The 45,040-nt window shown below is 75.5% G+C and carries 28 protein-coding genes (1 of these 28 cut by a window edge); 14 read left to right on the forward strand and 14 right to left on the reverse strand.

What is annotated here, in order from left to right:
- Positions 1-605, reverse strand: the beginning of a protein-coding gene (locus TK50_RS31745) for a sensor histidine kinase (RefSeq protein ID WP_043969192.1). Its footprint begins 694 nt before the window's first position; the window shows 605 of its 1,299 coding nt (coding positions 1-605); its start codon is at positions 603-605; its stop codon lies beyond the left edge, outside the window.
- Positions 602-1,294: a response regulator transcription factor gene (locus tag TK50_RS31750; RefSeq protein WP_043969193.1), complete on the reverse strand. Its 693-nt coding sequence runs from the start codon at positions 1,292-1,294 to the stop codon at positions 602-604. Before TK50_RS31750 ends, TK50_RS31745 begins: the two co-directional genes overlap by 4 nt.
- Positions 1,295-1,395: 101 nt before the next feature.
- Between TK50_RS31750 and TK50_RS31755 the strand changes: the two genes are divergently transcribed.
- On the forward strand, positions 1,396-1,845 hold the full coding sequence (locus TK50_RS31755; RefSeq protein WP_043969194.1) for a hypothetical protein: 450 nt from the start codon (positions 1,396-1,398) through the stop codon (positions 1,843-1,845).
- A 179-nt stretch (positions 1,846-2,024) separates the two neighbouring features.
- The gene (locus TK50_RS31760; RefSeq protein ID WP_241774154.1) at positions 2,025-3,281 is read left to right on the forward strand and encodes an RICIN domain-containing protein; all 1,257 of its coding nucleotides are present in this window, start codon (positions 2,025-2,027) and stop codon (positions 3,279-3,281) included.
- Between the two features lie 49 nt (positions 3,282-3,330).
- Here TK50_RS31760 and TK50_RS31765 read toward each other — a convergent pair whose 3' ends face one another.
- From TK50_RS31765 to TK50_RS31785, 5 genes are all read right to left on the reverse strand, one after another.
- Entirely contained in the window at positions 3,331-4,227 is an 897-nt protein-coding gene (locus TK50_RS31765) for a siderophore-interacting protein (RefSeq protein WP_043969195.1), read from the reverse strand.
- A 139-nt stretch (positions 4,228-4,366) separates the two neighbouring features.
- On the reverse strand, positions 4,367-4,945 hold the full coding sequence (locus tag TK50_RS31770; RefSeq protein ID WP_043969196.1) for a GNAT family N-acetyltransferase: 579 nt from the start codon (positions 4,943-4,945) through the stop codon (positions 4,367-4,369).
- 175 nt (positions 4,946-5,120) lie between these two features.
- Positions 5,121-7,337 (reverse strand): carbohydrate-binding module family 20 domain-containing protein, encoded by a 2,217-nt coding sequence (locus tag TK50_RS31775; RefSeq protein WP_043969197.1) that lies wholly within the window; start codon positions 7,335-7,337, stop codon positions 5,121-5,123.
- 331 nt (positions 7,338-7,668) lie between these two features.
- On the reverse strand, positions 7,669-9,150 hold the full coding sequence (locus TK50_RS31780) for an MFS transporter (RefSeq protein WP_241774155.1): 1,482 nt from the start codon (positions 9,148-9,150) through the stop codon (positions 7,669-7,671).
- Positions 9,147-9,857, reverse strand: a complete 711-nt coding sequence (locus tag TK50_RS31785; RefSeq protein ID WP_043969198.1) for a siderophore-interacting protein — start codon at positions 9,855-9,857, stop codon at positions 9,147-9,149. Before TK50_RS31785 ends, TK50_RS31780 begins: the two co-directional genes overlap by 4 nt.
- A gap of 46 nt (positions 9,858-9,903) precedes the next feature.
- On the opposite strand from TK50_RS31785, the gene TK50_RS31790 reads away from it, so the two are divergent.
- Both TK50_RS31790 and TK50_RS31795 read left to right on the forward strand, forming a co-directional pair.
- Positions 9,904-12,030, forward strand: coding sequence for a penicillin acylase family protein (locus tag TK50_RS31790; protein ID WP_043969199.1), 2,127 nt, complete (start codon positions 9,904-9,906; stop codon positions 12,028-12,030).
- On the forward strand, positions 12,027-12,593 hold the full coding sequence (locus tag TK50_RS31795) for a GNAT family N-acetyltransferase (protein ID WP_043969200.1): 567 nt from the start codon (positions 12,027-12,029) through the stop codon (positions 12,591-12,593). The genes TK50_RS31790 and TK50_RS31795 overlap by 4 nt, the downstream gene beginning before the upstream one ends.
- Positions 12,594-12,812: 219 nt before the next feature.
- Here the strand turns inward: TK50_RS31795 and TK50_RS31800 are convergent, their stop codons facing one another.
- Positions 12,813-14,057, reverse strand: a complete 1,245-nt coding sequence (locus TK50_RS31800; RefSeq protein WP_043969201.1) for a PucR family transcriptional regulator — start codon at positions 14,055-14,057, stop codon at positions 12,813-12,815.
- A 181-nt stretch (positions 14,058-14,238) separates the two neighbouring features.
- Between TK50_RS31800 and TK50_RS31805 the strand changes: the two genes are divergently transcribed.
- Positions 14,239-15,525 carry a YncE family protein gene (locus tag TK50_RS31805; RefSeq protein ID WP_043969202.1) on the forward strand — a complete coding sequence of 429 codons (1,287 nt, stop codon included), beginning with the start codon at positions 14,239-14,241 and terminating at the stop codon, positions 15,523-15,525.
- Positions 15,526-15,585: 60 nt separating this feature from the next.
- Here the strand turns inward: TK50_RS31805 and TK50_RS31810 are convergent, their stop codons facing one another.
- Both TK50_RS31810 and TK50_RS31815 read right to left on the reverse strand, forming a co-directional pair.
- Positions 15,586-16,383, reverse strand: coding sequence for a S1 family peptidase (locus tag TK50_RS31810; RefSeq protein WP_043969203.1), 798 nt, complete (start codon positions 16,381-16,383; stop codon positions 15,586-15,588).
- 126 nt (positions 16,384-16,509) lie between these two features.
- Positions 16,510-19,119, reverse strand: a complete 2,610-nt coding sequence (locus TK50_RS31815; RefSeq protein ID WP_052504039.1) for a CHAT domain-containing protein — start codon at positions 19,117-19,119, stop codon at positions 16,510-16,512.
- A 187-nt stretch (positions 19,120-19,306) separates the two neighbouring features.
- Between TK50_RS31815 and TK50_RS31820 the strand changes: the two genes are divergently transcribed.
- From TK50_RS31820 to TK50_RS31830, 3 genes are read left to right on the forward strand one after another with little or no spacing between them, the layout of a single operon-like run.
- Complete coding sequence (locus tag TK50_RS31820; protein WP_043969204.1) at positions 19,307-20,617, forward strand: S8 family peptidase; 1,311 nt, start codon at positions 19,307-19,309, stop codon at positions 20,615-20,617.
- Positions 20,618-20,645: 28 nt separating this feature from the next.
- Complete coding sequence (locus tag TK50_RS31825; protein WP_043969205.1) at positions 20,646-21,278, forward strand: RNA polymerase sigma factor; 633 nt, start codon at positions 20,646-20,648, stop codon at positions 21,276-21,278.
- Positions 21,253-21,717, forward strand: a complete 465-nt coding sequence (locus TK50_RS31830; RefSeq protein ID WP_052504067.1) for a hypothetical protein — start codon at positions 21,253-21,255, stop codon at positions 21,715-21,717. The genes TK50_RS31825 and TK50_RS31830 overlap by 26 nt, the downstream gene beginning before the upstream one ends.
- A gap of 210 nt (positions 21,718-21,927) precedes the next feature.
- Here TK50_RS31830 and TK50_RS31835 read toward each other — a convergent pair whose 3' ends face one another.
- A complete protein-coding gene (locus TK50_RS31835; protein ID WP_043969206.1) occupies positions 21,928-27,381 on the reverse strand; it encodes an ATP-binding protein in 5,454 nt (1,817 codons plus the stop codon).
- A gap of 160 nt (positions 27,382-27,541) precedes the next feature.
- Positions 27,542-30,382 carry a condensation domain-containing protein gene (locus TK50_RS31840; RefSeq protein ID WP_043969207.1) on the reverse strand — a complete coding sequence of 947 codons (2,841 nt, stop codon included), beginning with the start codon at positions 30,380-30,382 and terminating at the stop codon, positions 27,542-27,544.
- Between the two features lie 144 nt (positions 30,383-30,526).
- On the opposite strand from TK50_RS31840, the gene TK50_RS31845 reads away from it, so the two are divergent.
- Genes TK50_RS31845 through TK50_RS31860 form a run of 4 tightly spaced genes read left to right on the forward strand, consistent with a single transcriptional unit; the run spans position 30,527 to position 41,079 of the window.
- Positions 30,527-36,199: a non-ribosomal peptide synthetase/MFS transporter gene (locus TK50_RS31845; protein WP_043969208.1), complete on the forward strand. Its 5,673-nt coding sequence runs from the start codon at positions 30,527-30,529 to the stop codon at positions 36,197-36,199.
- Positions 36,196-37,701: a class I adenylate-forming enzyme family protein gene (locus tag TK50_RS31850; RefSeq protein ID WP_043969209.1), complete on the forward strand. Its 1,506-nt coding sequence runs from the start codon at positions 36,196-36,198 to the stop codon at positions 37,699-37,701. The genes TK50_RS31845 and TK50_RS31850 overlap by 4 nt, the downstream gene beginning before the upstream one ends.
- Positions 37,702-37,720: 19 nt before the next feature.
- A complete protein-coding gene (locus TK50_RS31855; protein WP_043969210.1) occupies positions 37,721-40,834 on the forward strand; it encodes a non-ribosomal peptide synthetase in 3,114 nt (1,037 codons plus the stop codon).
- On the forward strand, positions 40,834-41,079 hold the full coding sequence (locus TK50_RS31860) for an acyl carrier protein (protein ID WP_043969211.1): 246 nt from the start codon (positions 40,834-40,836) through the stop codon (positions 41,077-41,079). The genes TK50_RS31855 and TK50_RS31860 overlap by 1 nt, the downstream gene beginning before the upstream one ends.
- A 55-nt stretch (positions 41,080-41,134) precedes the next feature.
- Here TK50_RS31860 and TK50_RS31865 read toward each other — a convergent pair whose 3' ends face one another.
- Positions 41,135-41,536, reverse strand: coding sequence for a hypothetical protein (locus TK50_RS31865; protein WP_043969212.1), 402 nt, complete (start codon positions 41,534-41,536; stop codon positions 41,135-41,137).
- Positions 41,537-41,621: 85 nt separating this feature from the next.
- Here TK50_RS31865 and TK50_RS31870 point away from each other — a divergent pair, with 85 nt between their 5' ends.
- Together TK50_RS31870 and TK50_RS31875 are read left to right on the forward strand one after the other, a co-directional pair.
- Positions 41,622-42,242 carry an L-threonylcarbamoyladenylate synthase gene (locus TK50_RS31870; RefSeq protein WP_043969213.1) on the forward strand — a complete coding sequence of 207 codons (621 nt, stop codon included), beginning with the start codon at positions 41,622-41,624 and terminating at the stop codon, positions 42,240-42,242.
- Positions 42,243-42,347: 105 nt separating this feature from the next.
- Entirely contained in the window at positions 42,348-43,898 is a 1,551-nt protein-coding gene (locus tag TK50_RS31875) for a WD40 repeat domain-containing protein (protein ID WP_043969214.1), read from the forward strand.
- A 9-nt stretch (positions 43,899-43,907) separates the two neighbouring features.
- Here TK50_RS31875 and TK50_RS31880 read toward each other — a convergent pair whose 3' ends face one another.
- The gene (locus TK50_RS31880) at positions 43,908-44,696 is read right to left on the reverse strand and encodes a neocarzinostatin apoprotein domain-containing protein (RefSeq protein WP_043969215.1); all 789 of its coding nucleotides are present in this window, start codon (positions 44,694-44,696) and stop codon (positions 43,908-43,910) included.
- Positions 44,697-45,040 lie beyond the last annotated feature (344 nt).

Consider the following 45,040-nt stretch of genomic DNA (forward strand, 5'->3'; position numbering starts at 1 on the left):
TCGCGCAGCTCGGCCGGGCCGGCGGGGGTGACCCGCGCGTCCAGCTCGGCGTTGGCGAGCCGGTGCGACACCGCCGACAGCTCGGTGATCGGCCGGACCAGGGTGCGGGCCAGCCGGTCGGCCACGGCCAGCCCCACCAGCACCAGCAGCACGCCGAGCAGGGCCAGCACGAGCCAGGCCCGGGTCACCCCGGCCGTCAGCTCGGCGCGGGGCACGACCGTGCGGATCACCCCGGTGCCGTCCGGCCGGCCCTGCACGGCGATCACCACCTCGCGTCCCGCGTCGGACTCCGCGGTGAGGCTCTGCCCGCGTTCGGCCAGGGCCACCGCGGGGGTACGCGGGACGGGCGTGCCGAGCACGGTGTCGCCGGGCAGGTAGACGCTGACCGGGCGGCCGGACTCGGCGGCGAGCTGCTCGACGGTCAGCCGGATGGTCTCGGCGTCGGCGGTGCCCACCACGGGCACCAGGCTCTGCGCGTCGGCGGTGGCCCGGACGGTGGCCCGGTCCTCGGCGACGGCGCGCACCAGCAGCGCCAGCGGCACGAGGAACGCCACGAGGGTGAGCACGCTGACGGCGGCGGCCAGCAGCGCCAGGCGGGCCCTCACGCCGCGCCGCCCGGCGGCTCCAGCCGCACGCCCACGCCCCGCACGGTGTGCAGGTAGCGGGGCTGCTGGGCGTTCTCGCCCAGCTTGCGGCGCAGCCACGACAGGTGCACGTCGACGGTCTTGTCCGCGCCGCCGTAGGGGATCTGCCAGACCTCGGTGAGCAGCTCCCGCTTGGTGACCACCTCGCCGGGGCGGGCGGCGAGGTGGTGCAGCAGGTCGAACTCGCGCGGGGTCAGCTCGACCGCGACGCCGTCGAGGGTCACCTGGCGGGCGCGCGGGTCGACGCGCAGGCCGCCCACCACGAGCGTGGGATCGTCCGCCCCGGTGCCCGCGCCGCGCCGCAGCACCGCGCGGACCCGCGCGTCGAGCTGGGCGGCGGTGAACGGCTTCACGACGTAGTCGTCGGCGCCCGCGTCGAGGACCCGGACGATCTCGGTCTCGTCGTCACGGGCGGTGGCCACGATGACGGGCACCGCGCTGACCGCCCGCAGCATCCGCAGCAGCTCCCGCCCGTCCAGGTCGGGCAGGCCCAGGTCGAGCACGACCAGGTCCGGCCGGTTGTCCAGGGCGTCGCGCAGCCCGTCCATCGCGGTCGACGCGGCGGCCACGGCGTGGCCCCGGTCCCGCAACGCCCGCACCAGCGGCGTGCGGATGGTCAGGTCGTCCTCGATCAGCAGCAGGCGGGGCACACGACGAGGCTAGCCGCACCGGCCGGCGCCGGCCCGGCTCTTAACCCTCCCTTAGCGTCGTCCCGTGCCACGGTCAACCCTCGATCGGGGATAGTCGGGGAATGCGTCGTCGTTCGTTACTCGCGGTCGCGGGGTGGCTGGCCACCGCCGTGCTCGCCACGCTGGTCGGGATGGCCGCCATCCGGCTGGTCGGGGAGAGCATCACCGGCACCCCGGGCGGGGTGCGCAGCCAGGAGGAGGTCGAGCGGGCGCTGGCCACGCCGGCGCCCACGGCTTCCGGCGCCTCCTCCCCCGGCACCGGCGAGCCCGCGGGGCCGGCCGGCCCCGGTGCCCGGCGGGCCTTCGCGACCGCCGGCGGCACGGCCGTGGCCGAGTGCGGACCGGGCGGGGTACGCCTGGTCTCCTGGGCCCCCGCGCAGGACCACCGGGTCGCCGACGTCGACCGGGGGCCGGACGACGACGTCGAGGTCACCTTCGTCGGGCCGGGCGGGGAGCACGAGCTGAAGGTGCGGTGCGTGGGCGGCGAGCCGGTGGCCGTCGCGGACGACTGACCACGGCGGCGGGAGCCGGTGGGCGACGCGACGCGACGGGGCGACGCCTTGACACGGCGGAAGGCGAACGAAAGCATCGATGCTGGTCGCTGTCCGGAAAGCGCTTGCCGATCCGTCCCGCCGGCCCACCGGCTTCCGGGCGCGGCCGGTCCGACGCCACCGCACCCAAAGGAGCACCGATGAGACTCCCCGTCCCCCGCCGACGCCCCCGCGCCCGGCGGTTCGGCCTGCCGGTCGCCACCGCGCTCGCCCTGGTCGGCGCGGCCGTGGCGGTCGGCCCGCAGGCCGCCTCCGCCGCCACCGCCGACGGGGGCATGATCTCGCAGTACCAGGACCTGGGCGGGGCCAACCAGCAGTGGCAGCTCGTCCGGGCCGGTGCCGCCGCCGACTGCGGGTCGGGCTCGTTCCAGGCCGAGGCGGTGCTCGGCGGCAGCACTTGGACGGTCCGCAACGGCGGCAGCACGGTCCACACCGGCACCGACATGCGCGCCGCCGTGCAGGCCGCCGTGAACAGCCTGACCGCCGGGCGCACCAGCAAGCAGCGGGTGGTGGTGCGCGGATCCGGCTCGATCAGCGCCGGCTCCCGGATCTCGCTGCCCAGCTACACCACCATCGACGTGTGCGGCACGATCAACGTGACCGGCACCGGCTCCGGCGACCAGGCGCCCATCTACTCCCGGGGGACCACACAGGTGGAGGTGCAGCACCTCACCGTCACGGGCAGCCCGCTGTACGGGATCTTCCTGCGAAACGTCACCAACGTGGTCCTCGGGCAGATCGACATGCGGCTGACCGCCGGCCTGGGCGTGCGCATCGACAACCGCGGCGACACCAGCCAGTGGACGCGCAACGTGCGCATCGACAACGTCTACGTCTCCGGGGCCAGCTCGCACGCCGTCGAGACCTACGGCGTCGACGGCCTGACCGTCGGCACCGTCACCGCCCGCAACGTCGGCGAGTCGGGGCTGCTGCTCAACCAGACCATCAACGCCACCGTCACCACCGTCGACGCGGAGAACGCCGGCACCGGCACCGGGTACGCGGCGTTCCGGATGGCCAACCGCAACGGCCGCGTCGGCGACAGCTACCCGACCAACGTCCGGGTGGGGACGGTGCGCGCCCGCGGCGGCGGCCGGGGGATCTTCTGCGTCTCCGAGTCCGGCGGGGCGACGATCGACCGGGTCGACATCGCCAACACCGGCAACAACGCCATCCTGATCGAGAACTGCTACGGCGTGAACATCGCCTCCGGCGGCGGCACGATCAGCGGCGGCGGTGAGGTGCGGCTCGCCGAGCGCACCGAGTTCCCCGGCACCCGCGACGTCACGCTGCGCAACTTCACGCTGGTCAACAGCCGGATCGTGGAGAGCCCCTGCGTGGACAACCTGACCATCAGCAACGTCACGTTGAACAACTCGTCGATCAGCCGCTGCTGACCGGTGGCCGCACCGGGCCGCCGCCGGGTGCAGACGCACCGGCGGCGGCTCAGGCGGGGTCGGCCCGGCCCAGCCGCCAGTACCCCATGAAGGCCACCGCCCGCCGGTCCAGCCCCCGCTCCGCCACCAGGTGCCGGCGCAGCGTACGGATGACGCCGGCCTCCCCCGCCAGCCACGCGTACAGCGGCACCGGCGTCGCCGGGGTCGGCACCTCCCAGAGCAGTTCCCGGTCGACGTCGACGTCGACGACCGGGCCGGCGCCCGGCGGGGGGCCGCAGAGCAGGTCGGCCGCCGCGACGGCGGGCACGAGGCGGCTGCCGTGCCGCCCGCCGGCGCGGGGCAGCCAGGTGACCCGCATGCCGGGCGGCGCGGCGACGCGGAGCGCGTCGGCGGGCTCGGGCACCTCCAGCAGCGCCTGTCCCCGGGCGTCGGCCGGGAGCCGCTCCAGGATGGCGGTGATCGCCGGCACGGCGGTCTCGTCGCCGGCCAGCAGCAGCCGGCCCGCCGGTGGCGGCCGGAACTCGATGCCGCCGTGCTCGCCGTCGAAGCCGGCGTCGGGGCCGAGCAGGGCCGCCCGGTCGCCGGGGCACACCCGGCGGGCCCACCGGGTGGCGGGGCCGCCGTCGCCGTGCAGGACGAGGTCGACGTCCACCTCGGCCAGGTGCGGGCGGGCGGCCCGGACGGTGTACGTGCGGACCGGGTTACGCAGGTGCTCGGGCAGGGCCCGGTAGCGGGCGTACCAGTCGGGGCCCTCGGGGAGGTTCACCCCGGCCTGCCCGGGCAGCGGCAGCGCCAGCTTGATCCGCTGGTCGTAGCCGTTGTCGGCGAACCGGTCGAGGTCGGCGCCGGTGAAGGTGACGCGGACGAACGACGGGCTGAGCCGCCGCACGGCGCGGACCTCGACGTCGAACAGCCGCCACGGCGCGATGGGCAGGGTCTGGGTCATGGCGCCTCTCGGACTCCGGCGGGGTCCCGTCCCACGGCACCCGGCGTCGATCATCGGACACCGGTCAGGTTAGCCTACCCTTACACGCGAGCGCACGGGGGTGGGCGGCCGTCCCTCCACCGGGCGACCGACCGCCGGCTCAGCCCCGGGCGGCCACCCGGTCGAGGAAGACAGACCGGTCCAGGAAGAGCAGCTGGGCCCGCTTCTCCGGCAGGTCGATCTGCGGCCCGGGCACGAACCCGGCGCGGACCAGCCGGGCGACCGCCTTGTCGTTGCGCGCGTCCGGCTCGGCGACGATGCGCAGCCGGCCCGGGTCGGCCAGCACGAAGGCGAGAAACGCGTCGAGGACGGCTCCGGTGAAGCCGGGCTCGACGCCGCCGTCCGGCGGGCCGATCAGCAGGTGGACGCCGAAGTCGCCCGGGCGCACGTCGTAGCACTCGCCGACCGGGTCGGCCGCCGGCTCGTACGTCTGGAACAGCGCCGCCGGCCGGCCGTCGCGGTGCACGAGGTAGGCGTGGTGGGTGGCGAGCGAGTCGAGGTACTCGTAGATCTCGCGCACCCGCTCGCGGCTGGCCTCGCGCATGCCCCAGAACCGCGACCGCTCCCGGGTGACCCAGTCGTGGAGCACGTCGACGTCGCGGGCCGGCTCGACGGGGCGGATGAGCACCTCGCCGAACCCCTCGACGTGTCGCCGGCAGGTGGTCGATGCGGTCGTCATGTGACTCCTCGGTGGACGACACCGTGACGGACAGTCAGGTCAGGGCAGCTTAGCCACACCATCGACGGCCGCGCACGTCGCCCGTCCACCCGCGACACCCGGGCACGTACGCGGACGGGTGGCCGGCCCCCGTCGGTGTCGGGGCCGGCCACCCGCGTCGCCGCGTGCGCGGCGGCTACCTCCAAGTGTCGGTGTTGGTCCGGGTGCCGCTGGCCGGGGTGGTGAAGGTGCGGTTGCCGCCGGACTCCCAGGTCACGGTGCCGTCGGGGTTCTTCTTCACGTACTTGTACTCGACGGCGGTGTTCGGGGGCAGGTCGACCGTCGCCCGCCAGACCGGGTAGGTGGCCGAGGAGAGCGCCACGGCGTTGGCCGGGTTCCACCCGCCGAGGGCCGCGACGTTGCCGACGACGTAGACGTTCTGGCCGTAGCTGGTCGTGACGGTGGCGTTGAACGAGGTGGCGATCTGCCCGCTCGTGACGGTGTCGCCGCGGAACGTCTCGGTGACCGCGTAGGTGCCGCTGGCGGGGGTGGTGAACGTCCGGTTCGCCCCGGACTCCCAGGTGACCGCGCCGGCGGCGGTCTTCTTGATGAACTTGTACTCCACCGCCGTGGACCGGGGCAGGTCGACCACGGCCCGGTAGGTGCCGCCGCCCTGCGCGGTCAGCTTGACGGCGCTGGCCGGGGCCCACGAGCCCAGCTCGGCGACGCTGCCGACCACGTAGACGTCCTGGCCGGCGGCCGGGGTCGCGCCGACGGTGAAGGTCGTGGCGACCTTGTCGGTCGGGTTGGTGGTCGGGGTGGCCGTCGGCGACGCGGTCGGGGACACCGTGGGGCTGGCCGTCGGCGACGGGGTCGCGCCCGGGCGGGCGCCCACGTGGATCGCGACCGCGTTGTTGGCCGGGATCGTCACCGACGCCCGGCCGCCGGAGACGGTCACCGTGGCGCCGGCGCAGCCGGACGCGGTGGCGGGGCCGGAGACGACGTCGCAGTACTGGCCGTCGGCGAGGCCGGTGGTGAACGTGGCGGTGGCGGCGCTGCCGGAGTCGTTGATGCCGATCCAGGCGCGGTCGCCGCGGTGGAAGCCGATGACGTTGCTGTTCACCGCCGTGAAGTCCGAGACGGTCTTGACCGACCGCGCGGCGTTGGCCCAGCCGACCATGCCCTTGATGCCGGTGGACTGGGTCAGGCAGTTCCAGGAGCCGCCGCAGACGGTGTCGGTGACGTAGCCGTTGCCGTCGGCCGGCGGGGACTGGTTGCGGTTGGACCAGGAGAAGCTGTCGTAGACCGACGGCTTGCCGTGCGGGTAGGCCAGGGCGAAGTAGTTGGCCAGGGTGTAGTCGCTGCCGTTCTTGTAGGACAGCACGACCCCGTCGCGCTCCAGGTCGTGGTTGGTGACCATGGCGAAGACGTTGGCGCTGGGCGCGTCGAGGTTCCAGCTGCCGACGTTGGCGAGCGTGGAGATCGAGCCCTGGAAGGCGGACTTCAGACCCTTGGCGTACGCGAAGTCGAGCACGTCGCCGTTGCCGATGAAGGCCCGCGCCTTGAGGGCGTCGTTGCTCGCGCCGTCGAAGATCTCCTGGGCGACGTACGGGCGCTTGTTCTCGGCGACGGTGTTGTTCAGCTTGCCGAGGATCGCCGCGAAGTCCTCCTTCTTGACGTGCTTGACGGCGTCCACCCGGAACCCGTCGACGCCGAGGCCGATCATGTCGTTGAGGAAGGCGGCGATCTTGGTGCGGACGCTGTCCTTCTCGGTGTACAGGTCCGTCAGGGACAGCAGCTCGCAGCTGGTGACCTGGGCCTCGTTGTTCCAGTCGTTGATGGTGCCGTTGGTCGGGCAGTTGTCGCCCGGCCGGTGGAAGTCGCCGGTGCCGTAGGGCACCGCGGGGAAGCTGTAGCCGGGGCCGGAGAAGTCGGTGCCGGCGTAGCCGACGACGGACTCCGGGTTGTTCGCGCCGGCCATGTGGTTGACGACCGCGTCGACGTACACGCGTACGCCGGCGTTGTGGCAGGCGGTGACCATGGCCGCGAACTGCGCGCGGTTGCCGAAGCGGCTCTCCAGCTTGTACGACACCGGCTGGTACACCTCGTACCAGGGGTGCACGCCGTCGGCGCTGTTGGGCAGGCTGACCGACTCCTGGGGCGGCGCGACCTGGACCGCGCCGTAGCCGGCGGGGCCGAGGTGGTTGGTGCAGGCGGCGGAGACGGAGTTCCAGTTCCACTCCCACAGGTTCGCCGTCACCTCGCTGTCGTTGAGGGCGACGGCGGCACGGGCGGAGGTGGCGGTGGTGGTGGCGGCAGCGACGATCGCCGGTGTCGCGCCGGCCGCGACGATCGCGGCGGCGAGCAGCAGGCGACTGGCGCGGCCACGGGGGTGTGGCCCTACGGATTCCATGACAGGGGGAACCTTCTTCCGGGGTCGAAGAGGCACTGACGCGTGTGGACGGCCGTCCGGGTAGCGAAACGATGCGGCATACCTGAAAGGGATTGCAAGACCTTGCGGCAAGATTCTTGAAACCCACCGGCAACACCGCCGCCACGTGAACGGTCACACTCCCCCGGAAAGTCGCAGGCCAGCCCCGGACACTCCACTGCGGCGGGTCACCGCGTGAGCACCCAGCGCGCTTCGAAAACCGGGACGCCATTGACGCGCCGCCCGGCCCGACGTAGCTTTCTCCGCAAGAGTTTCCAGCTGCTTTCAGTTCGCCGTTGCCGCGACGTCCCCCTCAGCCGGCCCGCTGCGCCCGGCGCAGCAGCCACGCGGCGAGCAGCCCACCGGCGAGGACGGCAACGGCCCCGACGGTCTGCCCGGCCTCCGACGCGGCCCGGAAGGCGTCGGTGACCTGACCGCGCTCGGCGTCCGTCGCGGCGGCGGCGAGCGCGGCGGGGAACGAGCCGGCGCCGGCCAGCGCGGCGGGCAGCAACGCGGCGAACCGGGCGTTGAGCACCGCCCCCAGCACGGCGACACCGAGGCTGCTGCCGACCTCCGTCATCGTGCCGTCCACCCCGGCGCCCGCCCCGGCCTTCTCCGGCGGGATCGCGCTCATCACCGCCTCCACGATCGCCGGGTTGGCCAGGGCGCAGCCGGTGCCCATCGTGAGCAGCCCGGCCAGCAGCACGGCGTAGCCGTCCGACGGGGCGTGGGTGACCAGCAGCAGGCCCCCGGCGAGCAGCGTCATGCCGACGGCGATGGCGGCGGCCGTGCCCAGCCGGTGGATCAGCCGCGCGGCCACCCCGGCGAGGTTGAGCACGACGATGGACAGCGCGAACGGCACCATCCGCAGCCCGGCCTCCCAGGCGGGGTAGCCCCGGACGAACTGGAGGTGCTGGGTGAGCAGGAACAGCGCCCCGGTCGCGCCGAAGGTGATCAGGACGACGCCGGAGATCGCGCCGACGAAGCGCCGGTTGCGGAACAGGACCATGTCCAGCATGGGGTGGGCGACCCGCAGCTCCCACCGGACGAAGCCGACGAGCAGCAGCGCGCCGCCCACGGCCGCGCCGAGCACCGGCACGGAGAGCCAGCCCTGCTCCGGGCCGGCGATGATCGCGTACACCACCGCGGTGAGGCCGGCGGTGGACAGCGCCACCCCGCCCACGTCGAACCGCCCGCCGGCCGGGTCCCGGGACTCCGGCACCAGGGCCGCGCCCGCCGCCAGGCAGAGCAGCACGATCGGGATGTTGACCAGGAAGATCGCCTCCCACGGGAAGTGGGCGAGGATGGCGCCGCCGACGGGCGGCCCGGCCGCGAAGCCCAGCGCGCTCGCCGCCGCCCACACGCCGATGGCCCGGGGGCGCTCGGTGGCGTCGAAGACCTGCATCGCCACCGCCAGGGTGGAGGTGACCAGCAGGGCCCCGCCGACGCCCATCCCGGCCCGGGCGGCGACGAGCTGGCCGGTGGACCCGGCGAGCGCGGCCAGCAGCGAACCCAGTCCGAACAGGACGAGGCCGGCGAGCAGCATGCGGCGGCGGCCGTACCGGTCGACGGCCCCACCGGCGGTGATCAGCAGCCCGGACTGCACCAGCGCGTACGCGTTGATGGTCCACTGCACGTCGGCGGTGCTGGCCCCCAGTTCGGCGGTGAGCACGGGCACCGCCACGGTGAGCACGGTGTTGTCGAGCACCACGGTGACCTGGGCGAGGCAGAGCACCGCGAGGACCAGCCACCGGGTGCGCAGCGGGCGGGCGAGGGTGCCCAGCGTCGCCGTCACCGGGCGCTCCAGTAGGCCAGCGCGGTGAGCTGGTGCCGGCCGACTCCCAGGGTGCGGCGCAGGTGCCGGGTGATGTCGCGGGTGCTGGCGGCCTCGCAGGCCACCCAGTAGTGGGCGTCGGCGGCGCCGGGCAGGGCCGTCCGGACGGTGTCGACCAGGTGCCGCCCCCCGTCGCGGCGCGGCACCCAGACCACCTCGTGGCAGGGGCGGGCCCGTGGCGGCAGCGCCTTCTCGTCGTCGTGGGCGTACTCGACCCAGACCGTCGCGGGCAGGTCGGGAGCGGCGTCGAGCAGGCTGTTGACCGCCGGCAGCGACGCGGCGTCGCCGACCAGGTAGAGGTGGCGCGGGGCGGGGTCGGGCAGCCGGAACGCGCTGCCCTGCACGGTGGCGTCGATGGTGTCCCCGACGCGGGCGGCGCTCGCCCAGCGGGCCGCGCACCCGTCGTGCAGGGCGAACTCCAGGCTGAACCGCCCGGCCGCCGGGTCGGGGTCGACGAGGGTGTAAGCGCGCTGGTGGGGTCGGCCGTCGTCGTCGAACCACAGCCGGATCCACATGGTGGGGTGGACGCCGCACTCGGCGAGCAGGCCGCCGTCGTCGAGGTGCAGGCGCTGGTACCGCCCGCCCACCGACTCGGTCCCCCGCACCGTGAGCCGGAAGGTCCGGCCGCCCATCGCGCGGAGCACCAGGGCTTCCCAGTTCCGTTTCACACACCCCTCCAGTAAGGTCAGCCTAAGTTAGGGGAGGGTAACCTAAATGACGCTGTTACGGGAGTCGGCCGCACCGCCGACGCGGGCCGCCGGCATCCACCGCGACGCCTGGGGCGTGCCGCACCTGTGGGCCGAGACCGTGGACGACCTCGCCCGCCTGCAGGGGCGGGCCGCCGCGCTGGACCGGGCCTGGCAGGTCGAGGTGGAGCGGTGGCGCTCCGAGGGGCGGCTCGCCGAGCACCTCGGCCCGGCCGAGGTCGGCTGGGACCGCTTCGCCCGCCGCGCCCGCCTCGACGACACCGCCCGCAGTTGCTACGCGCGGCTCGACCCGGCCACCCGGCGCTGGGTCGCCGCGTACGCCCAGGGGGTCAACGACGGGCTGGTCGAGGGGGCCGCCGCGGCACCGGAGTTCGCGGCGGCCGGCTGCGCCCCCGGCCGGTGGCGGCCCTGGTCACCGCTGGGGGTCTTCCTGGTGCAGCACGTGCTGTTCTCGACCTTCCCCAACAAGCTGTGGCGCGCCCACGTCACCGCCACCCTCGGCCCGACCGCCGCCACCCTGTTCGACGCCGAGCCCCCCGCCGGTTCGGGCAGCAACGCCTGGGTGACGCCCGCCGACCCGGTCACCGGCCGTGCCCCGGTCGTCGCCGGAGACCCGCACCGCATCCTCGAACTGCCCGGCATCTACCACCAGGTGCGCCTCGCCTGCCCCGAGTTCGACGTGCTCGGCTTCGCGTTCCCCGGCGTGCCGGGCCTGCCCCACTTCGGCCACGCCGGCGACGTGGCCTGGGCCGTGACCAACGCGATGGCCGACTACCAGGACCTCTACCGCGAGCGGCTGCGCCGCGAGGGCGACCTGGTCTGGGTCCGCGAGGCCGACGGCTGGGCGCCGGCCCGCCGCCGGGTCGAGACCATCGGGGTACGCGGCGGCGAGCCGGAGCCCGTCGAGGTGATCGAGACGGCCCGGGGGCCGGTGGTCGACCACGACCAGCACACCGGCGAGGCGCTCAGCCTGCGCACGCCCAGCCGCGTCGCGCAGCGGCTCGGCTTCGACGCGCTGCTGCCACTGCTGCGGTCGCGGACCGTCGACGACGTCGCCACCGCGCTGCAGGCCTGGGTAGAGCCGGTCAACAGCGTGCTCGTCGCCGACCGGTCGGGCGCGGTCACCCAGCTCGTCGCCGGCCTGGTGCCGGTGCGCGACGACCGGTGCCGCCAGGAACCGGTGCCCGCCTGGGAGCCGCGCTACCGCTGGAGCGGCGAGTACGCGCCGCTGCCCCGCACGGCGGTCACCGGGCCCACGGCCTGCGCCAACGACCGCCGGCCCGACGTGGCGGCGTTGGGCCGCGACTTCGCCCCGCCGCACCGGGCCCGCCGCATCCGCGCCCTGCTCGCCGAGGGCGCCGAACCGGCGGCCGTGCACATGGACACCCGGCTCGACGCGGGCGTGCTGCGCGGCGTCCTCGGCCGGCTCGACGCGGGCGCGCTCACCGGCCCGGCCCGCGACCTGCGGGACCGGCTGGCCACCTGGGACGGGCGGATGGCCGCCGACAGCGTCGACGCCGCCGCGTACGCCGCCTGGCGGGCGGCCCTGGCCCGGGGGCTGCACGAGCACCCGGCGCTGCGCCCGCTGCGCTCCCCCGGCGCGTACGACGAGTTGTTCGGGCCGTGGACGAACCCCCTCGGCCGGATCGGGTACGCCCTCGACGCCGTCGTGGCCGGGCTGCCCCGCCTCGGCGTCGACGTCGACCCCGTGGCCGCCGCCGCGCTGGAGGAGGTGGCCCACGGCGACCCGCCCGGCACCTGGGGGCAGCGGCACACCCTGCACCCCGTGCACCTGCCGGTCAGCCCCGAGGTCGACGCGGCGGTGAACGCGATGCGCGCCCGCGTCGCGCTGGGCGGCGACAGCGACTGCGTGCTCGCCACCAGCAGCGTCCCCGGCCTGTCCGACGCCTGCTGGCGCGGCCCGGTCGCCCGGTACGTGTGGGACCTGACCGACCGGGCGGAGAGCCGGTGGGTGGTGCCGTTCGGCGCGTCCGGCCGCCCCGGCGACCCGCACTTCGCCGACCAGTTGCCGCGGTGGGCCAGCGGCGAGCTGATCCCGGTCGTCACCGACTGGCGACTGCTCACCCCCGAGCCCGACGAGCCGCGCCCCGAGCCCGAGAAGAGGAACGCGTGACACCCCTGGAGAACCTGCCCGGCCTCGGCGAGCTGTCCCTCGCCACGGTCGACCCGCAGGCCCACGCCGAGCTGCTGCACGGCTGGGTCACCCAGCCCCGGGCCGTCTACTGGGGCATGGGCGGCTACACCGTCGACGAGGTCCGCGACGTCTACGCCTTCGTCGACGGGCTGGCGACGCACCACGCGTACCTGATCCTGCTCGACGGCGCGCCGGTCGGTCTGTTCCAGACCTACCAGCCCGAGGCCGACCCGGTCGGCGAGCGCTACCCGGTGCGGCCCGGCGACGTCGGCATGCACCTGCTGTTGGCCCCCGGTCGGCGCGCGGGGCGCGACTTCACCGGCGCGGTGGGTCCGGCGCTGGTGCGGTTCCTGTTCCGCGACCCGGCCCGGCAGCGGGTCGTGGTCGAGCCGGACGTGCGCAACGAGCTGGCGCTGCGCCGGCTGGAGCGCTCCGGCTTCACGTTCGACGACGAGATCGACATGCCGGACAAGCGGGCCCGGCTGGCGTTCCTGACCCGGGACCGTTTCGAGGCGCTCTTCCCCGCCCCGCTGCCCGGCTGACGACCTGCGGGCCGGGCGGCGGCGGGCGGCGGGCAGCGGGCAGCGGGCGGCGAACGATGCCGCAGAGCCGGCGCATAGGGAGCTGAGTCATCCACGACATCACCCGCCGCTCCCCGTCCGGGCCGGCCCGGTGCCGGCGCGGGCCAAGCCGGGGCGGGCCAGCCGGGGCGGGGCGCGGTGATGTCGTCTTCGACTCAGCTCCCTATGCGTGGGGTGGAGTCACCTCGCCGGGCGGTGCGGCTGGGCGAGCCCGGGACGGCCGGCGGCCGGATCGCGCAGCGGGTCGCCGTCGAGCCAGGTGCGCAGCGCCCACCACCAGCGCACCGTCTGCGGCACCGGCCACCGGCCGCCCGGCTCGGCGAGGGTCGGCGGCATCGCGGTCAGCTCCTGCACCCGGCGCAGCCGGTAGCGCACGGTGTTCGGGTGCAGGTGCAGGGCCTCGGCCGTGCGGTCCAGCCGCTGGCCGTGGTCGAGGTAGGTCAGCACGGTCGAGGCGAGCTGCCGGTGGAACTCGTCGGCCGGGTCGAGGGCCGCCAGCAGCTCCCCGCTGACCAGGTCGGCCAGGGCCGGCTGGGCGGCCAACGCGGTCTCCCCGGCGAGGTCGACCACCCGGTGCAGGCCACGCAGCCCGGCCCGGGACGCGGCGCGCAGGGCGGCCACGCAGAGCCGGTGCAGGGCCGGGGCCTGTGCCAGGGGCCGCGCCGGGGCGGCCACCACGAGCCCGGCCGCGTCGGCGAGGTCGGCGGGCGGCAGCCGTACGCACAGGCCGGCGAGCCGGTCGTCGACGGTGCCGAACAGCGCGCCGCCGCCGCAGAGCTGCCGCTCCACCGCCGCGATCCGGGCCGGGTCGGTCAGCTCGGTGACCACGCAGTGGTAGCGGCCGTCGGGGCGCAGCCCGAAGGCGGCCAGGTCGTCGGGGCGCAGCCCGAGATCGTCCCCGGGGTGCCCGTCGCCCGCCTCGTCGAGCAGCAGCCGACGCAGCAGCCGGTTGCGGGCGTCGCGGCGGGTGCGGGCCAGCTCCAGCTCCGCCGTGTGATGGCCGTCGACCAGGGCGCGCTCCAGCGCGCTTGCGTACCGGCCGAGCTCCAGCAGGGCGTCCAGCAGCGCGGTGTCGGGTATCCCGGCGGCCCGGCCCCGGTCGCGCGCGATCTCGACCACGCGCTGCCGGCCGGCCTGCACCCCGCGCAGCAATCCGGCGACGGAGACGCCCTGCGCGGCCCGGTCGGCCCCGAGGCGTCGGGCCTCGGCGAAGTCCCGCTCGCTCGGCTCCACCAGCCGTTCGAACGACGCCAGCCCGGCGGTCAGCAGGGCCGCCACGTGCCGACGGTTCTCGGCCGTCGGCAGCCGGGCCACCTCGGGCGAGTGTTCCCGGGCCGCCTCGACCATCTCGTCCACGACCCGCCGGTCGGTCGCCAGCTCGCGCAGCAGCGCGCCGAGGGCCCCGGCCCGCTCCGGCATCCTCATCGGCCCGCTTCCCTCCGCCCCGGCCACTGTGGGCCGTCCACAACGACCCGGCCGGGTTTTGGCCCCCGTGCCCTACCGGGAGTCCGGCTTCGGTTGGTTTCCTTCTGTTACCGCAAAGTAACACCGCACCAGCGCACCGCGGAACGCCACCATCGGTCGCCCCCACCGGCAGGAGCAGCCCATGCCCGCAGCAGCACCGTCCTCCCCGCCCGTCCGCCGCGCCCGCAGGTACGGCGCCCTCGCCGCCGCCCTCGCCGCCGTGGCCACCACCGCGCCGGCCCCGGCCGTCGCCGCCCCCGCCGCGCCGGTGGGCGCCGCCGCCCTGGAGGAGGTGATGTTCGTCGGCAACAACTGGGAGGGCACCGTCGACGTCATCCGCTCCCGGGGCGACTACGCCCGCCTCGGCCGGGTCAACGTCGTGCCCGACAAGCAGCAGCGGCTCTGGGAGATCTACCTCAACCCGATCAAGCTCGCCTTCTACCTGGGCATCCAGCAGGGCCCCGGCGAGGGGCACGACCAGCTCGTCGACGACATGTACACCACGCCGGACGGGACGGCGCTGGTGGCGTCCCGGCCCAGCTTCGCCGACGTCGTCTCGATCGACCTGCGCACCGGCGCGGTGCGCTGGCGGTTCCCCGTCTCCGGGTTCCGCTCCGACCACATGGCCGTCTCCCCCGACGGCACCCGCGTCGCGGTCTCGGCGTCCACCTCGGACACCGTGCACGTGCTCGACATCAACACGGGCAAGCAGGTGGGCTCGTTCGGCACCGGCGACACCCCGCACGAGAACATCTTCACCGACGGCGGCCGGCACATCTGGAACATGTCCATCGGGGACGTCAACAGCTCGCTCGACGCCCCGTCGCAGGACTGGACCAAGGGCGACCGGAAGATCACCATCGCCGACGCGACCACCTTCGCGAAGGTCAAGGAGATCGACATGCGGCCCCGGCTCGACGCGTACGGCCGCAGCGACCTCTCCGACGCCGTCCGGCCTGCGGTCTTCACCCCCGACGAGAGCAAGCTCTACTTCCAGGTGTCGTTCTTCAACGGCTTCGTCGAGTACGACGTGGCCGGCGACCGGGTCACCCGGGTCGCCACGCTGCCGAAGAACCCGAACACCACCGAGGACCGCACGAAGTGGGTCAACGACTCGCGGCACCACGGCATGTCGATCAGCCCGGACGGGGCGAAGCTCTGCGTCGCCGGGACGATGGACGACTACACCACGATCGTCGACCGGTCCACCCTCACCCCGGGTCCGCTGGTCACGGCCAGCAAGCCGTACTGGGCGACGGTGAGCGGCGACGGCCGCGACTGCGTCATCTCGGAGTCGGGCGCCGACCAGGTCACCGCGATCAGCTTCGCCACGGGCCAGAAGGTGGTCAGCGTGCCCGTCGGTGACCACCCGCAGCGGGTGCGGATCGGGCACCTCCCCGCCGGCTGGACCCCGCCGGCCGCCCGGTAGTCCCCCGCGCGGCTGCGGCCCGGCCGGTGATCCGGCCGGGCCGCAGCCGTCTGCCCGTGGTCAGCCGCCGAGGCTGGTGGCGGCCGAGGCGATCGCGGAGGCGAAGTAGCTCACCTGCGTGTAGACGCCCGGGTAGTTGGGGCGGGCGCAGCCCTCACCCCAGCTGACGATGCCGACCTGGATCCAGGCGTTGGTGGCGTCGCGGCGGAACATCGGGCCGCCCGAGTCGCCCTGGCAGGTGTCCGTGCCGCCGGAGGCGTAGCCGGCGCAGATCTCCTCGGCCGGGATGATGTCGCCGCCGTAGTTGGTGCTGCAGACGGAGTCGCTGACGAACGGCACGGTGGCCTTGAGCAGGTAGCGCTGCTGCGCGCCGCCCTCGCGCGCCGCGCCCCAGCCGGCGACGGTGAAGGTGCCGCTGTCGTACGCGCCGGTGGTGGCGATGGGCAGGGTGGCCAGGCCGGTGACCGGGGTGGCCAGGCGGATCAGCGCCCAGTCCTTGCCGTTGCCGGTGTAGCCGGGCGCGCGGTAGACGTAGTTGGACCGGACGGTGATCCGGCTGGCCGACTGGAGGTCGACCACGCCGAGCGTGGCGGTGATGCTGGTGTTGGCGCCGGTGCGGCCGACGCAGTGCGCGGCGGTGAGGACCAGGGTGGGGCTGTAGAGCGAGCCGCCGCAGCCCATGGAGAGCCGCACCATGAAGGGGAACTCGCCCTGGGCGGCGGGCGTGCCGCCGACGACGTTCGGGGTGACCGTGGCGTCGCCCGCGGCGGCGGCGGGTGCGGCGAGGGTGAGGCTGCCCGCGGTCACCGCGGCGAGCGCGGTGGCCAACAGGCCGGTGAGGGTGCGCCAGCGAACCATGTGTTCCTCCGCATCATCTGCGGCGCCCCGGGGGTGACGCGCCGCCTTCGGATGACGCGAATCATATTTAGCAACGTCGATTACTAATCATCCTCACCTGGTCATACGACGGTGCTATCGCGGCGCTCAGCCGGCACCGAAGCAGACGAAGGCCGCCGCCGTGGCCAGGCCGGCGCCGTCGCCCGTCGCCACGAACGCGGCCTGGGCGTCGGCCAGGGCGCGCGCCGGCCGCGCACCCTGGCGCATCCTGCGGTGCAGGTCGAGCATCAGCGCGGTGGTGGGCTCGGCCGGCACCGGCAGCACGGTGGCCACCAGGCAGCGGGCGCCCCGGGCCAGCAGCACCGCCGTGAAGCCCATGACCTCGTCGCCGGGGCGTACCCCGGACAGCCCCGAGTCGCACGCGGACAGCACGACGCAGCCGGGTGGCCGGGGCAGCCGCTCCAGCTCGTACGCCAGCAGCGGCCCGTCGGCCAGCTCCAGGCGGGAGAAGAGCGGGTTGTCGGCCCGGAACGTGCCGTGCGCGGCGATGTGGGCCAGCGCCGCACCGTCCAACGCGGCGGTCAGCGCGCCGGCGGTGGCGTCCGCCCCGGTGAACACCCGCGCGCCCGGCAGCACGCCGGCGAGCTGGCGTACCTCGGTCTGCGCCGCCGGCAGGCGCGGGCCCGCCGCCAGCACCGGCGGCCCGTCCGGCGCGTCCCGGCGGTCCGCGACCAGCCAGGCCGTGGCCGAGGGGGCGACGGTGACCGGCCGGCCGGCGCAGCTGGGCAGGCCCGACCACGGCACGGCGTGCAGGGCCCCGATCGGGACGACGACCAGGGGGCGGTCGCCCAGGTGCCGGCGCAACGGGTCGAACAGCTGCCGGTCCAGCGCCGCCGCCGCGTGCGCCACGCCGGCCCGCACGCCGGCCGAGTCGCCGGTGGTGACCAGCCGACGCAGGCCGAACCGGAGCAGCCGGGCCCGGTTCGCCGCCTCGGCGAGCGGGCCGAGGTCGTGCAGGGTCGCCCGCCCGTCGCGGACCAGCACCGCCCGCAGCCGCTCCCCGTGCGCCACCAGCTCGACCAGCACGCGCGGGCCGAGCCGCCCGGCCAGCGTCGACACGCCGGGCGGGGACGCCACGGCCCCGCCGCCCGGCACCCGCCGGGACAGGTCGCGGATGTGCTGCTCCAGCCGGGCCTGCCGGCCCCGCAGCGCGTGCGCCGGCCGGCCGGCGAGCAGGGTGTCCTCCAGCAGGCTGCTGACCAGCCGCAGCTCGGTGAGCGCGGCGAACAGGTCCGGGTCGGCCGGCGGCAGCGCCGCCCGGGTGCGCACCGCGCTCGCCCGCCACCGCTCCGCCCAGGCCAGCACCCGAGCCGGGGCGCCCGAGCGGACCGCGATGTCGAGGCCCTCGGCGGCCAACTCCTGCCCGTACGCCCCGCTGTGCGCCCGCAGCTCGGTGGCGCCGAGCGAGGCCCGGTGGCTGTCCAGCACGGCCAGCCCACGGCGCAGCGCCCGCGCCGCAGCCCGGTCGTCCCCGGCGAGCCGGTGCGACAGCGCCAGGGCGTACCACCCCTGGGCGCGGCCGGGCGCGGTGCCCCACCGGCGGGCGCGGGCCGCCGCGTCCAGCAGGTCCGCCGCACGGTCGGTGCGGCCCAGCGCGGCGGCCAGCCGGCCGGCGTCGATCCGCGTGGTCAGCGCGGGGCCGGGCCACCCGGTCGCGTCGAGCTGACCGGCGGTACGCACCAACGCCGTCAACAGGGCCGCCGAGCGGGTGCCCCGGCGGAACTCGGCGCGCAGCTCCACGTGCCGGGCGAAGGCGGCCCAGGTGCGGCGGCCCTGGCGGCGGAACCGGGCCCGCGCCTGGGCTGCCGTGCCGGTGGCGGTGTCCAGGTCGCCGGCGAGCAGCGCCGCCCTGGCCCGGGCCAGCAGCGCCTCGGCGAGGTCGGAGGCCATGCCCCGGCGGTTCAGCTCCCGCACGGCCACGGCGGCGACCTCGACCGCCTCGTCGAGCAGGGGCACCGACAGCAGCAGCTCGAAGCGGTCCAGCAGCAGCGCCGGCCGGGGCACGGCGAGACGCCGGTATTCCCGTTCGACCTCGGCGAAGCAGCGCAGCGCCCCCACCGTGTCGCCGCGCTGGCCGGCCGCGATGCCCAGGTTCCAGCGGGCGTCGGCGGCCGCGAGGTCCAGCCCCAGCCCCTCGAAGATGGCCGCCGACCGGGCGAGGTCGTCGTCGCGGCCCCGCGCGCCCCGGTGGGCGTTGAGCAGGCCCCGGTTGTTGCGGGCCCGGGCCTCCAGCAGCCGGTCGCCCTCGCGCTGGGCGATGTCGACGGCGAGCGAGTAGTCGCGCACCGCCTCGTCGTAGCGGCCCCGGTAGTGCAGCACCACGCCCCGCTGCATCCGGGCCCGCCCGGCGTCGGCGCCGGTGAGCTGCGGCAGGGCGGCGGTCACCGCCCGCAGCGCCGCGGCGGTGCGGCCGGCGTTGGCCAGCACGTAGCCGAGGCTCATCCGGGCCAGGGCCCGCACCCGGGGCGTCGTGGCGGCCCGTTCCGCCCGACGCAGGTGCCGCAGCGCCCCGGGCAGGTCGTTGAGCTCCCGCAGGGCCAGGCCGATCGCCCGTTCGGCGGTGGACCGCTCGTCACCGGCGACGGCGCGACCGGCGGCGAGCACCCGCTGCGCGATCGCGATCGCCTCGCGGGGATAGCGCTGCACGGCGTCGAGCGCGGACTGGGCCGCGCCGGCGGAACCGGCGCTGTCGGCCATGACAGACAGCGTTCCCGATGGACCCGGCCACCGTCAATCCGGGGTCCGACAGTGGAAATTGCCGGCATTGGACCGCCCATTCCTCCAATTGACTTTCAACTATGCTTTGGAAGAATCGACAGCGCCCCGACGTGCTGTCGCACCGGGACACCGCCGACCGCGCACGTCGCGACCGCCTGGAGGACCGGTGCTTCCTGACCGCCCCCGCACGCCACCGCCCGCCGGTCGACTGTCCCGGCGCGGGCTGCTCACCCTGGCCGCGTGCGCCGCGGCGGTGCCGCTCGGCGACGTGCTGCGACCGGCCGCCGCCACGGCCGAGGGCACCGACGACGACGCGTACCAGAAGGCGTTCTCCGCCGCGCTGGCCGCCGACCCCGACGTGCGGCGCTTCACCACGCAGGGCCGGGAGTTCCTCTACCGTCCCCGGCAGCTGCTCGCCGCCAACAGCGACGTCCAACGGGTCCTGTCCTGGCTGCGCTCGCGCGGGCACCAGGTGAGCGTCGGGGCCGGCTTCGCCGGCGTCACCCGCCTGCTGTTCGCCAAGGAGACCGACGTGCCGGCGGTGGTGACGGCGCTGCGCGACCCGAAGCAGTGGCCCGGCCAGCAGGTCCCCAGGGTGCAGCCGCACCACGTGCTGCTTGGCCTGGGCAACATCATGGGCAACCCCGGCAGCCCGCCCCGGGCCGCGGCGGCGCTGCCGCCGCCGGACCCGGCCCGCCTCGGCGAGGGCGCCGGCGTCACCGTCGGGGTCTGCGACACCGGGATCTGGCAGCAGGCCGGCGCCTGGCATCCCCAGTGGCTCGGCGGCAGCTACCTGCCGGAGGCCGACGACCTGGACGCGCTGTACGTCTCCGGCACCACGCTCGCCCCGCAGGGCGGGCACGGCACCTTCGTCGCCGGGGTCGTCCGGCAGGCCGCGCCAGGGGTGCGAGTGGACCCCGAGCAGGCGTTGAACCCCACCGGCGTCGGCGACGAGGCGATGCTGGTGGCCGCCATGTCCCGCCTCGGGTCGCAGGTGTCCGTGGTCAACCTGTCCCTCGGCGGCTTCACCCAGGACGACGTGCCCCCGCTACCGCTGGTCAACGCCGTGGCCGCGCTGCCGGCACAGACCGCCGTGGTGGCCGCCGCCGGCAACGCCGGCAGCAGCCGCCCCGCCTGGCCGGCCGCCCTGGAACGGGTGCTCGCCGTGGCCGCGGTGTCCCGCGACGGCGGGATCCTCGTGCCGGCGTCCTACAGCGGCTTCGGCCCGTGGGTCGACGCCTGCGCCCTCGGCGAGCGCGACAGCACGTACGTCGAGGGCCAGCTGCCGCTGCCGGGGCGGCCGACCCAGGTGTTCCACGGCTTCGCGACGTGGGCCGGCAGCTCCTTCGCCACTGGCCACGTGTCCGGTAGGCTCGCCGCGATGATGACCGCCGGTGGCCTGAGCGCCGACGCGGCGCGCCTCGCGCTGCTGGCCAACCCCCGCTGGCATCCCGACTACGGGGTGCTCGTCGCATGAGCCGCGCGACGGGCCACGGGGAGGCGCGGTGACCGACGTGACGGCGACGCGCCTGGTGGCGGCGGCCTCCGGTGGGGACGAGGCGGCCTGGGCGGAACTGGTGCGCCGCTACACGCCGCTGGTGGTGGCGGTGATCCGGGCCCACGGGATGAGCCGCGCCGACGCCGCCGACGTCAACCAGACCGTGTGGCTGCGCCTGGTGGAGCGGCTCGACCAGCTGCGCGACCCGGAGGCGCTGGCGGCCTGGTTGGCGACCACGACCCGGCGCGAGTGCTACCGGCTGTCCCGCCTCGACCGCCGCATGCGGCCCGTCGACCCGTACGACGACGCGCTCGACGCCCGGCACGGGTCGCTGGTGGACGCGGTGACGCCCGACGAGGAGCTGCTGCGGGCCGAACGGCGGCAGGCGCTGCGGGAGGGCTTCGCGCAGCTCCCGCCCCGCTGCCAGCACCTGCTGGCGCTGCTGACGGCCGACCCGCCGGTCAGCTACCGGGAGATCGGCGAACGGCTGGGCATGCCGGTGGGTAGCATCGGCCCGACCCAGGCGCGCTGCCTGCGCAAGCTGCGCGCCTGCCCGGCGCTCGCCCCGTTCCTCGGGGTGCGCCGTGGCCTGGAGACGAGCGGGGGTGAACGCGATGGCGCCGTGGCCGCCGGCCGATGACGACGCCCTGACCGTGGAGCTGGGCGCCGCGCTGTGGGACACCGGGCCGGTCCCGGAGGAGTTCCTGACCGCGGCGCGGGCGGCGTTCGCCTGGCGGACGGTCGACGCCGAGCTGGCGGTCGCCGAGCTGATGTTCGACTCGGCGTGCGACGCCGAACCGGCCGGGCTGACCCGCTCCGGCGGCTCCGCGCGCACGTTGTCGTTCCGCAGCGGGCAGGTGGTGCTGGAGATCGAGGTGACCGAGGCCGGCATCGTCGGCCAGCTCTCCCCGCCCCGGGGCGGCCGGGTCACCGCCCGCACGGCCACCGGCCCCTACGACGAGTCGCCGGTCGACGAGGTGGGCTTCTTCTCGCTGGGCGCTCCCCCGACGGGCCCGGTCCGGCTGTCGGCCCGCGCCGACGGCTACGCCGTCGCCACCGACTGGGTCAGCCTGGGCTGACGCCCGTGGCGCAGCGGGGAGCACGGCCCACCGTGGTCGCGGGTCAGCGCATGGGGAGCTGAGTCGGTCACGACATCAACCCGGCCGGAATCACGGCGGCCCGCTTGATGTCGTATTCGACTCAGCTCCCTATGCGTCGAGAGAAGGAGCCACCGGCGGGTGGGCTCCGGCCGGCCGACGCCCGAGGGCACCGGCCGGCCGGAGCTCTGCTCAGCGCAGGCCGGACTCGATGGCCTCGATGATCCGGGGCCGCAGCTCGGCCGCGCGGATGACGGCGTCGACGGAGCCGACCTCGACCGCGCGCTGGATGTTGTGCACCCGGTCGAACTCGGCGGCGACCTCGCCCAGCTTCTCCGCCCGCACCGACGAGCGCAGCTCGTCCAGCTCGGCGGTCAGGGCGGCCCGCTCGGTGCCGGAGGCCGCCGCGACGCGGGCCTCCAGGTCCCGCACCCGCGGGTCGGCGGCGGTGCGGGCGTTGACGTCGCCGGAGAACACCACGGCCGCGGCGGGCGCGCCGCCGAGCACCGACGCGAACGAGCCCTCCAGCGCCAGCACGGTCATGTTCGGGTTCAGCGCCTTGGAGAAGACGACGAACGCGCCGCCGTGGTAGCGGGAGATCACGCAGAACACGATCGGCCCGCGGAAGTTGACGATCGCCCGGCCGATCTCCGCGCCGTACTCCAGCTGGAGCTTGCGCATCGACTCCGGCGAGCCGTCGAAGCCGGACAGGTTCGCCAGCACCACGAGGGGCCGGTTGCCGCTGGCCGCGTTGATCGCCCGCGCGGCCTTCTTCGACGAGCGCGGGAACAGCGTGCCCGCCGTGTAGGTGTCCGGGCCGTCGGTGGGCGGGAAGCCGCGCCGGGGCACCGACCGCGACTCGATGCCGAGCAGGCACACCGGCATGCCGCCCAGGTGCACGTCCTGCACCACCGCGGTCTCCGCGTCGGCCATCCCCGCCCAGCGCTCCAGCACCGGGTGGTCCTGGTCGGACAGGGCCCGCATGACGCTGCGGATGTCGAACGGCTTCTTGCGGTCGGGGTTGGCCTCGGCGGAGAAGATCTCGCCGACCGTGGTGAAGTCGCTGCCCGCCATGACGTGCGGGAAGCCCGAGACGTCACGGTCGACCGGGTCGGTCGTGGTCGCCCGGCGCGGCCCGGACTCGCCGGGGGCGACGTACGTGTGGTCGTAGTGCGCCATCAGCACGTCCCGCGCGGCGGTCAGGTTCGGCGCCCAGTACTGCGCCTGCCCGTTCGGGCCCATCACCCGGTCGTAGCCGCCGATGCCGAAGTTGTCCTCCGCCGAGACGCCGCCGGAGAAGTCGAGCGACTGCTTGCCGGTGAGCACCATCGCCGAGTCCGGCGTCATCACCAGGACGCCCTTGGTGTGCATGAGCATCGTCGCCTCGGCGTTCCAGTACGGCTGCGCGCCGACGTTGATGCCCGCGACCACGATGTTGATCTCGCCGCCGTCCTGGGTGAACTCGACGATCCGCTTGAGCGCCGCGGCCACCCAGTCCATGTTCTCCGTGCCGGACTCCATGGAGATCCGCGCGCCGGAGGACAGCGCGTACCACTCCAGCGGGACCCGCATCGACTCGGCCAGGTCCAGCGCGGCGATCACCCGCCGGCACTCCGGCTCCGACAGCGCGCCGAGCGACTTCGTCGGGTCGCCGAGCAGCACGACCCGGGTGACGCCCTCCGGGTAGCGCGTCGTGCGGGTGGTGACCACGCCCGCGACGAGCGCCGCGCGGTTGCGGCCCCGGGGCCGGTCCACCGGCACCAGCGCGTGCCGCTCGTCGAGGTCGTGCTCGACGAACTCGCCGAGCAGACCGGTCAGCTCGTACGGGTAGACCGTGTTGCGGCTGGCCGCCCGCAGCACCTTCTGCCGGTAGTCGTCGAGCGGCTCGACCGGCTCGTCCGACGGCTCGCCGACGGTCAGCTCGGCGGCGCCGGTGGCGTCGAAGGAGACCCGCACGGCGATCTTGGTCAGCTCGCCGGTGTCCCGGTCGCGCTGCCGCGCGATGAACAGGATCTCCTCCAGCCCGGCGCCGGCGGTCGTCGGCAGCACCCGCCCGGCGATCATCTCCAGCTCGGCGCGGGTGATGTCGCTCGGCGGCCAGACGTAGACCACGATCCGGTTGGTGTTGACCCGCTTGTTCGACGGCCGCCGCGACTGCGCGCGCCGGATCGAGTCCAGGCAGGTGGCGACGGTGTCCTCGGCCGTCGGCAGCGACACCAGCCGACCGTCGTGCTCGCGCAGCTCGGTCAGGTCACGCACCTGCGCGAACGCGACGAGGCGCTCGTCGGACGGGTTCTCCCGCGCCACGCACCGGAAGAGGTAGACCTCCTCGTCGGAGGACGGCAGCCGGGTGAGATCGAACTTGCGCAGCCGCTCCAGCTGCATCCGCTGGGCGATGTACGGGTGCAGGAAGCGGACCAGCCGCTCCTCGGCCATCCCGGTGGTCGACGGGCGGAACGTGAAGTGGTGGTGCATCACCGCGCCGCTGCGGCCGGCGACGGTGGCGGTGATCCGGCGGACCTGGGCGGGCAGCGGGTAGGCCCCGATGACCTCGTGCAGCGCCGCCGCCATCGCGTCGGAGTCCTCCGGCTGCCGCTCCCAGGCGAGGTAGACGTCGGCGTCGACGGCCTCCTCGCCGCCGGCCAGCTCCGCCAGCCCGCGCAGCGCGTCCCCCAGCGCCTCGAACCGCACCGCCGCGGAGACCACCCGCGAGTCGGCCCGGTCGGCGACGACGAACGTGCAGCCGGCGACGGAGCTGGTGCGTACGCCGGTGAGGCCCTTGTTGCCGTAGTAGCGGCGGGTCAGCACCTCCAGCATCACCGCGTTGTCGAGGTGGTCGCGGACCAGCCGCTGGCCGAGCAGCCGCACCAGCGGCTCGGTGCTGCGGACCATCTCGGCGACGCGCTCGGCGCGGTCCGGCGCGTCGGGGTGGGCGTCGAGGTGGCGCAGGTGCCGGCGCACGGCGGCGTAGACGCGGGCGCGGTTGCGGCGCAGCAGCGGCTGGCCCAGCCAGGCGAACACCACGCCGCGCGCGAGGTCGGCGACGACGGGGAAGCGGACCTGCGTGGCGGCCACCAGCCGTTCCAGCGCGAGGCCGGCGGGCTCGCGCAGCACGTCGTCCGGCGGGGGCTCGCGCAGCCACTCGCGCAGCAGCGTCGCGACGACCGTGGCGTCGGCGGCGGCGCGCTGCTGGGCGAGGAAGATCCGGAACACGGCGGCCTCGAGCGCGGGCGTGCGCTCCAGCTCGGTGACGCCGTAGTGCCCGAGGGCCTTGGCGAGCTTGGCCTGGAACGTCTCCGGCAGGCCGGCGCGCTCGACGTCGAGGCACTGCAGGTAGGTGTGGAAGTATTCGCGGGCGCTGAAGACGTGGCCGTCGCCGTCCTCGCCGGCCGGCCGGTTGCGGCTGAGCTCGGCGAGGTCGGCGAACACGTCGACGAGCCCGAACTCCTCGGCCAGCGGCCGGTAGCCCTCCTCGGCGGCGGCCCGGCGCGCGACCAGGTAGTCGTCGAGCACCCGGCGGTCGTCGTGCGGGTCGACGTCGAAGCCTAGCAGCAGGCTGCGCAGGTCCTCCTGGCCGCGCGTGGCGCGCTCGCGCGCCGGGATCGTCGCGGCGGCGGCGGGCAGGTCCAGCTCGACGGCCGGGCCGGACGAGGTGTCCTCGGCGGCGTCGTCGTCGGCGAGGGGTTCCAGCCGCAGCAGCGGCGCGCCGGTCTCCACCTGGCTGCCGACGGAGACGGCGCACTCCTTGAGCCGCGCCCGGAACGGCGCGCGCAGCACCGTCTCCATCTTCATGCTCTCCAGCACGAGCACCGGCGCGCCCGCCTCGACCTCCGCGCCGACCTCCAGCGGCGTGGCGACGACCAGCGCGGGGGCGGGCGAGCGGACGACGCCGCCCTCGTCGCGGCTGACCCGGTGGGTCACCCCGTCGACCTCGACCAGGTGCACCGGCCCGTGGGTGCCGGTGAGCAGGCGGTAGCGCGTGCCGTTGACGGCGATCTGCCCGGTGTGCCGGTCGAAGCGGTCGAGCTCGACGTCGGCGGTGCGCACGCCGTCGCCGGCCTCGATGCCGACGCGGAACCGGTGCGCGCCGACGCGCGCCACCCGGACCCGGTAGCCGACGCCGCGCAGCTTCAGGTCCAGCGGCCGGCCGCTGGCGTGCTGCACCTGCGGGCGCCCGCCGAACGCCGTCGACAGGAGCCGCTGCCGCTCGGCGCGCTCCTCCTCCTCGTACGCCTCGATGGCGGCGGCGGCCAGCGCGACGGCGGAGTGCCGGTGCGTCACGAGCCGGCCCTCGCCCCGGACGCGGTCGATCCAGCCGGTGTCGGCGCTGGCGTCGATCACCTCGGGCTGGTCGAGCAGGTCGAGCACGAAGCTCTTGTTCGTCGCGCCGCCCTCGATGATCACGGTGGTCTCCGCCATGGCGCGGCGCAGCCGGCCGAGCGCCTCGTGGCGGTCGCGGCCGTACGCGATGATCTTGGCGATCATGGAGTCGAAGTCGGCGGGGATGGTGTCGCCCGCGCTGACGCCGGTGTCGACCCGGATGCCGGGCCCGGCGGGCAGGTCGAGCCGGGCGATGCGGCCCGGGGAGGGGGCGAAGTCGCGGTCCGGGTCCTCGGCGTTGAGCCGGGCCTCGATGGCGTGCCCGCGCTCGACCGGCGGCGCGCCGTCGAGCCGGCCGCCGGAGGCCACGTGCAGCTGCGCCTTGACCAGGTCGAACCCGCAGGTCACCTCGGTGATCGGGTGCTCGACCTGCAGCCGGGTGTTGACCTCCAGGAACGCGAAGAGCCGGTCGCCGGGGTGGTAGAGGAACTCGACGGTGGCGGCGCCCCGGTAGCCGACCGCGACGGCGAGGCGCTCGGCCGACGCCTTGAGCTCGGCGGCCTGCTCGGGGCTGAGCACCGGCGAGGCCGACTCCTCGATGACCTTCTGGTTGCGCCGCTGCACGGAACAGTCGCGCACACCCAGCGCCCACGCGGTGGCGCCGTCGGCGATCACCTGCACCTCGACGTGCCGGGCGCCGGTGACGAGGCGCTCCAGGAACACGACGCCGCTGCCGAACGCGCGCGCCGCCTCCTGGCTGGTGCGCTCGTAGGCGTCGGCCAGCTCGGCGGAGCTGGTGACCACCCGGATGCCGCGCCCGCCGCCGCCCGCCGTGGCCTTGAGCATCAGCGGGTAGCCGATCCGCTCCGCGGCGGCCAGGGCGTCGTCGAGGGTCTCGACCGCGCCCCGGCTCCACGGCGCGACCGGCACGCCGACCTCCTCGGCGATCAGCTTCGCGCCGATCTTGTCGCCGAGCTTGCGCATGGCGTCCGCGCTCGGCCCGACGAAGGTGACGCCGACCCGCTCGCACAGCTCGGCGAACGCCGGGTCCTCCGCGACGAAGCCCCAGCCGACCCACGCGGCGTCGGCCCCGGTCTCCACCAGGGCGCGCTCCAGGGCCTTCAGGTCGAGGTACGGCCGCGCCGAGGCGGGGCCCAGGTCGTACGACAGGTCGGCCTCGCGGACGAAGGTGGCCGCGCGGTCGACGTCGGTGTGCAGGGCGACGGTCTCGATCCGTGTCCCGGTCTCGGCGGCCAGGTCCCGGACGGCGTGGATGAGCCGCATCGCGGCCTCTCCACGGTTGACGATGGCGACACGACTGAACACCGACCCAGCCCTCCTGTAGACCGACGACGGGCGCACGCGACACTGCGACCCCGGCAGTGTTCACCCTTCCGTCTACGGGGCGGCTGCGCCATGTCGCAGACAGCGCAGGCTGCGCGGCCGACGTTGTAGGAAACCACCAAAGACCGTTGGCCGCACACGCCTAACCAGGGCACTCGCCGGGCGGTCCCGCCGGCGGCGACCACGGCCACGGGACGTCCCGGAAGGCCGCCTCGACGAGCAGGGCCTCCACGGCGCGCAGGAACGCCTCGGCCCGCTGCGGCGGCAGGTAGCGGGTGTCCACGGTCACGGACAGCTCGACCGCGCCGGGGGCGTCGAGCACCTGGAGGCGGCAGCGCCAGCTGAACGCCTCCAGCTCCTCCACCCAGCGGAACGCGCTGCGCTCCGCCGCCGCCCGCAGCGTCGCCTCGTCCCAGCCGGCGGGGTCGGCACCGGCGTCGTGCGGCAGCCGGATGTCGTTGAGGTAGCAGAACGGGGCCAGGGCGGTGTGGTAGTCGAGGCCCCGCGCGGCGAATGCGCGTTCCAGCTCCCTCGGGTCGTAGTAGGCGTGCCGGTAGGCGTCCAGCGACGCCGTGCGGGCCCGGGTGAGCAGCTCGGCGAAGGCGGGCCGGTCGGCCAGATCGATCCGGCAGAGCCCGATCTGGTTGAGCTTGCTGATCGCCCCGTCGTACTCGGGCTGGAAGCGGTTGTTGACCATCGTGAACACGCCGCAGACGTCGCCGCCGCCGTCGGCGGCGAGCACGGCGGCCGTGGCCGCGAGCAGGACCGTGGCGTTGCTGACCCCGTGCCGGGCGGCGACGAGCCGGGCCGCGTGGTGCACGGCCGGCGAGACCAGCGATCCCCGGCGGTAGCGGGGGGTCAGGCCGGGGCCGACCGGGTCGAACAGGCCCACGGTGAGGTCGGGGAAGTGCCGCGTCCAGTACGCCACCGCCCGGTCGCCCCGGCGGCGTTCGCCGTCGCCCTCCCGTTCGGCGATGTCGAGCGACTGGGGGCCCGCCGGGGTGGGCACGGATCCCCGCAACACGAGCATCCGCAGGTCGCGCAGCACCGTCTCGGCGGCATGGAAGTCCACCGTGGAGTGGCTGAAGACCAGCACGACCTGGCGTACCCGGTCGTCGACGGTGACCACCGCGGCCCGCATCGGCCACTCGGCGGCGTGGTCGAAGCGGGGGTCGCCCAGCCGCGCGGCCAGCGCCGAGGCGGCGGCCCGGCCGTCCGGATCCGCCGCGGCCGACGCCACCGGGTACACCAGCACGGGCAGCCGGCCCGCGCCGGTGGCCGACTGGTACAGCTCGCCGTCGACCGAACGGACCCGGGTGCGCAGCGACTCGTGCCGCCGCACCAGCGCCGCGACGGCCCGCACGGCCCGCGCCACGTCGACGTCGGCGCGCCGGGACACGGCCAGGATGCGGCGCAGGTTGAGCACGCTGTGGCGCGGTGACTCGAACACCTCGACGGCCCGCCACATCGCCCGTTGGCCCCAGGTGAGCGGGCCGGTCGCGTCCCGGCCGCCGGTGAACTCCGCGTACGCCAGTTCCTCGTCGGCGGCGGCCGGGAGCACGGCGGGCGGCGGCACCGGCGGGGGTGCCGCCGGGGCGGGCGACGGCCAGGGCACCTCGGCGAACGCGGCCTCCACCAGCAACTCCTCCAACTCGCGCAGGAACACCTCGACCGCGTCGAGGGCGACGTGCCGGGTGTCGGCGCTCAGGGTGAGCCCCACCCCGCCCGGGGTGTCGACCACGTGGGTCAACAGGTGCCAGGAGGACCGGCTCAGCCCGGCCGTCCAGGAGAAGGCGCTGCGCGCCGCGGCGGCCCGCAGCTCGCCCCGGGTCGCCTCCGGCGCGGCAACCGGGCCGCCGACGGGCAGCCGGACGTCGTTGAAATAGTAGTGGGGCAGGAATGCCGAGTCGTAGTCGCGGCCGCTCGCGGCGAAAGCCGCGCGCAGCGCGGCCGGATCGTAATAGGCGTGCCGCAGGCCGTTCAGCGACGCCTGCCACACGCGGGAGAGCACCTCCGGGAATGCCGGCCGGCCGGTCAGGTCGAGCACGCAGAATCCGATCTGGCCGAGGTTGGCCACGGCATTCGCGTAACCGGCCGGGAACCGATTGTGCGCCATCGGGAAAGCGCCGCAGACCTCCCGGCCGGACCGGGCCGCGGCCAGGGCGCCCACCCCGGCCAGCAGCACCGCCGAGGTGCTGACCCGGTGCCGGGCGGCGATCATCCGGGACGCCACGTCGACGGCCGAGGAGACCAGCACGCCCCGGCGCAGCCGGGGGGTCAGGCCGGGGCCGCCGTCGGGCAGCGGTGCGGCCGGCAGCCGGTCGAACTCCCGCAGCCAGTACGCCACCGTCCGCGCGGAGCGCCGCACGTCGGCGGTGTGCTGGAGCCGGGCCACGTCCGCCGACTGGGGGCCGGGCGGGGTGTCGAGGCGACCGCGCAGCAGGAGCAGCCGCAGGTCCCGCAGCACCACCTCGGCGGCGTGGGCGTCCACCGTCGAGTGGCTGAACACCAGCACGACCTGGCGTACCCGGTCGTCCACGGTGACCACGGCGGCCCGCACCGGCCACTCGGCGGCGTGGTCGAACGCGACGTCGGCGAGCCGGTCGGCAGCGGCGCGGGCGGCGGCCGCGCCGTCGTCCACGCCGGGGACGACCAGCACCGGCAGGTGGCCGGTCGCGGCCTCCTGCTGGCGCGGCTCGCCGTCGACCACGCGGACCCGGGTGCGCAGCGAGGCGTGCCGGCCCATCAGCGCGCCGAGCGCCCGGACGGCGCGGTCGGGATCCGCACCGGCCCGCGCCGAGACCGGCACGACGCGGCGTAGGCTGAGGAACCGGTGGTTGGAGCCGTACCGGGCGTCCGCCCGCCACGTCACCTGCTGCGCCCAGGTCAGCGGGGCGGGCGGGGAGCCGACGCCACGGAACGGCGCGTGCAGCAGGGTCTCGGACGCCCACTCGGCGGGCACGACGGCATCGGCGAATCGCATTCCCGACCGTACGACGGGCGGTAGGGCGCGCCGGGTCGGTCGATCGGATTTTCCACAGTGGACCGATCAGACGACGCGATGCTCTGTTTGCAGCATGCAGACTACGTGCTCCTGACCGACCCTGGCGTGTGAGAAGGCTTCCGCGTGACCAATGTTGACGTACCGACGCGGGCCACATACACCCCGCCGAAAACGACGTTCCACCGTTCTGCGGAGAAACCGTCGCTGTCATTCGGCCAGGAGCGGATCTGGTTCACCGAACAGCTGACCCCCGGCACCGCCGCGTACCTCGTGTGGTCGACGACCCGGCTGCGCGGCCCCCTGGCGGTCGAGCTGCTGCGCGCGGCCCTCGACGGCGCCGCCGCCCGGCACGACAGCCTGCGCATGCGGTTCACCGAGAACGCCGACGGCGAACCCGTCGTGGAGGTGCTGCCCGAGGTGCGGGTGCCGGTCACCGTCACCGACGCGCCGTCGCTGGCCGACGCCCGCGAGCAGGTGGCCGCCTCCCTGCGGACCCCGTTCGACCTCGGCGCCGCTCCCCTGCTGCGGGCGCTGGTGATCCGCCTCGCCGACGACGACCACGTCCTGCACCTGGCCATGCACCACATCGTCAGCGACGGCTGGTCGCTGGACCTGCTGCTGGGCGAGGTGGCGGCCGGCTACGCCGCGCTGCGCGACGGCGCTCCGCCGCCGGCGGCCCCCACCACGGGGTACGTCGACTACGCCGCCTGGCAGCGCGACCGCCTCGACGGGCCGGCGAGCGGGGACGGGTTCGCGTACTGGACCGGCGCGCTGGCCGGGGTGCCCCCGCTGGAGCTGCCCACCGACCGGCCCCGCCCGGCCGTCCAGTCGTACGCGGGCGGCACGCACCGGTTCACCGTCGACGCCGACCTGACCGACGCGCTGCGCCGGCTCAGCCGCGCGCACCGGGCCACCCTCTACATGACGCTGCTCGCCGGCCTGCAGGCGGTGCTGTTCCGCTACAGCGGCCAGCGGGACTTCGCCATCGGGTCCCCGGTGGCCGGGCGGGTGGTGCCGGAGCTGGAGAACCTGATCGGCCTGTTCGTCAACACCCTGGCGCTGCGCGCCGACCTCTCCCCGGCGGCGGGCCCGCGCGCCGCCGACGCGGGCGCGGGCTCCCCGGCCGGCGACGCTCCCGCCGAGCCGAGCTTCGCCGCCCTGCTGCGGCGCACCCGGGGCACCGTCGTGCGCGCCCTGGCCCACCAGGAGATCCCCTTCGAGCGGCTGGTCCGGGAGCTGAACGTGCCCCGCGACGTCAGCCGCTCCCCGGTGTTCCAGGTGCTGTTCACGCTGCAGAACTACGCCCGCAGCGGCGGCCGGTGGCCGCAGGGGCTGAGCAGCGAGAGCCTCGGCGCGGACGCCGCCACGGCCCGGTTCGACCTGTCGCTGTACGTCAGCGAGACCGCCGACGGGCTGCGCGGCATGTTCGTCTACAACAGCGACCTGTTCGACGCCGAGACGGTCGCCCGGCTGGCCGCGAGCCTCGACGCCCTGCTGCGCGCGGCGGTCGCCCGGCCGGACCTGCCGGTGGTCGACCTTGACCTGCTCGGCGACGCCGGGCGCGACCGGGTGCTGGCGCTGGCCCGGCCCGGGGGCGGCGACCCGACGGCCGGCGGCGACCCGACGGCCGGCGGCGACCCGACGGCCGGCGGCGGGCCCGGGGTCACCGGCGCGGCGGCCACCCTGGCCGACCTGGTCGCCCCGCACGCCGCCGCGACCCCCGACGCGCCGGCCGTGGTGTGCGGCGCCGACGCGATCACCTACCGGGAGCTGGACCGGCGCGCCAACCGGCTGGCGCACTGGCTGCGCGGGCGCGGGGTCGGCCCCGACGTCCTGGTCGGGGTGCTGCTGGAGCAGTCGGTGGAGCTGGCCGTGACGCTGCTGGGGGTGCTGCGGGCCGGCGGGGCGTACCTGCCGCTGGACCCGGAGCAGCCGCCGGCCCGGCTGGGCCTGATGCTCGCCGACGCCCGGCCCGCCGTGGTGCTGACCAGCGCCGACCTGCGCGACCGGCTGCCGGTGGAGCCGACCGCGCCGCCCGGGGCCCACCCGGACGCCCCGGGCGTCGCGGTGGCCTGCCTGGCCGAGATCGCCGCCGAGGTCACCGCCCGGCCCGACACGCCGCCCGAGAATGGGAGCGGCGACGACCTGGCGTACGTCATCTACACCTCCGGGTCCACCGGCGTCCCGAAAGGGGTGGCCGTCGCACACCGGCAGGTGCTGCGCTACCTCGACGGGGTGGCCGACCGGTTCGCCGTCGCCCCGGCCGCCCGGTACGCGCTGCTGCAGTCGATGTCGTTCGACTTCGCCGTCACCGTCTTCTACCTGGCGCTGGCCACCGGCGGGACGGTGCACCTGGTGCCGCGCCGCTGCACCGGCGCCGAGCTGGCCGAGCAGCTGCGCACGCACCGCATCGACTACCTGAAGATCACCCCGTCGCACCTGGCGGCGCTGGCCGCCGACGCCGGGCCGGGCGACCTGCTGCCCGCCCGCGCGCTGATCCTCGGCGGCGAGGCGTCCGACCTGGAGCGGATCGCCCCTCTCGCCGCCGCCGGGACCGCCCGGGTGTTCAACCACTACGGCCCCACCGAGGCCACGGTCGGCGTCGCCACCTACGAGGTGACCGCCGACGGGCCCGCCACCGGCCCGGTGCCGACCGGCCGGCCGCTGCCCCACGCCCGGGTGTACCTGCTCGACGAGCGGATGCGGCCGGTGCCGGTGGGGGTGCCCGGCGAGCTGTACCTGGGCGGGGACCGGCTGGCGCGCGGCTACCTCCACCGGCCCGGCCTGACCGCCGAGCGGTTCGTGCCCGACCCGTACGGGCCGCCGGGGGCCCGCCTGTACCGCACCGGTGACCTGGGCCGGTGGCGCGCCGACGGGCAGCTGATGTTCCTGGGCCGCCGCGACCACCAGGTGAAGATCCGCGGCTACCGGGTGGAACTCGGCGAGGTCGAGGCCGCGCTGCGCGACTGCCCCGGCGTGCACCAGGCGGCGGTGCTGCTGCGCGACGACCGCCTCGTCGCCTACCTGGAGCCGACGCCCGACGCGCAGGCCCTGGAGCCGGCGCGGCTGCGCCGCGCCCTGGCCGACCGGCTGCCCGAGCACATGGTGCCCTCCCGGTGGGTGGTGCTGGACCGGCTGCCGTTGCAGGAGCACGGCAAGGTGGACCGGCGGGCGCTGCCCGCGCCGACCGACGAGGTCCCCGCCGGTGAGCGGGTGCCGCCGGCCGGGCCGGTGGAGACGCTGGTCGCCGCGATCTGGCAGGCCGTGCTGGGGGTGGCCGAGGTCGGCGCGACCGACGACTTCTTCGACCTCGGCGGGCACTCGCTGCTGGCCACGCAGGTGGTGGCCCGGCTGCGCCGGGAGCTGCCCGCCGTGGCCGGCGGCGCGACGGGCACGGTCAGCGTGATGGACCTGTTCCGGCACCGGACCGTCCGCGAGCTGGCCGCCCTGGCCGCCGGGGGCGACACCGGGCCGGCGGGGCTGCTGCACGAGCTGACCCCGCCGATGGCCGTTGCCGACCGCGTGGCCACGCTCGTCTGCGTCCCGTACGGCGGCGGCAGCGCCGTGGTCTACCAGCCGCTGGCCGACGCGCTGCCCGCCGGCTACCGGCTGCTGTCGGTGGCCATGCCGGGCCACGACATCGGCCTCGCCGACGACCCCGCGCCGATCGACCAGGTCGCCGCCGGGGTCGCCGAGGAGATCCTGGCCCGGGTGTCGGGTCCGGTGATCCTGTACGGGCACTGCGGCCCCGGCGGCGCCCTCGCCGTGGAGGTGGCCCGGCTGCTGGAGGCGCGGGGGCGCGACCTCGACGCCGTGTACCTCGGCGCGGTGTTCCCGTTCGGCCGTCCCGCCGGGGGGCTGCTCGGTCCGCTGCTGCGGCTGCGGCTGGCCGAGCGGATCCGCAGCGACCGGATCTACCGCACCTGGTTGCAGGCGCAGGGCACCTCGGTCGGCTCGCTCGCCCCCGACGAGGTGGCGTTCCTGATCCGGGCGATGCGCCACGACGCCCGGGTCTCCGAGGAGTACTTCACCGAGCTGATGCATCGGCGGGTCACCCCGCTGCGCGCCCCGCTGATCTCGGTGGTCGGCGAGCGGGACCGCAGCACCGACTACCACGCCGAGCGGTTCCGGGAGTGGCACTTCCTCAGCGACCGCACCGCCCTCGCCGTGGTCGACGAGGCCGGGCACTACTTCCTGAAGTACCGGGCCGCCGAGCTGGCGGAGATCGTCACGACCGTGCACCGGCGGCTCGACGCGCCGGCCCCGCCAGCGCCCCCGGCCACCCCCGTGGTCGAGGTCGAGAGCGGGCCCGCGTGGCAGTTGGCCGGGATCTCCCGCCAGCCCGCCGGCCCGCCCGGGGCACCGCAGCCGTCGGGGCCGGCGGCCGGCGCGGACCGCGCCCCGGAGCCGAGCATGCGCCGGTTCGGCCTGGTCGCCGCCGGCCAGGTGGTCTCCGGCATGGGCACCGCGCTGACCAACTTCGCGATCCCCCTGTGGATCTACCTGGAGACCGGGTCGCTGGCCCGGTTCGCCCTGTTCGCCGTGCTCGGCCTGCTGCCGGGGCTGCTGGTCGCGCCGCTGGCCGGGGCCGTGATCGACCGGACCAGCCGGCGGCGGGTGCTGCTGGCCGCCGGCCTCGCCGCCGGGGGCGCGAACGCGGTGCTGGCCGCCCTGGTGCTGGCCGACCGGGCGCAGGTGTGGCACTTCTACCCGCTGGTCGCCTGGCTGTCGGTGGCGCTGGCGTTCCAACGCCTCGCGTTCGTCTCGGCGGTGCCGCAGCTGGTGCCCAAGCGCTTCCTCGGTCACGCCAACGGCGTCACCCAGACGGCGATGGGGCTGACCCAGTTCACCGTCCCGCTGGTCGCGGTGGCCCTGCTCGACGCCGTCGGGCTGCGCGGCATCCTGCTCATCGACGTGGCGTCGTACGTGTTCGCGGTCGGGGTGCTGGGGCTCGTCAGGTTCCCCCGCACCCTGGCCCTGCAACGCCGCGAGGGCATCGGCGAGGAGATGGTCGCCGGCCTGCGGTACGCGCTGCGCCGCCGCGAGTTCCGGGCCATGCTGACGTTCTTCGCCGCCCTGAACCTGTTCCTGTTCCCGGCGCTGTACCTGCTCTCCCCGCTGGTGCTCGGCTTCGCCGACCTGGACCAGGTGGCGCGGATCGCGCTGACCGGCGGCGTCGGCGCGGCCGTCGGCGGCCTGGTGATGCTCCTCTGGGGCGGCCCGAGCCACCGCCGGATGCGGGCCGTGCTGCTGGGCACCCTCGGCATCGCGGCGGCCGCCGTGCTGACCGGGCTGCGGCCGGACCCGCTGGTGGTCGGCGCGGGCGCGTTCGGCATGTACCTGGCGCTCGGCGTCGTCAACGGCGTCTACAACACGATCATCCAGACGAAGGTGCCGCCGCGCTTCCACGGCCGGGTGTTCGCGCTCAACCAGATGATCGCCTGGTCGACGATGCCGCTGGGATGGGGGCTCATCGCCCCGTTCGCGGCGCGGGTCGCCGAGCCGCTGCTGCTGCCCGGCGGCGCGCTCGCCGGCACGGTCGGCGCGGTCATCGGCGTCGGCCCCGGCCGGGGCCACGGCCTGCTGTACGTCGTCTTCGGGGTGTGCATCGCGCTGACCGCCCTCGTCGCGCTGGCCACGCCGGTGCTGGCCCGGTTCGACGACGAGGTGCCCGACGCGCCGCCGGACGACCTGGTCGGCATCGCCGAACGCGAGGCCCGCGCCGCCGGGCACCCGGCCCGCGCCGCCGCCGACACGGGGCAGGCCCAGGGCACCACCCCGGGCGGGCCACGGTGACGGCGACGACGGCCGCCCCGCCGGCCGCCCGGACCGTGCCGGAGCTGCTGGCCTGGCGCACCGCCCTGCACCCCGACCGGGTCGCCGTCGAGGTGGCCGGGGTGCGGGCGCTGACCTTCGCCGACTGGTCGTCCGGCGCGGCGGCCGTCGCCGCCGGCCTGCACGGCCGGGGGGTGCGCCCCGGCGACCGGGTCGGGCTGGTGTTCGGCGCCCGCGACTGGACCGGCTTCGCGGTGGCGTACTGCGGGGTGCTGCGGGCCGGCGCGGTCGCGGTGCCGCTGTCGGACCGGCTCGCCGCCGGCCAGCTCGGCCACGCGCTGGCCCACTGCGGGGCCGCCGCCGTCGTGCACGGCGACGCCACGGCCGCCCCGCCCGCCCCCGCCGGGCTGCCGGTGTGGCGGGCCGCCGACCTGGCCGCCGGGCCCGCCGACGCGGCCGACCCCCCGCCGGTACGCCCCGGCGACCTCGCGCAGATCCTCTACACCTCCGGCACCACCGGCCGCCCGAAGGGCGTCGCCGCCAGCCACGCCAACCTGACCGCCGGCGCGCCGACCCACCCGCGCCGGCTGGCGCTGGCCCACTCGGAGCGGTTCCTGCACGCGTTCGCCATCGGCACCAACGCCGGGCAGACGATGCTGTTCAACGCGCTGACCGCGAAGGCCGGGGCGCTCACCCTGCCCACATTCACGCCGGTCCGGTTCGCCCGGCTGGTGCAGACCCCGGGCACGGGGACGCTGTTCGTCGTCCCGTCGATGGCCATCGAGCTGCTCGACTCGGGGGCGCTGCGCGGCCGGGACTGCTCCGGCGTACACCTGATCGGGTCGACCGCGGCGGCGCTGCCGCCGGCCGTGGCGGCCCGGCTCGCCGCGGCCTTCCCCGAGGCGACCATCGTCAACTACTACACCTCCACCGAGGCGGCCCCCGCCCAGACCACGATGATCTGGGATCCGGCGCGCCGGGACGCGGTGGGCCGCCCGGTCGGCGGGCAGCTGCGCGTCGCCGATGCCGACGGCAACCCGCTGCCGCCCGGCACCACCGGCGACGTGTGGCTGCGCGCGCCGTACCCCCGCGCCTACTACCGCGACGACGCCGCCAACCGGGCCACCTTCCGCGACGGGTGGGTGCGGATGGGCGACGTCGGGCGCATCGACGCCGACGGCTACCTCTACCTCACCGACCGGCACCAGGACGTCATCAAGTCCGGCGCGTTCAAGGTCTCCAGCCTGGAGGTCGAGGCGGCGCTGCACGAGCACCCCCTCGTCGCCGAGGCGGCCGTCGTCGGCGTGCCGCACCCGGTGCTCGGCTCGGCCGTCGCCGCCGCCGTGGTGGCCCGGCCGCACGCCGACGCCGCCGGGCTGACCCTGCCGGCGCTGCGCGCCTTCCTCGCCGACCGGCTCGCCGACTACCAGCTTCCCGCCCGGCTGCTGCTGCTCGCCGAACTGCCCCGCAACGAGGGCGGCAAGGTGCTCAAGCGGCAGCTCACCGGCCTGTTCGACAACTGATCCACCCCGATAACGATCCATGGGAGAGCATGTGGGCACCGCCGAGGCGACATACGCGCAGCACGCCGTCTGGTTCACCGAGCAGGCCGGGGTCGCCGGCACGGCGTACCACATGGCGCTCGGCGTCCGGTTCGCCGCCGACCTGGACCGCCGGGCCCTGGTCGAGGCGTGCGCCGCAGTGGCCGACCGGCACCCCGTGCTGGGCGCCCGGGTCGTCACCGACGCCGACGGCACGCCGGGGCTGGCCCCCGCCGACGGGCGGGCCTCGGTGACCTTCGGCGAGTGGACCGACGCCCGGGTCGCCGAGGAACTGGCCCGCCCGCACGACCTGCGGGTCGGCCCGCTGGCCCGGTTCACGCTGCTGACCGCCGCCGACGGCCGGCACCTGCTGCTGGTCTGCGTCCACCACCTCGCCTTCGACGGGATGTCGAAGGACGTGCTGGCCCGCGACCTGGCCGACGCGTACGCCGCCGCGCTCGCCGGGACGTCGGCGCAGGCCGCGCCCCACACGGACGGGTACGCCGGGGACGCGGCGGCCGAGCGGGACCGCGTCGCCGTCGACCTGCCGGCCGCCCGCGAGTTCTGGGCGCGGCACCGGCCCGACGCCGCCGACGTGGTGCTGCCGGGCCTGCGCCGGGTGCCCACCGGCGCGGAGCCTGGCGCCGTCGTGGCCGTGGCGCTGCCCGCCGACCTGGTCGACGGCGTGGGCCGGGTCGCCGGCAGGCTCGGGGTGACCCGGTTCGAGCTGCTGCTCGCCGCCGTGCACGCCCTGCTGCACCGCTACGGCAACCGGGGCGTGCCCGTCGGCGTCACGCTGTCCACCCGCGCGCCGGAGCAGGCCGACCGGGTCGGGCTGTTCGTCAACGAGCTGCCCGTCACCGCCGACGACCCCGCCGCCGGCTCGTTCGCCGAGCACGCCCGCGCCGTGCGGGCCCGACTACGCGAGGTGTACCGGTTCCGGCACGTGCCGCTGGCCCACGCCGTGTCGGGGCTGCGCCCCGCGCCCGCGCTCACGGCCGTGTCGGTCGGCTACCGTCGGCGCGGCGACGACCCCGCGTTCGCCGGGGTGGCCGCCGCCGTGGAGTGGACCCTGTTCGGCGGCGCGGCCCGCAACGCGCTGCACGTGCAGGTCGTGGACGGCCCCACCGGCGTCGACGTCGGCCTCCAGCACAGCCCGGCCGCCATCGACACCGACGCGGTCGAGCGCATCGGCGGCCACCTGCGCACGCTGCTCGCCGCCGTCGTGGCCGACCCGTGGCGCCCGGTGGCCGACCTGCCGGTGCTGCCCGCCGACGAGCGGGAGCGGGTCGTCCGGGCCGGCACCGGCCCCGCGCGGGCGTACCCGGACGTCACCGTGCCCGAGCTGTTCGCCGCCCGGGTCGCCGCCGACCCGGACGCGGTGGCCGTCGTCGACGGCGACGTGCGGCTCGGCTACGCCCGGCTCGACGCCGCCGCCGGCCGGCTCGCGGCGCTGCTGCGCGGCCGGGGCGTCGGCCCGGGATCGCTGGTCGCGGTGGCGCTGGACCGGTCCTGGCGGACGGTGGTGACGATGCTGGCGGTGCTGCGCTGCCGGGCGGCGTACCTGCCCGTCGACCCGGGTCATCCCCCGGCGCGGCAGCGGCTCGTGCTCGCCGACGCCGCCCCGACGCTGGTGGTCACCGCCGCCGCGTCGGACGCCGGCCCTGACGCCGGGCCGCCGGTGCTCGCCCTCGACGAGGTCGACCTGTTCGCGGCCGGGCACACCGACGTCGACGCCGACGCCCCGACGGCCGCCGACCTCGCGTACGTGCTCTACACCTCCGGCTCGACCGGCCGGCCCAAGGGCGTGGCGGTCGGCCACGGCGCGCTGACCAACCTGCTGCTGGGCATGCGGGACCTGCTGGACGCCGGGCCCGCGCACCGCTGGCTGCACCTGACCTCGCCGTCGTTCGACATCTCCGCCGTGGAGGTGTTCCTGCCGCTGGTCACCGGCGGCCGGGTGGTCGTCGCCTCGGGCGTCAGCGCCCTCGACGGCGCGGCCGTGCTGCGGCTGGTCCGCGACGCCGGGGTGACCCACGCCCAGGCCACACCGTCAGGCTGGCGGGTGCTGCTGGCGGCGGGCCTCGGCGCGGCCGACACCGCCGAAGCGGCGGGCGCGGCCGGGTCGCTGGTGGCGGTCGCCGGCGGGGAGGCCCTGCCGGTCGCCCTCGCCCGCGAGCTGCGGGCCCGCACCGCCCGGCTCGTCAACGGGTACGGCCCGACCGAGGCGACCGTCTACGCCACCGTCGAGGACGTCCCCGCCGACCCGGACACGGTGACCATCGGCCGGCCGCTGCCGAACGTGCGGGCGTACGTGCTGGACGCCGCGCTGCGGCCGGTGCCCGTCGGGGTGCCCGGCGAGCTGTACCTGGCCGGGGCGGGGCTCGCCGTCGGCTACCGGGGGCGCGACGACCTGACCGCCGAACGGTTCGTGCCGGACCCGTTCGGCGCGGCCGACGGGCGGCTGTACCGCACCGGGGACCGCTGCCGGTGGCTGCCGGACGGCCGCCTCGACTTCCTCGGCCGCGCCGACGACCAGGTGAAGGTCCGGGGGCACCGGCTCGAACTGGGCGAGGTCACCGCCCGCCTGCTGGAGCACCCGGGGGTCGCCGAGGCGACCGCGACGCTGCACGCCGACCCCGACGGCGAGGCCCGCCTCGTCGCGTACGCCGTGCCCCGCGCCGGCTCGGCCGTCGACGCGGCGGAGCTGCGGCGGCACCTGGCGCTCAGCCTCCCGGCGGCGGTCCTGCCCACCGACTGGGTGCTGCTGGACGGGCTGCCCCTCGGCCCGAACGGCAAGGTCGACCGCACCGCGCTGCCCGCGCCGGCACACCGCGACGCCCCCGAGGAGGCGGCGACGCCCCCCGCGCCGGAGACCGACGCCGACCCGGTGGTGCAGGCGCTGCGCGAGATCTGGCAGGACGTGTTGAGGATCCCCGACATCGGGCTGCACGAGGACCTGTTCGACCTGGGCGGGCACTCGCTGACCATCACCCGGATCAGCGGACGGATCCAGCAGCGGCTCGGCGTCGAGGTGCCGCTCGACGCCTTCTTCGACACCCCCACGATCGCGGAGATCGCCGAGATCGTCCGACAGTCCCGAGAGGAACTCTGATGGGCACCACCACCGACCCGCGTTCGCGGATCGCCGCACTGGTCAGCGAGGCCACCGGGGGCGAGGTGTCCGCCGTCGACGTGCTCGGCGGCGGCTCGCTGATGGCCCTCGGCGTGGACTCCCTCGGCCTGCTGCGCCTCGTCGACGCCCTCGAACTGGAGTACGGCGTCGAGGTGGAGCTGACCGCCCCCGGTCAGCGGCTGGACACGGTCGACGACCTGGTGGCGATCGTCGCGCGGGGCTGACCGTCGGGTGGCGGTGGCGCCCCCCGGGCCGCGCCACCGCCACCCCGGTCGGGCGTCACCGCAGCCGGCGACGCCCGCTCAACCACTCCCGCGCGGGCCGCGTGTTGAGCGACCAGAGCACCCAGGCGAGCAGCCCCAGCCCGACGATCGTGATCGCGCCGAAGAGGCCGAGCGAGGCCGCGGCGAACAGCCCGGACAGCGCGTACGCCGGGTAGGCCGCCCACGGCCGGCGGGCCGCCAGGGCGCCCGCCACCAGCGCGCAGGCCGCCGCCATGGTGGCGAAGAACACCGCGGCGCCGAGCGAGCCGTCCTCGACCAGCAGCCGGTGCACCGTCGCCAGGGCGAACAGCAGCGTCAGGACCGCGAAGACGAGCACGGTGACCCGCACGGGGCCGGGCATCGGCGGGGAACCCAGCAGGTCCCCGTATCCGCCCCCACGGAACGATCGAACGGCCATGGGACAACGATGACCGTCTACCTTTACGTCTCTTGAACACTGTCAGGAAGACGACAGGTCGGGACGGGGGCCTAAGCTTCCCGCCATGGCGAAGTACCTCGACGTGCACCCGGACAACCCGCAGCCCCGCACCATCGGCCAGGTGGCCGACCTCATCCGCCGGGACGGGCTGATCGCCTACCCCACGGACTCCTGCTTCGCCCTGGGCTGCCGGCTCGGCAACAAGGACGGCATGGACCGGATCCGGGAGATCCGCCACCTCGACAGCGGCCACCACTTCACCCTGGTGTGCCGCGACTTCGCGCAGCTCGGCCAGTTCGTGCACCTCGGCAACGCCGTCTTCCGGGCCGTCAAGGCGGCCACCCCCGGCAGCTACACCTTCATCCTGCCCGCCACGAAGGAGGTGCCGCGCCGGCTGCTGCACCCGAAGAAGAAGACCGTCGGCGTCCGCATCCCCGCGCACACCGTCGCCCAGGCCCTGCTCACCGAGCTGGGCGAGCCGCTGCTGTCGAGCACCCTGCTGCTGCCCGGCGACGACGAGCCGATGACCCAGGGCTGGGAGATCAAGGAACGCCTCGACCACGCCATCGACGCGGTCGTCGACTCCGGCGACTGCGGCACCGAGCCCACCACGGTGGTGGACTTCTCCGACGGGGACCCCGAGATCGTGCGCGTCGGCGCGGGGGACCCGTCCCGCTTCGCCTAGCCCGGCCCCCCACCGACGTGGCGTCCACTTGACACAATCGGACCCGCCTTCGCTCGAACATCATCGATCCCGGCCGCGCCGGGCCGGGCACTGCGAGGTCATCCGATGGTACGACTCCTCCTGACCGTCGTCGCGACGCTGCTCCTGCTGGTCGTGGTGCGCTGGTCACAACCGGACGCCCTGCGGGTCGACGGGTTCTGGTCGCTGGCGACGGTCGCACTCGTGACGGCGACCGGGGCGGCCCTGACCCTGCGCCTGTCCCGGGTGCTGTTCACGCGGCTGGCACCGTGGGTGCGCGGTGTGCTCTCCACCGCCGTCGCGTTCGTCCTGCTGGCCTCGTTCACCGGCGACTTCGGCCCCGTCGTGATCGTGGGCGCGGTGCTGCTGGCGCTGTCGCTGCTGTTCTCGTTGCTGCGCGGCGGCACGCTCCGCGCGGAGCCGTTCCCGCCGGACATGCTCGCCGTGGGCCGCCTCGCGGGGCGGTTCGCGGTGCCCGCGCTCTGGTATCTCGCCGCCGTCGCCGTGGTGCCGGGGGTGCAGTCGGCGCAGCGCTGGCCGGGCGCGCTGCTGGGCGGCGTCGTCGCGGGCGGGACGCTCGTCACCGGCGCCGTGCTGGCGTTCACCCGGCCCTGGCACGCCGCCGTGACGCCGGTGACGGCGGACGGTGCCGTAAGGGCCGCGTACGGCGGGCTCGGGCACCTCGTCGGGATCGGTGACCCGCACACCGGAGCGGACCTGCGGGTGATGGGCTCCTCCGGGGTGCTCCTCGACCTCGCGGGCTTCTTGCCGGACCCGACGCCCGACGCGGTGCGTCGACAGGCCGGCCGGCTCACCCCCGGCCTGGTGCGGGCGCTCTGCGCGGTCGAGACGCCGCAGCGCACGCTGCTCGCCTCCGCCGGCTACGGCGAGGCCGTGCACCTGTGGGATCCGGCGACCGGGAAGGCGGTGCGCGCCCTCGCCGGCCACCTGGCCCCCGTGAACGCCCTGTGCGCCGTGCCGGTCGACGGGACGGCCCTGCTCGCCTCCGGCGGCGGCGAGCGAGGGGTCCGGATCTGGGACCCCGAGGCCGGTCGGCAGGTCAGGATGATCGGGCGCGGAGTGCGAGCGGGCGTCCAGGCGCTGTGCACCGTGGCCCGCGACGACGGGGGCAGGGCCCTCCTCGCCGCCGCGTACACCGACGGCGGGATCCGGGTGTGGGACCCCGCCGACGGACGGCCGATCCTCCAGATCGCCGCCCACTCCAGCAGCGTCAACGCCCTCTGCGCCGGCACCGTGGACGGCGCGGGCTGGCTCGCCTCGGCCGCCAACGACGGCACCGTGCGCCTGTGGGACCTCGTCACCGGCAAGGCGCTCGGTTCCTTCGACGACAGCTCACCCCGATACGCGCTCTGCCCCGTGGAGTTGGACGGGGAGGTCCTCGTCGCGGCGGCCGGCGACGGCGTAGGCATCTCGCTGTTCGATCCGGCGACGAAGACGCGCCGGGGTTCCCTGGGCACGGGGCCCGTGCTGCAGATGCTGCTGAACCCGAGACCGACGGGCTGGATCCGGTCCATGTGCCAGGTCGGCAGCGGCGACGACGCGTTCCTGATGTTCGCCGGGTACGACCGCGCAGTCGGCCAGATCCGCCTCCGCCCGGCGCTACAGGCCCTGGCCTGACCTTCGACGCTAGGCGACCGGGGCGAAGCCGAGGTAGGCGCTGTGTGGGCCGGACCAGCCGGAGCCGAACGAGCCGTCGGGCTGCCCCTGCGCGTCGTACACCACCACGTGCAGCTCGCACGTCGTCATGAAGTCATCCGGCGCGCAGCTGGGCCAGTACTGGACGTTCACGGACGCCGTGAACGTGTCGTCCTCGGTGAGCGGCACCGTGGCCAGCGGCGTGTCGTCATAGCAGCCGCTGTCCTGGATGATGTCGTAGCACGCGGTCTGAATGATGGTCACGTGCCGGCTGGGTGAGCCCTTCGCGGTGCCGGTGACCTCCACCAGTTGCCCGTCGACCAGGCCACTGCTCGGGGTCGCGGTGATCGTGGCCGGGTCGCCGGTGAACTCCAGGGGCGCGGTGGCGACCGACTGCCGATCACCGTCGACGACCCACTCGATGAAGAATCGGCAGATGTCCGCGCGGCAGTAGACCGGCTCGTCGTCGCCGTAGGGGCGGCTGCGGTAGACCCTGGTGCTGGCGCTCACCTGCTCGGAGATCCGCCCCAGCCGGCTGGTGGTCGTCGTGTGCACGACCGAGCAGCCGATGCGGCTGCCCTCGAAGTCGTAGGCGGCCTTGTCACACTGGACGATGGAGACGTCGCTCCTCTTGGGCAGGCCGGTAGCCGTGACCCTGACGACCGACGAGGCCGACAACCCGGTCGCCGGGCGCGCCGTGACCGACGGCGCGGGGTCGAGCTGGGCCGACGCCGCAGGGGCGGGCGGGCTCACGGCCACCACGCCCACCGCCAGGACCACTGCGGACAACCATGACCGGAACCTCATGTGGCACCCCTTCCACAACAAGCCGGCTATCGACACTCGTCGTTGCGGCATCGACCCTAGTCGAGGAGAGTCCCGGAGACGGGACCGGCCGCTGTCGGCTGTCGGACAGCGCCGCACACCGCGACTCGCCGCCCTGGACGCGACACCCCGCCGACACCTCCGGTGATCAAGAGAAAAGTGTCAGGTTGAAGATCCACTCTGACGCTTTTCTCTTGATCACCGGAGGCTTCGCAGTTCGGGGCCGAATGCGTTTCAGGGCCACCCCGGTTGGGGTGGCCCTGAACGAAAGAATGTCCGGCGGTGTCCTACTCTCCCAC

Origin of the sequence: Micromonospora haikouensis, from assembly GCF_000876225.1 — a bacterium.
Lineage (GTDB): Bacteria > Actinomycetota > Actinomycetes > Mycobacteriales > Micromonosporaceae > Micromonospora > Micromonospora haikouensis.

What these genes read in the sequence shown, in the direction of transcription:
- TK50_RS31755 (WP_043969194.1), top strand. Translation starts at nt 1,396, where the DNA reads ATGCGTCGTCGTTCGTTACTCGCGGTCGCGGGGTGGCTGGCCACCGCC.
- TK50_RS31760 (WP_241774154.1), top strand. Translation starts at nt 2,025, where the DNA reads ATGAGACTCCCCGTCCCCCGCCGACGCCCCCGCGCCCGGCGGTTCGGC.
- TK50_RS31765 (WP_043969195.1), bottom strand. Translation starts at nt 4,227, where the DNA reads ATGACCCAGACCCTGCCCATCGCGCCGTGGCGGCTGTTCGACGTCGAG.
- TK50_RS31770 (WP_043969196.1), bottom strand. Translation starts at nt 4,945, where the DNA reads ATGACGACCGCATCGACCACCTGCCGGCGACACGTCGAGGGGTTCGGC.
- TK50_RS31775 (WP_043969197.1), bottom strand. Translation starts at nt 7,337, where the DNA reads ATGGAATCCGTAGGGCCACACCCCCGTGGCCGCGCCAGTCGCCTGCTG.
- TK50_RS31790 (WP_043969199.1), top strand. Translation starts at nt 9,904, where the DNA reads ATGACGCTGTTACGGGAGTCGGCCGCACCGCCGACGCGGGCCGCCGGC.
- TK50_RS31800 (WP_043969201.1), bottom strand. Translation starts at nt 14,057, where the DNA reads ATGAGGATGCCGGAGCGGGCCGGGGCCCTCGGCGCGCTGCTGCGCGAG.
- TK50_RS31805 (WP_043969202.1), top strand. Translation starts at nt 14,239, where the DNA reads ATGCCCGCAGCAGCACCGTCCTCCCCGCCCGTCCGCCGCGCCCGCAGG.
- TK50_RS31810 (WP_043969203.1), bottom strand. Translation starts at nt 16,383, where the DNA reads ATGGTTCGCTGGCGCACCCTCACCGGCCTGTTGGCCACCGCGCTCGCC.
- TK50_RS31815 (WP_052504039.1), bottom strand. Translation starts at nt 19,119, where the DNA reads ATGGCCGACAGCGCCGGTTCCGCCGGCGCGGCCCAGTCCGCGCTCGAC.
- TK50_RS31830 (WP_052504067.1), top strand. Translation starts at nt 21,253, where the DNA reads ATGGCGCCGTGGCCGCCGGCCGATGACGACGCCCTGACCGTGGAGCTG.
- TK50_RS31840 (WP_043969207.1), bottom strand. Translation starts at nt 30,382, where the DNA reads ATGCGATTCGCCGATGCCGTCGTGCCCGCCGAGTGGGCGTCCGAGACC.
- TK50_RS31855 (WP_043969210.1), top strand. Translation starts at nt 37,721, where the DNA reads ATGGGAGAGCATGTGGGCACCGCCGAGGCGACATACGCGCAGCACGCC.
- TK50_RS31860 (WP_043969211.1), top strand. Translation starts at nt 40,834, where the DNA reads ATGGGCACCACCACCGACCCGCGTTCGCGGATCGCCGCACTGGTCAGC.
- TK50_RS31865 (WP_043969212.1), bottom strand. Translation starts at nt 41,536, where the DNA reads ATGGCCGTTCGATCGTTCCGTGGGGGCGGATACGGGGACCTGCTGGGT.
- TK50_RS31870 (WP_043969213.1), top strand. Translation starts at nt 41,622, where the DNA reads ATGGCGAAGTACCTCGACGTGCACCCGGACAACCCGCAGCCCCGCACC.
- TK50_RS31875 (WP_043969214.1), top strand. Translation starts at nt 42,348, where the DNA reads ATGGTACGACTCCTCCTGACCGTCGTCGCGACGCTGCTCCTGCTGGTC.